General features: G+C 69.7%; 53 protein-coding genes (2 of these 53 cut by a window edge). 26 read left to right on the top strand and 27 right to left on the bottom strand.

What is annotated here, in order from left to right:
• Positions 1-506: the 5' portion of a TrmH family RNA methyltransferase gene (locus tag V2S04_RS01875; protein ID WP_413636828.1), read on the bottom strand. 115 nt of this gene lie to the left of the window's left edge; 506 of the gene's 621 nt are visible here — the first part of the coding sequence; its start codon is at positions 504-506; its stop codon lies beyond the left edge, outside the window.
• A 45-nt stretch (positions 507-551) separates the two neighbouring features.
• Between V2S04_RS01875 and V2S04_RS01870 the strand changes: the two genes are divergently transcribed.
• The 5 genes from V2S04_RS01870 (at position 552) to V2S04_RS01850 (ending at position 3,673) form a co-directional block, all read left to right on the top strand.
• The gene (locus V2S04_RS01870) at positions 552-1,808 is read left to right on the top strand and encodes an Nramp family divalent metal transporter (RefSeq protein WP_413636827.1); all 1,257 of its coding nucleotides are present in this window, start codon (positions 552-554) and stop codon (positions 1,806-1,808) included.
• A gap of 162 nt (positions 1,809-1,970) precedes the next feature.
• Positions 1,971-2,297: a hypothetical protein gene (locus V2S04_RS01865; protein ID WP_413636826.1), complete on the top strand. Its 327-nt coding sequence runs from the start codon at positions 1,971-1,973 to the stop codon at positions 2,295-2,297.
• Between the two features lie 2 nt (positions 2,298-2,299).
• Positions 2,300-2,905 carry a metal-dependent transcriptional regulator gene (locus V2S04_RS01860; protein WP_413636825.1) on the top strand — a complete coding sequence of 202 codons (606 nt, stop codon included), beginning with the start codon at positions 2,300-2,302 and terminating at the stop codon, positions 2,903-2,905.
• Positions 2,906-2,942: 37 nt separating this feature from the next.
• Positions 2,943-3,104: a hypothetical protein gene (locus V2S04_RS01855; RefSeq protein ID WP_181417747.1), complete on the top strand. Its 162-nt coding sequence runs from the start codon at positions 2,943-2,945 to the stop codon at positions 3,102-3,104.
• Entirely contained in the window at positions 3,104-3,673 is a 570-nt protein-coding gene (locus tag V2S04_RS01850) for a YdeI/OmpD-associated family protein (RefSeq protein WP_413636824.1), read from the top strand. The genes V2S04_RS01855 and V2S04_RS01850 overlap by 1 nt, the downstream gene beginning before the upstream one ends.
• A gap of 7 nt (positions 3,674-3,680) precedes the next feature.
• On the opposite strand, the gene pyrE is transcribed toward V2S04_RS01850, so the two are convergent.
• On the bottom strand, positions 3,681-4,241 hold the full coding sequence (gene pyrE, locus V2S04_RS01845) for an orotate phosphoribosyltransferase (RefSeq protein WP_413636823.1): 561 nt from the start codon (positions 4,239-4,241) through the stop codon (positions 3,681-3,683).
• A 43-nt stretch (positions 4,242-4,284) separates the two neighbouring features.
• Between pyrE and V2S04_RS01840 the strand changes: the two genes are divergently transcribed.
• The 3 genes from V2S04_RS01840 (at position 4,285) to V2S04_RS01830 (ending at position 6,566) form a co-directional block, all read left to right on the top strand.
• On the top strand, positions 4,285-4,821 hold the full coding sequence (locus tag V2S04_RS01840; RefSeq protein WP_413636822.1) for a YbhB/YbcL family Raf kinase inhibitor-like protein: 537 nt from the start codon (positions 4,285-4,287) through the stop codon (positions 4,819-4,821).
• Positions 4,822-4,899: 78 nt separating this feature from the next.
• The gene (locus tag V2S04_RS01835; protein ID WP_099196533.1) at positions 4,900-5,745 is read left to right on the top strand and encodes an exodeoxyribonuclease III; all 846 of its coding nucleotides are present in this window, start codon (positions 4,900-4,902) and stop codon (positions 5,743-5,745) included.
• Positions 5,742-6,566 carry a Cof-type HAD-IIB family hydrolase gene (locus tag V2S04_RS01830; protein WP_413636821.1) on the top strand — a complete coding sequence of 275 codons (825 nt, stop codon included), beginning with the start codon at positions 5,742-5,744 and terminating at the stop codon, positions 6,564-6,566. Before V2S04_RS01835 ends, V2S04_RS01830 begins: the two co-directional genes overlap by 4 nt.
• A gap of 11 nt (positions 6,567-6,577) precedes the next feature.
• On the opposite strand, the gene V2S04_RS01825 is transcribed toward V2S04_RS01830, so the two are convergent.
• Both V2S04_RS01825 and V2S04_RS01820 read right to left on the bottom strand, forming a co-directional pair.
• Positions 6,578-7,201 carry a dihydrofolate reductase family protein gene (locus V2S04_RS01825; RefSeq protein WP_413636820.1) on the bottom strand — a complete coding sequence of 208 codons (624 nt, stop codon included), beginning with the start codon at positions 7,199-7,201 and terminating at the stop codon, positions 6,578-6,580.
• 7 nt (positions 7,202-7,208) lie between these two features.
• On the bottom strand, positions 7,209-8,420 hold the full coding sequence (locus tag V2S04_RS01820; protein WP_413636819.1) for an MFS transporter: 1,212 nt from the start codon (positions 8,418-8,420) through the stop codon (positions 7,209-7,211).
• Positions 8,421-8,506: 86 nt separating this feature from the next.
• Between V2S04_RS01820 and V2S04_RS01815 the strand changes: the two genes are divergently transcribed.
• The 5 genes from V2S04_RS01815 (at position 8,507) to V2S04_RS01795 (ending at position 13,351) form a co-directional block, all read left to right on the top strand.
• Positions 8,507-9,289 (top strand): HAD-IIA family hydrolase, encoded by a 783-nt coding sequence (locus V2S04_RS01815; RefSeq protein WP_413636818.1) that lies wholly within the window; start codon positions 8,507-8,509, stop codon positions 9,287-9,289.
• Between the two features lie 70 nt (positions 9,290-9,359).
• Positions 9,360-10,634, top strand: a complete 1,275-nt coding sequence (locus V2S04_RS01810) for a sensor histidine kinase (RefSeq protein WP_413636817.1) — start codon at positions 9,360-9,362, stop codon at positions 10,632-10,634.
• A complete protein-coding gene (locus tag V2S04_RS01805) occupies positions 10,631-11,302 on the top strand; it encodes a response regulator transcription factor (RefSeq protein ID WP_340085775.1) in 672 nt (223 codons plus the stop codon). Before V2S04_RS01810 ends, V2S04_RS01805 begins: the two co-directional genes overlap by 4 nt.
• 94 nt (positions 11,303-11,396) lie before the next feature.
• Positions 11,397-12,287: an ABC transporter ATP-binding protein gene (locus V2S04_RS01800; protein WP_413636816.1), complete on the top strand. Its 891-nt coding sequence runs from the start codon at positions 11,397-11,399 to the stop codon at positions 12,285-12,287.
• Entirely contained in the window at positions 12,284-13,351 is a 1,068-nt protein-coding gene (locus tag V2S04_RS01795; RefSeq protein ID WP_413636815.1) for an ABC transporter permease, read from the top strand. The genes V2S04_RS01800 and V2S04_RS01795 overlap by 4 nt, the downstream gene beginning before the upstream one ends.
• 24 nt (positions 13,352-13,375) lie before the next feature.
• On the opposite strand, the gene V2S04_RS01790 is transcribed toward V2S04_RS01795, so the two are convergent.
• The 5 genes from V2S04_RS01790 to V2S04_RS01770 all read right to left on the bottom strand — a co-directional run bounded on the left by V2S04_RS01790 (position 13,376) and on the right by V2S04_RS01770 (position 17,628).
• The gene (locus tag V2S04_RS01790; protein ID WP_413636814.1) at positions 13,376-14,311 is read right to left on the bottom strand and encodes a carbohydrate kinase family protein; all 936 of its coding nucleotides are present in this window, start codon (positions 14,309-14,311) and stop codon (positions 13,376-13,378) included.
• Positions 14,308-14,613 (bottom strand): putative quinol monooxygenase, encoded by a 306-nt coding sequence (locus tag V2S04_RS01785; RefSeq protein ID WP_340085770.1) that lies wholly within the window; start codon positions 14,611-14,613, stop codon positions 14,308-14,310. The genes V2S04_RS01790 and V2S04_RS01785 overlap by 4 nt, the downstream gene beginning before the upstream one ends.
• Complete coding sequence (locus tag V2S04_RS01780) at positions 14,610-15,410, bottom strand: ATP-binding cassette domain-containing protein (protein WP_340085768.1); 801 nt, start codon at positions 15,408-15,410, stop codon at positions 14,610-14,612. Before V2S04_RS01780 ends, V2S04_RS01785 begins: the two co-directional genes overlap by 4 nt.
• A complete protein-coding gene (locus tag V2S04_RS01775) occupies positions 15,407-16,438 on the bottom strand; it encodes an ABC transporter permease (protein WP_413636813.1) in 1,032 nt (343 codons plus the stop codon). The genes V2S04_RS01780 and V2S04_RS01775 overlap by 4 nt, the downstream gene beginning before the upstream one ends.
• Before the next feature lie 74 nt (positions 16,439-16,512).
• Positions 16,513-17,628 carry a substrate-binding domain-containing protein gene (locus V2S04_RS01770; protein WP_413636812.1) on the bottom strand — a complete coding sequence of 372 codons (1,116 nt, stop codon included), beginning with the start codon at positions 17,626-17,628 and terminating at the stop codon, positions 16,513-16,515.
• 119 nt (positions 17,629-17,747) lie between these two features.
• On the opposite strand from V2S04_RS01770, the gene V2S04_RS01765 reads away from it, so the two are divergent.
• The 3 genes from V2S04_RS01765 (at position 17,748) to V2S04_RS01755 (ending at position 22,616) form a co-directional block, all read left to right on the top strand.
• Complete coding sequence (locus V2S04_RS01765) at positions 17,748-18,791, top strand: LacI family DNA-binding transcriptional regulator (protein ID WP_413636811.1); 1,044 nt, start codon at positions 17,748-17,750, stop codon at positions 18,789-18,791.
• Between the two features lie 110 nt (positions 18,792-18,901).
• The gene (locus tag V2S04_RS01760) at positions 18,902-21,847 is read left to right on the top strand and encodes a GH32 C-terminal domain-containing protein (RefSeq protein WP_413636810.1); all 2,946 of its coding nucleotides are present in this window, start codon (positions 18,902-18,904) and stop codon (positions 21,845-21,847) included.
• Between the two features lie 181 nt (positions 21,848-22,028).
• Entirely contained in the window at positions 22,029-22,616 is a 588-nt protein-coding gene (locus V2S04_RS01755) for a nitroreductase family protein (protein ID WP_413636809.1), read from the top strand.
• Between the two features lie 52 nt (positions 22,617-22,668).
• Here V2S04_RS01755 and V2S04_RS01750 read toward each other — a convergent pair whose 3' ends face one another.
• Positions 22,669-24,465: a glycoside hydrolase family 15 protein gene (locus V2S04_RS01750; RefSeq protein ID WP_413636808.1), complete on the bottom strand. Its 1,797-nt coding sequence runs from the start codon at positions 24,463-24,465 to the stop codon at positions 22,669-22,671.
• 76 nt (positions 24,466-24,541) lie between these two features.
• Between V2S04_RS01750 and V2S04_RS01745 the strand changes: the two genes are divergently transcribed.
• Positions 24,542-25,927: a glucose-6-phosphate dehydrogenase gene (locus tag V2S04_RS01745; RefSeq protein ID WP_413636807.1), complete on the top strand. Its 1,386-nt coding sequence runs from the start codon at positions 24,542-24,544 to the stop codon at positions 25,925-25,927.
• Positions 25,928-25,979: 52 nt separating this feature from the next.
• On the opposite strand, the gene V2S04_RS01740 is transcribed toward V2S04_RS01745, so the two are convergent.
• From V2S04_RS01740 to V2S04_RS01730, 3 genes are all read right to left on the bottom strand, one after another.
• Positions 25,980-27,443 carry a nucleobase:cation symporter-2 family protein gene (locus tag V2S04_RS01740; RefSeq protein WP_413636806.1) on the bottom strand — a complete coding sequence of 488 codons (1,464 nt, stop codon included), beginning with the start codon at positions 27,441-27,443 and terminating at the stop codon, positions 25,980-25,982.
• 62 nt (positions 27,444-27,505) lie between these two features.
• Positions 27,506-28,873, bottom strand: coding sequence for an 8-oxoguanine deaminase (locus V2S04_RS01735; RefSeq protein ID WP_413636805.1), 1,368 nt, complete (start codon positions 28,871-28,873; stop codon positions 27,506-27,508).
• 303 nt (positions 28,874-29,176) lie between these two features.
• Positions 29,177-31,345, bottom strand: a complete 2,169-nt coding sequence (locus tag V2S04_RS01730; RefSeq protein WP_413636804.1) for an ATP-dependent Clp protease ATP-binding subunit — start codon at positions 31,343-31,345, stop codon at positions 29,177-29,179.
• A gap of 487 nt (positions 31,346-31,832) precedes the next feature.
• Here V2S04_RS01730 and V2S04_RS01725 point away from each other — a divergent pair, with 487 nt between their 5' ends.
• From V2S04_RS01725 to xdhC, 3 genes are read left to right on the top strand one after another with little or no spacing between them, the layout of a single operon-like run.
• A complete protein-coding gene (locus V2S04_RS01725; protein WP_413636803.1) occupies positions 31,833-33,317 on the top strand; it encodes a xanthine dehydrogenase small subunit in 1,485 nt (494 codons plus the stop codon).
• The gene (xdhB, locus tag V2S04_RS01720) at positions 33,314-35,677 is read left to right on the top strand and encodes a xanthine dehydrogenase molybdopterin binding subunit (protein WP_413636802.1); all 2,364 of its coding nucleotides are present in this window, start codon (positions 33,314-33,316) and stop codon (positions 35,675-35,677) included. The genes V2S04_RS01725 and xdhB overlap by 4 nt, the downstream gene beginning before the upstream one ends.
• A 1-nt stretch (position 35,678) precedes the next feature.
• The gene (gene xdhC, locus V2S04_RS01715) at positions 35,679-36,500 is read left to right on the top strand and encodes a xanthine dehydrogenase accessory protein XdhC (RefSeq protein ID WP_413636801.1); all 822 of its coding nucleotides are present in this window, start codon (positions 35,679-35,681) and stop codon (positions 36,498-36,500) included.
• Between the two features lie 160 nt (positions 36,501-36,660).
• Here xdhC and V2S04_RS01710 read toward each other — a convergent pair whose 3' ends face one another.
• Both V2S04_RS01710 and V2S04_RS01705 read right to left on the bottom strand, forming a co-directional pair.
• Positions 36,661-38,226, bottom strand: coding sequence for an NCS2 family permease (locus tag V2S04_RS01710; protein WP_413636800.1), 1,566 nt, complete (start codon positions 38,224-38,226; stop codon positions 36,661-36,663).
• Positions 38,227-38,255: 29 nt separating this feature from the next.
• On the bottom strand, positions 38,256-38,786 hold the full coding sequence (locus V2S04_RS01705) for a nucleoside deaminase (protein ID WP_413636799.1): 531 nt from the start codon (positions 38,784-38,786) through the stop codon (positions 38,256-38,258).
• A 282-nt stretch (positions 38,787-39,068) separates the two neighbouring features.
• Between V2S04_RS01705 and moaA the strand changes: the two genes are divergently transcribed.
• Entirely contained in the window at positions 39,069-40,145 is a 1,077-nt protein-coding gene (gene moaA, locus V2S04_RS01700; protein WP_413636798.1) for a GTP 3',8-cyclase MoaA, read from the top strand.
• A gap of 12 nt (positions 40,146-40,157) precedes the next feature.
• On the opposite strand, the gene coaBC is transcribed toward moaA, so the two are convergent.
• Positions 40,158-41,372 (bottom strand): bifunctional phosphopantothenoylcysteine decarboxylase/phosphopantothenate--cysteine ligase CoaBC, encoded by a 1,215-nt coding sequence (gene coaBC, locus V2S04_RS01695; protein ID WP_413636797.1) that lies wholly within the window; start codon positions 41,370-41,372, stop codon positions 40,158-40,160.
• Positions 41,373-41,451: 79 nt separating this feature from the next.
• Between coaBC and V2S04_RS01690 the strand changes: the two genes are divergently transcribed.
• The gene (locus V2S04_RS01690; protein WP_413636796.1) at positions 41,452-42,165 is read left to right on the top strand and encodes an NRDE family protein; all 714 of its coding nucleotides are present in this window, start codon (positions 41,452-41,454) and stop codon (positions 42,163-42,165) included.
• A gap of 126 nt (positions 42,166-42,291) precedes the next feature.
• Positions 42,292-42,438, top strand: a complete 147-nt coding sequence (locus V2S04_RS01685) for a hypothetical protein (RefSeq protein ID WP_413636795.1) — start codon at positions 42,292-42,294, stop codon at positions 42,436-42,438.
• Between the two features lie 74 nt (positions 42,439-42,512).
• Here the strand turns inward: V2S04_RS01685 and V2S04_RS01680 are convergent, their stop codons facing one another.
• The 7 genes from V2S04_RS01680 to V2S04_RS01650 all read right to left on the bottom strand — a co-directional run bounded on the left by V2S04_RS01680 (position 42,513) and on the right by V2S04_RS01650 (position 50,802).
• On the bottom strand, positions 42,513-43,643 hold the full coding sequence (locus tag V2S04_RS01680; RefSeq protein ID WP_413636794.1) for a glycerate kinase: 1,131 nt from the start codon (positions 43,641-43,643) through the stop codon (positions 42,513-42,515).
• A gap of 5 nt (positions 43,644-43,648) precedes the next feature.
• Positions 43,649-45,436, bottom strand: coding sequence for a glyoxylate carboligase (gcl, locus tag V2S04_RS01675; protein WP_413636793.1), 1,788 nt, complete (start codon positions 45,434-45,436; stop codon positions 43,649-43,651).
• A gap of 27 nt (positions 45,437-45,463) precedes the next feature.
• The gene (locus tag V2S04_RS01670) at positions 45,464-46,342 is read right to left on the bottom strand and encodes a 2-hydroxy-3-oxopropionate reductase (RefSeq protein WP_413636792.1); all 879 of its coding nucleotides are present in this window, start codon (positions 46,340-46,342) and stop codon (positions 45,464-45,466) included.
• Between the two features lie 28 nt (positions 46,343-46,370).
• Complete coding sequence (locus tag V2S04_RS01665) at positions 46,371-47,156, bottom strand: hydroxypyruvate isomerase family protein (RefSeq protein ID WP_413636791.1); 786 nt, start codon at positions 47,154-47,156, stop codon at positions 46,371-46,373.
• Positions 47,157-47,324: 168 nt separating this feature from the next.
• Positions 47,325-48,137 carry a bifunctional allantoicase/(S)-ureidoglycine aminohydrolase gene (locus tag V2S04_RS01660; protein ID WP_413637275.1) on the bottom strand — a complete coding sequence of 271 codons (813 nt, stop codon included), beginning with the start codon at positions 48,135-48,137 and terminating at the stop codon, positions 47,325-47,327.
• The gene (locus V2S04_RS01655; RefSeq protein ID WP_413636790.1) at positions 48,134-49,399 is read right to left on the bottom strand and encodes a DUF6986 family protein; all 1,266 of its coding nucleotides are present in this window, start codon (positions 49,397-49,399) and stop codon (positions 48,134-48,136) included. The genes V2S04_RS01660 and V2S04_RS01655 overlap by 4 nt, the downstream gene beginning before the upstream one ends.
• A gap of 5 nt (positions 49,400-49,404) precedes the next feature.
• The gene (locus V2S04_RS01650) at positions 49,405-50,802 is read right to left on the bottom strand and encodes an NAD-dependent malic enzyme (protein ID WP_413636789.1); all 1,398 of its coding nucleotides are present in this window, start codon (positions 50,800-50,802) and stop codon (positions 49,405-49,407) included.
• A 193-nt stretch (positions 50,803-50,995) separates the two neighbouring features.
• Here V2S04_RS01650 and V2S04_RS01645 point away from each other — a divergent pair, with 193 nt between their 5' ends.
• Both V2S04_RS01645 and V2S04_RS01640 read left to right on the top strand, forming a co-directional pair.
• Positions 50,996-51,763, top strand: a complete 768-nt coding sequence (locus V2S04_RS01645; protein ID WP_413636788.1) for an IclR family transcriptional regulator — start codon at positions 50,996-50,998, stop codon at positions 51,761-51,763.
• Positions 51,764-51,788: 25 nt separating this feature from the next.
• Entirely contained in the window at positions 51,789-52,538 is a 750-nt protein-coding gene (locus V2S04_RS01640; protein WP_413636787.1) for an SDR family oxidoreductase, read from the top strand.
• 37 nt (positions 52,539-52,575) lie between these two features.
• On the opposite strand, the gene pucL is transcribed toward V2S04_RS01640, so the two are convergent.
• From pucL to bcp, 4 genes are all read right to left on the bottom strand, one after another.
• Positions 52,576-53,469: a factor-independent urate hydroxylase gene (gene pucL, locus V2S04_RS01635; protein ID WP_413636786.1), complete on the bottom strand. Its 894-nt coding sequence runs from the start codon at positions 53,467-53,469 to the stop codon at positions 52,576-52,578.
• 9 nt (positions 53,470-53,478) lie between these two features.
• Positions 53,479-53,820, bottom strand: coding sequence for a hydroxyisourate hydrolase (gene uraH / locus V2S04_RS01630; protein ID WP_071641973.1), 342 nt, complete (start codon positions 53,818-53,820; stop codon positions 53,479-53,481).
• 11 nt (positions 53,821-53,831) lie between these two features.
• Positions 53,832-54,320, bottom strand: coding sequence for a 2-oxo-4-hydroxy-4-carboxy-5-ureidoimidazoline decarboxylase (gene uraD, locus V2S04_RS01625; RefSeq protein ID WP_413636785.1), 489 nt, complete (start codon positions 54,318-54,320; stop codon positions 53,832-53,834).
• 179 nt (positions 54,321-54,499) lie between these two features.
• Positions 54,500-54,967, bottom strand: coding sequence for a thioredoxin-dependent thiol peroxidase (gene bcp / locus V2S04_RS01620; protein WP_413636784.1), 468 nt, complete (start codon positions 54,965-54,967; stop codon positions 54,500-54,502).
• Between the two features lie 213 nt (positions 54,968-55,180).
• On the opposite strand from bcp, the gene allB reads away from it, so the two are divergent.
• A protein-coding gene (gene allB, locus V2S04_RS01615; protein ID WP_413636783.1) for an allantoinase AllB crosses the window boundary here: on the top strand, positions 55,181-55,832 show its start. 746 nt of this gene lie beyond the right edge of the window; only the first 652 of its 1,398 coding nucleotides appear in the window; its start codon is at positions 55,181-55,183; its stop codon lies off the right edge, out of view.

Below are 55,832 nucleotides of genomic sequence, written 5' to 3'. Positions count from 1 at the left end.
GCCTCATCCGAGAGGCCCGGCCCCTCCTGCCCGAACAGCAGCACGCAGCGCTCGGGCAGGTCTGCGCGGTCGACCGGCACCGCCTCGCCGACGTTGTCGACGGCGATGATCGGGATGCCCTCGCGCGCAGCCCATGCCGTGAACGTCGCCACATCGGGATGGTGCACCACGTGCTGGTACCGGTCGGTGACCATCGCGCCGCGCTTGTTCCAGCGGCGACGCCCGATGATGTGCACGGTGTCGGCGAGGAACGCATTGGCGCTGCGCACGATCGAGCCGATGTTCATGTCGTGCTGCCAGTTCTCGATCGCCACGTGGAACGGATGCCGCTGCGTGTCGAGGTCAGCGACGATGGCATCCATCCGCCAGTACCGGTACCGATCGATCACGTTGCGGGTGTCGCCGTGCGCGAGCAGCTCGGGGTCGTAGTGCTCGTCGGCGGGCCACTCGCCCGGCCACGGGCCGACGCCGTACCCAGGCTGCGCCTCTGAGCCCGTCTCTTCCATCACGTCTCAGCGTAGCCGTGCGCGCTGGAGGTGCTATTTTTAGGCATGCCGAAAAATCTGCTCGCCGCGCCGCGCGTGGGCCACCCGTGGTGGCGCAGCGCCTGGCTGCTCGGGCCCGCCCTCGTCGCGGGAGTCGCGTACCTCGACCCGGGAAACGTCGCCAGCAACATGACCGCCGGCGCGCGCTACGGCTACCTGCTGGTCTGGGTCGTCGTGGCGGGAAACGTGATGGCCTGGCTGATCCAGTACCTCTCGGCGAAGCTCGGCATCGTGACCGGGCAGAGCCTGCCCGAGGTTCTCGGCACGCGCATCCGCAACCGCTGGGCCCGACGCGCCTACTGGCTGCAGGCGGAACTCGTCGCGATGGCGACCGACATCGCCGAGGTGCTCGGCGGAGCCGTCGCGCTGAACCTGCTCTTCGGCATCCCGCTGCTGCTCGGCGGAGCGATCACCGGCGCGGTCTCGATCGTGCTGCTCGCCATGCAGACCCGCCGCGGGCCGCGGCACTTCGAGTTCGTCATCATCGGCCTGATGGCGATCATCGTGATCGGGTTCATCGCCGGTCTCTTCGTCGCCCCGCCCGATCCCGGCGGCGTGCTCGGCGGGATGCTGCCGCGCTTCGCCGACAGCGATTCGGTGCTGCTCGCGGCATCCATCCTGGGCGCGACGGTCATGCCGCACGCCATCTACGCGCACAGCGCGCTGACCCGCGACCGGTTCGGGTTTGAGGAGGAGTCGCGTCTTCCCAGCATCCGGATGCTTCTCTCCGTCACCCGCTGGGACGTGACGATCGCCATGGTCATCGCAGGCTCGGTGAATCTCGCGATCCTGCTGCTCGCCGCCGCGAACCTCGCCGGCGTCGAGGGCACCGACTCGCTCGAGGGAGCGCATGCCGCGATCACCGCGAGCCTCGGGCCGATCATCGGCACGCTGTTCGCGGTGGGGCTGTTGGCGTCGGGGCTCGCCTCCACCTCCGTCGGGGCGTACGCCGGAGCGGAGATCATGCACGGGCTGCTGACCATCCGCGTTCCCGTGCTCGCGCGGCGCCTCGTCACCCTGATCCCCGCGCTGATCCTCGTCGGCGTCGGGTTCGACCCGACCCTGGCCCTCGTGCTCAGCCAGGTGGTGCTGTCATTCGGCATCCCGTTCGCGCTCGTGCCGCTGGTCACCCTCACCGCTCAGCGTCGCACGCTCGGCGAGCACGCGAACCGGCGCCTGACGACCGCGCTCGGGGTCGTGTTCGCCGCTCTGCTGATCACCCTGAACGCCGTGCTGCTCTGGCTGGTCGCCACCGGCGCCTGACCTCTTCTCTGCGCGCCGCCCTTTTTCGTCGAGAGCACCACATCTCGACGAGTGCACCGCTCGTATACGTCGAGAAGCGGTGCGCTCGGCGAGGTCCCGTGCTCTCGACGTGAAATCGGCTCGCAGAGGGAGCGCATACCCACCCCCGGTAGGCTCGAGGGCATGCCCTCCTCCCCCGCCCGGAAGCACCGCGACGACTCCGAGGCGCGCCGCGCGATGCAGCTGAGCACCTGGTTCGCGCTGGGCGCCGCGGCGCTCGGAGTGCTGCTCATCGCCCTGCCGAACCTGCTGCCCGCGGGCGGCCCGTGGGTGCAGCTCGGCCTCGGCGCATTGACGCTGTTCCTCGCGTTCCGCGCCCGGTCGATCGGCATGCGCGGAGTGAACGACTACGACGGGCGACTGTCGCTGCTCGCCGCGATCGCCGGCTTCGCGATCCTCTTCTTCGCCGGCAACGCCGCGTTCACCGTGCTCGCTTCGATGAACGGCTGACCATGGCATCCCCCGCCTTCGACGACTACCTCAAGACGGTCTACGCCCACACCGAGTGGCAGGACGCGCCGATCACCCCGTCGCAGCTCGCCGCCGCGCTCGGCATCGCCCCGTCGAGCGTCACCGAGATGGTCAAGAAGCTCGCCGCCGCCGGTCTCGTCTCGCACGTGCCGTACGGCGCCGTGAGGCTGACGGATGCCGGACGCGAGCGCGCCCTGCAGATGCTGCGCCGCCACCGGCTGATCGAGACGTGGCTGGTGCGCGAGTTCGACTACGCCTGGCACGAGGTGCACGACGAGGCAGAGGTGCTCGAGCACACGATCAGCGACCGGCTGCTCGACGCCATCGACGAGCGACTGGGACGGCCGCGCTTCGACCCGCACGGTGATGCGATCCCCGACGCCGCCGGCGAGGTCGTGCGCGAGCCGTTCGTGCTGCTCGGCGACGCCCCGGCAGGGCACCGCGGGCGCGTGCTGCGGGTGAGCGACCGCGACCCCGAGCTGCTGCAGCGACTCGAAGACGCCGGCATCACCGTGGGCGTCGAGATCACCGCGCCCGCCGACCTGCCCGACGGCGCGGCCGACGCGCTCTGGCTGAGCCTAAGCTGATCGACAGGCGACACACTCGAGCGACGGAGGAGCACCGATGAACCAGAGCGACATGCTCTTCCTGGTGCTGATCGGCATCGCCCTCTCGTCGCTGACGATCATCACGATCCAGCTGCTCAAGCGCCCCAACCGCGACAACCGGGGCGCCTGGTACGAGGGCCCCTGGGACGACGACGACCGCCCCCGCGGACAGCGCTGATGGGCGCGCTCGACGACGGCGAGCGCATCTCGGCACCGGATGCCGCGACCTGGCGCGCCTGGCTGGAGGAGAACCACGCGGGCACCGGCGGCGTGTGGCTGCTGCACGTGCGCCGCACGGCGCAGGACGGCATCGGCTACGACGACGCCGTTCGCCAGGCGCTCTGCTTCGGCTGGATCGACGGCCCGGTGCGCACGTTCGATGACGGCACCGTCGGCCAGTGGTTCTCACCGCGCCGGCGTGGCAGCGGCTGGGCGGCGACCAACAAGGCGCGCCTGGCCGAGCTGGAGGCTGCCGGGATGCTGGCACCTGCGGGCATCCGGGTGATCGAGGCGGCGAAGGCCGACGGGTCGTGGACGATGCTCGACGGACCGGAGGCCGGCATCGAGCCCGATGACTTCGCCGCCGCGCTGGATGCCCTGCCCGCCGCCCGCGAGAACTGGGATGCCTTCCCGAGGTCGGCGAAGAAGCTCGGTCTCACGAGCATCGCCACGGCGAAGCGCGTCGAGACCAGGGCATCCCGCATCGCGAAGATCGTCGCCGACGCCGCGGCCGGAAAGCGCCCCTGAGCGCGGACTACTGCGGGTCGAGACCCAGGTCGTCGAGGTCGTACGCGGCGAGCCACTGCAGCCCCTCGGCCTCGATCGCAGCCTGCGCGCCGGTCTTGCGGTCGACGATCACAGCGACCGCGACGACCTCGGCGCCCTCGCGGCGCAGCACCTCGACGGCCTTCAGCGCGGACTGCCCGGTGGTCGAGGTGTCTTCCAGCACGATGACGCGCTTGCCGGCGATGTCGGCGCCCTCGACCTGGCGGCCGCGGCCGTGGTCCTTCGGCTCCTTACGCACGACGAACGCATCGAGCGGGCGATCGGATGCCACCGACGCGTGCATCACCGAGTTCGCGATCGGGTCGGCGCCGAGCGTCAGACCCCCGACCGCGGCGATGTCGAAGTCCTTGATCAGGTCGAGCATGATGCGCCCGATCGCCGGGGCCGCGCGGTGGTCGAGCGTGAGCTTGCGCATGTCGACGTAGTACGTCGCCTGCTTGCCGCTCGAGAGGGTGAAGTCGCCGTGGAACACGGCCTCGTCCTTGATGAGATCTAGCAGGGACTGGCGGTCTTCGTCGAGGGTGGTCACGGATTCATCCTATTCGGCCTACCGTGGAGCGCAGGAGGTCCACATGTTCTCGTACGATCCCTATGCCGAACTCGCCGAGCTGCGCCCGGTCGCCCCGCTCGAGCTGACCAGCCCCGACTTCACCGCAGGCGGGCCGCTGCCCGGCTTCGCCTGGTCGTCGGATCGAGCCGGTGAAGACCGGCACCCCACCCTCGAGTGGTCCGACCCGCCGGCCGGCACGCTCAGCTTCGCCGTCTCGTGCTTCGACCCCGATGCCCCGACCGGATCGGGGTTCTGGCACTGGGCCGCCTACAACCTCTCCCCCGACGTGCGACGCCTCGACAGCGGCGACGGCACCACCGCCGACCTGCCGAGCGGTGCCATCGTGCTGCCCAACGAAGCGCGCAAGGAGCGGTTCATCGGAGCGGCCCCGCCCGCCGGAACGGGTGTGCACCGGTACTACTTCGTCGTCGACGCGCTGGATGTCGATCACCTCGACCTCGAGCCCGGCTCGACACCCGCGGTGCTCGGCTTCAACCGGCACTTCCACACGCTCGCGCGGGGCGTGCTGATCGGCACGGGAGACCCGGCCGAGCGGTAGCCGACCGCCTAGTGCCGGACGGCTGCGAACGGCAGGCGCCGGACGGCGTCTGTCGGCCGTCGCGAATAGGCTTGATGCATGCGTCTGGCCACCTGGAACATCAACTCGATCCGCACCCGCGTCTCGCGCGCCGTCGACTTCGCCGTGCGCGAGGACGTCGACGTGCTCGCCTTCCAGGAGATCAAGTGCAAGCCCGAGCAGTTCCCCTACGAGCCGTTCGAAGAGGCGGGCTACCAGGTCGAGGTGCACGGCTTCAACCAGTGGAACGGCGTGGCCATCGCCAGCCGCCTGCCCATGACCGATGTGCGCACGTCGTTCGCCGGGCAGCCCGGCTTCGCGAAGGGGCACGAGGGTCCGGATGCGCCGCTCGAGGCGCGCGCGCTGGGCGTGATGGTCGACGGCGTTCGGGTGTGGAGCCTGTACGTGCCCAACGGCCGCTCCCTGAACGACGAGCACTACCACTACAAGCTGCACTGGCTCGAGGCGCTGCGCACCGCGACCGCCGACGAGCTCGCCGCCGACCCGAACCTGCCGCTCGCGCTGGTGGGCGACTTCAACATCATCCCGTTCGATCACGACAACGGCGATCCGGCGATCGTGCAGGGCTTCTCGACGCACGTGTCGCCTCCCGAGCGCGAGGCGTTCTTCGCTCTCGAGTCGGCCGGCGTGACCGACGTGGTCCGCCCGCTGATCCCCGAGGGCTTCACCTACTGGGACTACCAGCGTCTCAAGTTCCCGCGCAACGAGGGCATCCGGATCGACTTCGTGCTCGGCTCGAAACCCTTCGCCGACGCTGTCACCGGCGCGTCGATCCACCGCAACGAGCGCAAGGGCGAGCAGCCCAGCGATCACGTTCCCGTCGTCGTCGACCTCGACTTCGGCGGCGGTGACGACGACGGCGACCTGCCGATGATCTTCGCGTGAGCGCGCTCACGGGCATCCGCCTGATCGCGACCGATCTCGACGGCACCCTGCTCGATGAGTCGGGCGCGGTCTCACCGCGCACCCGCGCGGCCCTGCAGGCGGCTCGGGATGCCGGGATCGAGACGATCCCGGTGACCGCCCGCCAGCCGATCGGGCTGCGGCCGATCGCCGAGCAGGCCGGCTTCGACTCCTGGGCGCTGTGCGGAAACGGCGCCTACGGGCTGCACCTGACGACCGGCGAGCACCTGTTCGCGGAGGAGATCCCCGCCGACGTGCAGGGCGAGCTCGCGCGGGCGCTGCTCGAGAGCATCCCGGATCTGCTCTTCGCCAGCGTGCGCGACGCCGGCGAGGGCTTCGTCGCCCAGCACGGGTATGCCGAGATCGCGCAGCTGAGCGACCACAAGCGCGACCCGCAGACCATGGGTGGCGTCACGCTCGACGACGTGCTCGGCTCCCCCAGCCTCAAGCTCGTCATCCGGCATGCGTCGGTGCCGATCGACGAGATCTTCGCGACGCTGAACGCGCTCGGGCTCGAGGGTTTCGCGACGACCCTGTCGGGTGCGCCGTTCGTCGAGGTGATGGCGCAGGGCGTGACCAAGGCGACCGGGCTGGTGCAGGTGTGTCAGCGTCTCAGCATCGACGCGAGTGAGGTGCTCGCCTTCGGCGATGCGCTCAACGACCTGGAGATGCTGCAGTGGGCGGGGCACGGCGTCGCGATGGGCAACGCGATCGACGTGGTGCGGGATGCCGCCGACGAGGTCACCGCGGCGAACGCCGACGACGGCGTGGCCGCCGTGATCGAGCGGATGCTGGAGGGCTGAGCGGCCGGTCGCTACCCGCCCATCGTGCCGGTGCGCACCTCGCCCGGCTCGGGGGCGTAGCGCAACAGCAGTGCTCCGCCGTCGCCGGCCTGGGCGCTGAGCAGGCGCATGTTGTGCGGGGTCGCGCCGTCGGGGAACACCTTCTTGCCGCGGCCGAGCACGACCGGGTACACCCACAGCTGCAGCTCGTCGTAGAGCTGCTCGGCGAGCAGGGTCTGCACCAGGTCGACGCTGCCAATCACGTGCACGTCGCGGTGCCTCTCGCGCAGCATACCGATCTCTCCGCGCAGGTCGTCGCCGACGCGGGTGGAGCCCTGCCAGTCGAGCCTGAGGGCGGCGTCGCGGGACGCGACGTACTTCGGCACCCCGTCGAAGAGCCGGCCGATCCACCCCTCGGGCCCGTCGGTGTGCTGCGGCCAGTACCCCGCGAAGATGTCGTAGGTGCGGCGGCCGAGCAGCAGCGCGTCGAGGGTCTGCATCCCCTGCGTCACGCTCTCGCCGACAGCCCGACTCGGATATCCCGCCTGCCACCCGCCGAACGGGAAGTCGTCGCTGGGGTCCTCTTCGGGTCCACCCGGCGCCTGAGCGACACCGTCGAGGGTGGTGAACAGGTCGATGATGATGCGTCCGCTCATGACGTCATCATCCGCCGGCGCGACGCCCACCGGAACCCCGATCTGCGCTGCGCAGCCCGAGCGCGGCGAGCGCCCCCGCTCCGACGGTGAGCGCTGCGACGACGAGCAGTCCGGCGCCCGCGACGGATGCCGTGCCCACCGCCCCTGCGATCAGCGGACCGCCCGCGTCGCCCAGCTCTCGTCCGATTTCCGCCGAGCCCATCGTGCGCCCCATCCGATCGTGCGGGGTCGACGCCGCGAGGTGCGCGAACGCGACAGGCGTGGCCGCGCCGACGCCCGCGCCGACCAGCAGCGCAGTCGCGGTGAGTCCGATGAGCGCCGGGAGAACGGCATCCGGAGCGAAGGAGACCGCACCCGCGGCCCCGATGCCGCCGGCGATGAGCGCGAGCCCGCCGAGCGCGCCGAGCCGCACCGACACGCGCCCGCGGTCGTGTGCGGCGCCGATCAGCGGCTGCACGACCGCCGACACCACAGCGAGCACGGTCACCAGCGCCATGCTGCCGACCGTCCCGATGCCCGCCTCGCGCGCGAGCAGCGGCAGGAATCCGACCGCGACGGCGAGCGCCCCGGTCGTCGCGGCGAGCACGAGGGTCGGCACGACGAACCCGGGCGCCGCGATCTCACGGCCGAGGTCGATGAGGCTCACGCGCCTGCGCGGCAGCACGGGCACCTTCGGCACCGCGATCAGCACCCATCCGGCGGCGGCGAGCCCGATGACGGCGAGCGCCCAGAACAGCGCCGGCAGCCCACCCCACACGACGAGCACCGCGCCGATCAGCGGGCCGAGCGCGTAGCCGAGGCTCTTCCACGATCCGTACCGGCCGAAGTACCGGCCGCGCGACGCGCCGTCGGCGAGCCGAGCGACCGCCGCCGAGGACGCCGGCGAGAACGCCGATGCCGCCGCCCCCTGCCCGAAACGGGCGATGATCAGGCCGACCGTGCCCGGCAGGAGCGCGCCGAGCACCGAGAAGGCGGTGAACGCGAGCAGTCCGCCGACGATCACCGGGCGAACGCCGATGCGGTCGCTGAGCGCACCGAACAGCGGCTTGAGCAGCACCTCAGCGAGGTCGTAGAGCGCGAGGGTCAGGCCGAAGGCGAGCAGCGTCCAGCCGATGTCCTCGGTCTCGGCGCCGAGAGCGGCCGCGATGCCGTGCGCGCCGAACGCCGTGGTGAAGCCGGCGAGGTAGAGCGGCGCGAGAACCGGTCGCGGTGCGGTCACGCTCGATTCTCGCACGCACGCCCCCACGCGACGCCCATCGGCGACGCACGCACATCTCGCCACGCCCCGCCCGGTAGCCTGATGCCATGGCTGACCGCTCTGAGATCGAATGCTGGCTCACCGACATGGACGGCGTCCTCGTGCACGAGAACGACGCGATCCCCGGCGCATCCGAGCTGCTCGCCGGATGGGAGCAGGACGGCATCCCCTACCTCGTGCTCACCAACAACTCGATCTTCACCGCGCGCGACCTCTCCGCCCGGCTGCGCGCCAGCGGCCTGCACGTGCCCGAGGAGCGCATCTGGACCTCGGCCCTCGCCACGGCCGACTTCCTCGCCCAGCAGCTTCCCGGCGGCTCGGCGTTCGTGATCGGCGAGGCCGGCCTGCTCACCGCCCTGCACGAGGCGGGCTTCATCATGACCGAGACCCGCCCCGACTTCGTCGTGGTCGGCGAGACCCGCAACTACTCGTTCGAGGCGATCACCAAGGCGATCCGCCTGATCGGAGCCGGCGCGCGCTTCATCGTCACCAACCCCGACGCAACCGGCCCCAGTGCCGAGGGCCCGCTGCCGGCCACCGGAGCGATCGCGGCGCTGATCACCAAGGCCACGGGCCGTGAGCCGTACGTGGTCGGCAAGCCGAACCCGATGATGTTCCGCTCGGCGCTGAACAAGATCGGGGCGCACTCCGAGAAGACCGGCATGATCGGCGACCGCATGGACACCGACATCGTCGCCGGCATCGAGGCGGGCCTGCACACGGTGCTGGTCATGACCGGCATCAGCGACCGCACCGAGATCGAGCGGTACCCGTTCCGACCCGACGAGATCGTGCAGTCGGTCGCCGACCTGCTTCCCGGCGATCGCTGACGCAGCGACGCCTGCCCCATCCGCCGTGAGGGGGATGCCCGGGCATCCTCCTCCTTCGTAGGTTTGACAGATGCCCGAGACCATCCAGTTCATCCGCACGCCGACCGACCGCGACCTGCGGCAGGACGTCGTGCTCGCGGTCGTCATGCTCGTCGGCGGAGTGATCAGCGCGGCGCTGTCGACGATCGCCGGCGTCTACGGCGACGAACAGGCGCCGCTGTGGTGGGCGCTGCTCGCAGTGGTCGGCATCTCGGCGCCGCTCATCGTCCGCCGTCGCCACCCGGCGCAGGTGGCGATCGTCATCGCGCTCGTCATGTTCGTCAGCGTCACGCTGCGGGTGCCCGAGCTCTACGCCGTCAACATCGCGATGTTCGTGGCGCTGTACACGGTCGGGGCGTGGATGAACGACCGGCGGCGGGCGTTCTTCGTGCGGGCCGGGATCATCCTCGGCATGTTCATCTGGCTGATCGTCGTGATGTACCGCGACGCCATCGACGAGGCGGGCGAGGCGGATGTCGCCGCCGGGTTCTTCTCGCCGTACGTGGCGTTCATGATGATCCAGTTGCTGCTGAACGTGCTCTACTTCGGCGGCGCCTACTACTTCGGCGAACGCTCGTGGCACGCCGCCGCGCAGCGCTTCGCACTCGAGCAGCGCACCCGCGAGCTCGAGGCCGAGCGCGAGATCACCGCCGCGCAGGCCGTCGCGCTCGACCGGGTGCGCATCGCCCGCGAGCTGCACGACGTCGTCGCGCACCACGTGTCGGTGATGGGGGTGCAGGCGGGGGCGGCGCGGCTCGTGATCGACGGCGACCCCGAACAGGCGAAGCAGATGCTCGCCGGCATCGAACAGGCGTCACGCGAGGCGATCGGCGACTTCCGTCAGCTGCTCGAGACCCTGCGCGACCCCGGCGACGAGGGCTCCGATGAGCCGTCGTCGATCGGCCTGGCAGACATCGAGCGGCTCGCGCAGGCCTCGACGGATGCCGGGCTGCCGACCGACTACGCCGTGATCGGCGAGCCCGTCCCCGTGTCGTCGACCGTCGCCGTCAACCTGTACCGGATCGCGCAGGAGGCGCTCACCAACGCCCGCCGTCACGCTGGCGCGGGGGCGTCGGCGGATGTGCGGCTGCGCTGGATGCCGGATGCCGTCGAGCTCGAGATCGTGAACACCGGGCGCACGGTGGGCCTGCTGCGCCCCGGCCTCGGTCAGCTGGGCATGCGGGAGCGCGCCCTGGCATCCGGCGGCGAGATCGAGCTGCAGCCACGCCCGCAGGGCGGCTTCCGGGTGCGGGTGACCGTGCCCGTCCGGACGACCGCGCCGGCTCCGGGCGGTGTCGCCCGATGATCCGGGTGCTGCTGGTCGACGACCATGCGATGCTGCGTGCAGGGTTCCGCGCGATCCTCGGCTCGCAGCCCGATATCGAGGTCGTCGGCGAGGCCGCGACCGGCGCCGAGGGCGTCGAACTGGCCCGCCGGCTGCGCCCGGACGTCATCACCATGGACGTGCAGATGCCAGACATGGACGGCATCGAGGCCACCCGGCGCATCGTCGCCGACCCCGCCATCACGGCATCGATCGCGATCGTCACGACCTTCGATCGCGACGAGTACCTCTTCCAGGCGCTGGATGCCGGGGCCGGGGGCTTCCTGCTGAAGAACGCCGGCCCCGAAGAGCTGATCACCGCGGTGCGGGCTCTCGCCGCAGGCGACGGCATCCTGGCTCCGGAGGTGACCCGCCGGGTGCTCGCGCGGTTCTCGGCGTCCCCTGTGACGGCGCCGGCCGCGCAGGCGCGCCAGCCGCGGAGCGACGTGCTCGCCGAGCCGCTCACCGACCGCGAGACCGAGGTGCTCACGCTGATGGCCGACGCCCGCAGCAACGCCGAGATCGCGAGCGAGCTGTTCATCGGCGAGGCGACCGTGAAGACGCACGTCTCGCGCGTGCTGCAGAAGCTCGGCGCCCGCGACCGGGTGCAGGCGATCGTGCTGGCCCACCGCCACGGGCTCACCCGGTGAGCGCCGCCGCCCTTCACCTCGGCCGCGAGGGGGATGCCGCGGATCAGCCGCAGGGGGGATGCCGCACGGCCCCCGGCATCCCTACCGTGAAGGCATGAGCTTTCTCAGACTCGACGGCATCACCAAGAGCTACGGCTCGCGCAGGGTGCTCGACGGCATCCGGTTCGACGTCGCCCCCGGGCGACTGACCGGGTTCGTCGGCGGCAACGGCGCGGGCAAGACCACCACCATGCGGATCATCCTCGGCGTGCTCGCCGCCGATGAGGGCAGCGTGAGGCTCGACGGGCGGCCGGCGACGGCCGACGACCGGCAGCGCTTCGGGTACATGCCCGAGGAGCGCGGGCTGTACCCGAAGATGAAGGTGCTCGAGCAGGTCGTCTACCTCGCCCGTCTGCACGGCTTCAGCCGAGCGGATGCCACCGCCCGCGCCACGGCGCTGCTCGAGGAGCTCGGGCTGGGCGAACGGCTGGACGAGAAGATCGAGGCGCTGTCGCTCGGCAACCAGCAGCGCGCGCAGATCGCGGCGGCGCTCGTGCACGACCCGCAGGTGCTGATCCTCGACGAGCCGTTCTCCGGCCTCGACCCGCTCGCGGTCGACGTGGTCGCGGATGTGCTGCAGCGCCGCGCCGCGGCGGGAGCCGCCATCCTGTTCTCCTCGCACCAGCTCGACGTCGTCGAGCGGCTGTGCGATGACCTGATCATCATCGCCGGCGGCACGATCCGCGCCGCCGGGTCCCGCGACGAGCTGCGCTCCGCGCACTCCACGCTGCGGTACCAGCTGCACTCCAGCGGCGACGCGGGCTGGCTGCGCAGCGAGCCGGGCGTCGCGGTGCTCGACTTCGAGGGCGGCTCGGCGCTGTTCGACGTCGACGCACCCGACACCGCGCAGCGCGTGCTGCGTCAGGCCATCGACCGCGGGGCCGTGTCGAGCTTCGCGCCCCAGCATCCGTCCCTCGCCCAGATCTTCAAGGAGGTCATCGCATGAACAATGCCGTCTGGCTCGTCGCCGAGCGCGAGATCGCCGCGAAGCTGCGCAGCCGCGCGTTCGTCATCGCGACGGGCATCCTGCTGCTGATCGCCCTCGCGGGTGTGCTGATCGGCGGATTCGCGAGCAAGAGCCCCACCGCCGATGCCATCGCCGTCACCCCGGAGACCGCCGCGGTGCTCGACGGGATGCCCGGGGTAGAGGCGCGCGAGGTCGCCGACCGCGCCGCCGCCGAGGAGCTCGTGATCGGTGACGAGGTCGAGGCCGCGATCGTCACCGGCGACCCGACCGGGTTCGGGTACGTCGTGCTCGCGAAGGAGAACGCGCCGTCCCAGCTGATGATGCTGCTGTCGCAGTCGCCGACCGTCGAGGTGCTGCAGCCGGCCGGCACCGATCCGCTGCTGCGGTATCTTGTGGCCCTGGGATTCGGGCTCGTGTTCCTGCTGGCCGCGTCGACCTTCGGCGGCACGATCGCGCAGAGCGTGGTCGAGGAGAAGCAGACCCGCGTGGTCGAGCTGCTCATCTCGGCGATCCCGACCAGGGCGCTGCTGGCGGGCAAGGTGCTCGGCAACACCGTGCTGGCGATGGGCCAGATCATCGCGCTGGCCGTCATCGCGATCGTCGGGCTGATCGTGACCGGGCAGGAGGACGTGCTCAGCGGCATCGGCGCGCCCATCCTGTGGTTCGCGGTGTTCTTCCTGTTCGGGTTCGTGCTGCTCGCGGCCCTGTACGCCGCGGCGGCGTCGATGGTCTCCCGGCAGGAGGACATCGGATCGACCACCATGCCGCTGATGATGCTGGTGATGGCGCCGTACTTCCTCGTGATCTTCTTCAACGACAACCCGCTCGTGCTGACGATCATGTCGTACGTGCCGTTCTCGGCCCCGGTCGCGATGCCGGTGCGGATGTTCGTCGGCGAGGCGCAGTGGTGGGAGGGCGCCCTGTCGCTGGTGATCCTCGTGGCGTCGTGCGTCGCGGCGATCCTCATCGCGGCGAAGATCTACGAGAACTCGCTGCTGCGCATGGGCGCGCGGGTGAAGCTGGCCGAGGCGCTGCGCGGCTGAGCGCACGGCGGGGTGTCCGCGAGCTCAGGCCGCAGGCACCCCGGTGCGCACCTCGTCCAGACGCGGCGGGTCCGCGCCGGGGCGCGAGACCGTCACGGCGGCGGATGCGGCCCCGAACGCGAGCATCTCGCGCACGCGCTCGGCGGGCATGGAGGCGAGCTCGCCACGGGCAACCGCACTCGCATGGCCGTCGCGCAGCAGGGTGTGGATCAGCGCGCCCATGAACGTGTCGCCCGCACCGACCGTGTCGACGACGTCGACCCGGACTCCATCGACGGCGACCACGTCGTTCGCCGTGACCGCGAACGCTCCGTCACCACCCATTGTGACGACGACGATGCTCGGCCCGCACGACTGCAGTCGCCGCGCCGCTTCGAGCGGCTCGAGACCCGGGTACAGCCAGGACAGGTCCTCATCGCTGGCCTTGACGAGGTCGGCCATCGCGGCGAGCGATTCCACGTCGCGCACCGCCGCCGCCCGGTCGTCGATCAGCGCGGGCCGGATGTTCGGGTCGTAGGTGATCAGTGACGTAGGTCGCATCCGGGCGAGGAGCGCCTTGACCACCTCGGCGCCGGGGCGCAGAAGCGCGGCGATCGACCCGGTGTGCACGATGCCACGGCTCCCCACAGCCAGCGCGTCGAGATCGACGCCGTAGAGGGTCCACGACAGGTCGAACTCGTATCGCGCCGAGCCGTCGTCGTCGAGGTGCGCCGACGCGGTCGACGTGGCGACGGCCGGCGCCGCGAGCACCTCGACCTGCGAGGCTGCGAGCCAGGCCGCCACGCCGCGACCGTGCTCGTCGTCGCCCAGCTGGGTGAGCAGCAGCGGGTCGACGCCGAGCCGCGCCAGGGCGATCGCGACGTTGGCAGGGCTGCCCCCTGGTGTCTCGTCGATCCGTCCGCCGGCGCGGTGCACGATGTCGACGAGGGCCTCGCCGATCACCAGCACGCGGTCGCTCATGTGCGGCTGACCGCCGAGAGCATGCTCAGCACGCTCTGCGGCTCGACGATCAGCGGCTCCAGCTGTGCGTTGAAGTCACGTCCGGCTGCACCGCCGCGATGCGCATCGAAGGCATCCTGGTCGCGGTAGACCTCGAAGACGAAGAACCGGTCGCCGTCGTCCTCGCGTCGGTAGACGTCGAAGACCTGGTTGCCCGGCTCCCGCCGAACGACCTCGGCGTACTCGCTGATCAGCCGTCCGACGGTCTCGGCCTGGCCCGCACGCGCCGTGAACTCCGCGTACAGCACGATCTCATCGCTCACGACGTCGCGGCTCCGGTCATGATGGCGACGGCGTCGGTCATGGAATGCGACTCGGGTGTGATGGTCGCCGCCTTCTTGCCGAGTCGCTGGATGTGGATGCGGTCGGCGACCTGGAACACGTGCGGCATGTTGTGCGAGATCACGATGACCGGCACGCCCTCGTCGCGCAGTCGCTCGATGAGCTCGAGCACCTGGTTCGACTCGCGCACGCCGAGCGCGGCGGTCGGCTCGTCGAGGATGACGACCTTCGACCCGAAAGCCGCGGCTCGCGCCACCGCGACGGCCTGGCGCTGACCGCCCGAGAGGTTCTCGACCGGCACCGTGACGTCCTGCAGCGTCGAGATTCCCAGACGCTGCACCTCAGCCCGAGCATCCGATCGCATCCCCTTGGTGTCGAGAGCGCGGAACAGCGACCCCATGATGCCCGGCTTGCGGCGCTCGCGACCCAGGTACAGGTTCGAGGCCACGTCGAGTGCCGGTGAGACCGCGAGGTTCTGGTACACCGTCTCGATGCCGGCGCTGCGCGCGTCCTGCGGGCCGCGGAAGTGCACCTCCTGGCCGTCGAGCAGCAGCTGTCCCTCGTCGGGGATGTAGGCGCCGGTGAGGCACTTGATGAGCGTCGACTTGCCGGCGCCGTTGTCGCCGATGATGGCGAGCACCTCGCCGGCGTGCACCTTCAGGCTGACGCCGTCGAGGCCGACGACACGACCGAAGGTCTTCACGAGGCGCTTGGCCTCGAGCACCGGCACGCCCTCGCGGGTCGGGGCCTCGTGGGGCTGGGTCTCGGTGATGCTCATTTGCGTACCTTCCTGATCCACTGGTCGATGGCGACCGCGACGATGACGAGGATGCCGATCGCGAGGGTCTGGTACAGACCGTCGACGCCGGCGAGGAACAGCCCGTTGCGGAAGACGCCGACGATGATGGCGCCGAGCAGCGTGCCCCAGATGATGCCGCGACCCCCGAACAGCGACGTGCCACCGATGACCACGGCCGTGATCGAGTCGAGGTTGAGGTCGGCGCCCGCGTTCGGGCTCGCCGCTCCCGACCGACCGATCTGGATCCAGGCGGCGATCGCCAGCACGGCGCCCGCTGCCACGTAGACGCTCATCAGCACCCGCTTGGTCGAGATGCCCGCGAGGCGCGCAGCCTCGGCGTCGTCGCCGACGGCGTAGACGTGGCGACCCCAGGCGGTGCGGCCCAGGATGTACGCGACGGCCGCGTAGAGCGCGAGCATGATGATCACGCCGACGGTGAGGCGCACCCCCCCGAGCGGGATCGCGGTGGCGGTCCACGTCATCAGCTCCGGCATGTCGGACTTGCGGGTGGTCTGTCCGCCGCTGTACAGCAGCGTCAGCGCCACGAAGACGTTGAAGGTGCCGAGCGTGGCGATGAACGGAGGGAGCTTCACCTTCGTCACGAGCAGACCGTTGAGCGCACCGGCCGCGAGCGCGGCGATCAAGCCGGCGAGAAGTGCGATCGGAGCGGGCAGGCCGTTGTCGGCCGCGGTCTGCGCCATCACCATCGAGGTGCCGATCATGAGCGCACCCACCGACAGGTCGATGCCTGCGGTGAGGATGATGAGGGTCTGTGCGATCGCGACCGTTCCGACGACAGCGACCTGGTCGAGCACGAGCGAGAGGTTCGCTGCGGCGAAGAAGCGCGGATTGATGGCGCCGAAGACGATGACGGCGATCACCAGGACCACGGCGGGGCTGATGGCTGGATAGCGGTGGAGCAGGCCGCGGATGCGGTCGACCGGCGTCCGCCTGTCGAGGAACTCCGCGGCGAGATCCAGGTTCGAAGTTGCTTGGGTCTGAGTCACAGTGTCACTTCCGATCGGGAGATGGACGGATGCCGCGGCCGGATCGACCCACGGCCGCGGCATCCGAGTGGGTGTTACTCGCCGCCCCAGCAGATGTCGAGGGCTGCGGCGGTGTCGATCGACTTCACGCCGTCGACGGGGGTGTCCGTGACCAGTTCCACGCCGGTGTTGAAGAAGTCCAGACCGTCGGTGTTCTCGGGCTTGGTGCCGTCCTTGACGAGGTCGACGACCGCCTTGACGCCCTCCTCCGCCATCTTCACCGGGTACTGCTGGCTGGTGGCGTCGATGATCCCGTCCTTCACCTGACCGACGCCGGCGCAGCCGCCGTCGATCGAGACGATCAGCACGTCGTCGCCGGTCTTCCCTGCGGCTTCAAGCGCCTGGTAGGCGCCGTAGGCGGCGGGCTCGTTGATCGTGTAGACGACGTTGATGTCGGGATTCTTGGCGAGCAGGTTCTCCATCGCGGTTCGGCCGCCATCTTCGGCGCCCTGCGACGCCTCGTTTCCGACGATCTCGTAGGAGCCGCCCTTGCCGCCGGAGTACTCCCCCTCCGCCTCTTCGTCGCCGTTGACCTGGTCGTCGCCCAGGTCGATGCCGAGACCGTCGAGGAAGCCCTGGTCGCGGTTGTAGTCGACACTGACGGCCTTGTCGTCGAAGAGATCGATCAGGCCGATCACGGCGTCCTCGCCGTCGAGCGCGCCTGCGGTCCATTCGCCGATGTACTGGCCCGCGAGGAAGTTGTCGGTGGCGAAGGTGATGTCGACCGCGTCCGCGGGGTCGGGAACGGTGTCGAGGGCGATCACGAAGATGCCCGCCTGGCGCGCCTTGTCGATCGCGTCGAGTACCGCGGGGCCGTTCGGGGTGATCAGGATGCCCTTGTCACCCTTCGAGATCGCCGCCTCGATCGCCTGGATCTGGGTGTCCTCGTCGCCGTCCTCCTTGCCTGCCGCGAGCGTCAGCGCGACACCTTCCTGCTCGGCTGCGGCCTTGGCCCCCTCCTGCATCGCGATGAAGAACGGGTTCGAGTTGGTCTTGACGATCAGCGAGACGCCGATCTCGTCGTCGCCGCTGCCTTCGCCGCCGCTGCCGGTCGACGTTCCGGAGCATCCGGTGAGGGAGATCGCGAGCGCTGCTGATGCGCCGATCGCGGCTGTGACCACGCGGTGGCGACGGGTGAATGGCTTCGTCATTGAATGATCCTCTCGGGCGTCTCGTCGCCTGGTTGACAACGATGTCAGAGGTAGTTCTACTACCGTCGTCCAGTAGAGTCAAGCGCGAGATCAAGAATCGAGACCCCACCGTGACACCGATGTCAGCCCCCAGATCCGGCCGCGAAGCGCGGCCCAGAGCCACCATGAAGCAGGTGGCGGCGCTCGCCGGCGTGGGAATCAAAACGGTCTCACGCGTCATAAACGAAGAACCCAACGTGTCGGCGGCGACAGCGGCCAGGGTCTGGGATGCGATCAGCGCTCTCGACTATCAGCCCGACCTGCAGGCAGGCAGCCTCCGCCGCGCCGACGGGCGCACGCGCACCCTCGGACTGCTCGTCGGCAGCGTGGACAACCCGTTCGCGGGAGCGATCCACCGCGTCATCGAAGATCTCGCCGCCGAGCAGGGCGTGGCCGTGTTCGCCTCCAGCCTCGACGATGACCCCGCGCGTGAGAGCAGCGCCATTCGCGCCTTCCTGCAGCGCCGCGTCGACGGGCTGATCCTCACCACGGCGTCCCACCGCCCGGACTACCTGCCCCAGCTGCGGCAACGGGGCATCCCCGCGGTCTTCGTCGACCGCGAGCCGCAGGCTGACGGCGTCGACACGGTGGCGAGCGACAACCGCGCAGGATCCCAGGCGGGCGTCGCGCACCTCATCGCAGGCGGTCACCGCCGCATCGCGCTGCTCACCGACCGCCTCGACCTCATTACTGCCACAGACCGTCGCGACGGGTATCTCGACGCGCTGTCGGCCGCGGGCATCCCGCGTGACGACGCGCTGATGATCTCTGATCTGCACGACGTCGACGCGGCCCGAGCAGCCACCGCGCGGCTGCTGAGCGCCGATGAACCGCCCACTGCCATCTTCAGCGCGCAGAACCTCGTCACGATCGGCGCGCTGCACGCTCTGCGCGATGCGAACCGCTCCCGTTCCGTGGCTCTCGTCGGGTTCGACGATCTGCCGCTCGCGGATCTGCTCGAGCCCGGGGTGACGGTCGTGGCGCAGGATCCGCACGAGATCGGACGCCTCGCCGCTGAACGCCTTTTCGCGCTTCTCGCCGGGTCCGACGCACCCGCCTCGCGCATCGTGGTGCCGACCAGGCTCATTCCGCGCGGCTCAGGGGAGATCGCGCCGGCGATCTGAGTCGCCTGGCGGTATTGGGTCTTGCATTGTCTGGTGGACAATGCGTAACTTGGCGCTTCGATCGATTGACATCGATGTCAGTCGTCACCCTGACGCACGAAGGAGCGCGAATGATCCCCCCATTGAACCGTCCTCGCGAGATGCGGAAGAAGACCCACACGCCGCTTGGCATCGCCCTCGGCACGGCGCTCGTCATCGGCTGCGCGGCACTGCCCGCAACCGCGGCCGACCCCGCGACCGGAGACGAGCAGTACCGCCCTCTGATCCACTTCTCACCGGAAGAGAACTGGATGAACGACCCCAACGGCATGGTCTACGCAGACGGCGTCTACCACCTGTTCTTCCAGCACAACCCCGAGGGCACCACCTGGGGCAACATGAGCTGGGGACACGCCACCTCCCCCGACCTTCTGCACTGGACGCAGCAGCCGCTCGCCATCCCCCAGACGTTCAACGAATCGGGGCAGCCGATCGAGGACATCTTCTCCGGCTCGATCGTCGTCGACCACGACAACTCCGCTGGCTTCGGCCCCGAGGGGTCGAGCCCCATGGTGGCGATCTACACCTCGGCCTACACGCAGCAGCATCCGCAGTACGCCGGCATCCAGGCGCAGTCGCTCGCGTACAGCCTCGACAGCGGGCAGACCTGGACCAAGTACGACGGCAACCCGGTGCTCAACCGCGGTTCGGCCAACTTCCGCGACCCCAAGGTCTTCCGGTACGACGGCCCCGCCGGCTCGTACTGGGTGATGGTCGCGGTCGAGGCGCTCGAGCACAAGGTCGTGATCTACAAGAGCACCGACCTGAAGAGCTGGGAGCATCTGTCTGACTTCGGCCCGGCCAACGCCACCACAGGCATCTGGGAGTGCCCCGACCTGTTCCCCCTGCCCGTCGACGGCGATCCCGCCAAGACGAAGTGGGTGATGGTGGTCAACCTGAACCCTGGCGGGCCCAACGGCGGCAGCGCCGGGCAGTACTTCGTCGGCGACTTCGACGGCACCACGTTCACGAGCGAGACGACCGACCCGCCGATCCCCGCGCCTGACGGCACCGTCTTCGCCGGATTCGACGGCGAAGACTACGACGGATGGTCTGTGCAGAACGACCCATCGCACCCCAGCGGCGGGCCATGGGGCGATGCGCCCGCGACTGGCACGCTCCCCGGCCAGCAGACCGTGAGCGGGTGGATCGGCGACGGCCTCGTGAACGGATTCCTCGGCTTCGACGCGCCCAAGGGGACCCTGACCTCGCCCAGCTTCACGATCGACGATGACTACATCAACCTGCTGGTCGGCGGCGGAAACCACCCGCACGTCGACGGCGCCCAGCTGGGCAACGAGGCGCCCGCGGGCTCGACCACGCTGTTCGACTTCGAGCTTCCCGACGGGCAGAACCTCGCCGACTCCGGCTGGACCCTGACGGGAGACTTTGCCACAGATCCGAACCGCAGCCCGTCGACGCAGGGTGGCGAGGGGTACCTCGGCGCCAAGCGGATCAACACCTTCGAGGCCGGTCCGAACGGCGACTCCAACCGAGGCGACCTGACCTCGCCCGAGTTCACGATCGATGGCGACCACGTGTCGTTCCTGATCGGTGGGGGCAACCGCAACGACGGGTCGCTCGAGGCGCAGCTGCTGGTCGACGGCAAGGTCGTGCGTTCGCAGAGCGGACCCGAGTCCGGCATCCTCAACTGGGCCTCGTGGGACGTGTCCGACCTGAAGGGGTCGCACGCGCAGATCCGCATCCACGACGACGCCGAGGGCGGCTGGGGACACCTGACCTTCGACCACGCCGTGATCGGAGACGCGCCGGCCCAGGTGCGCTCTGACGAGACCTCGGTGAACCTCGTCGTCGACGGCCGCGTCGTACGCTCGGCCACCGGCGCGAACAGCGAGAGCCTCGAGTGGACGTCGTGGAACGTCGCCGACCTCCAGGGCGCGCAGGCGCAGATCGTCGCCATCGACAACAACTCCGGCGGCTGGGGCCACCTCCTGCTCGACCAGATCACCTTCTCGCCTGCCGGCGTTCCCGCCGCAGCCGACGGATACGACTGGCTGGACTGGGGCCGCGACTACTACGCAGGCGTGTCGTACTCCGGCACGCCCGACGCCGGCTCCCGGATCATGCAGGCGTGGATGAACAACTGGGACTACGCGGGCAGCATCCCGACCTCGACCTGGCGCAGCTCGATGGCGCTTCCCCGCGAGGTGCGGCTCATCAGCACCTCAGAGGGCCCGCGCCTGACGCAGAACGTCGTGCCGCAGCTGAACGGGCAGCTCGACCTCAGCCGGGCTCAGACCCGCACCGATGTCGCCGTCGACGGCGAGACGGGGCTCGACCTGTCGGGCGAGGTCGCGAAGATCGACGTCGTGCTCGACCCCGGCGCGTCGAGCACGGCCGGCATCACGGTGTTCGGCGATGACACCAGCGGCACCCGCATCGGATACGACAGCGATGAGGAGCGCCTCTTCATCGACCGCACCGAGTCGGGATCGGTCGACTTCAGCTCGGCGTTCGCGTCGGTCGACGACGCACCGCTGCCTGCCGCATCGCTCGAGGCCGACGGCACCGTGCACCTGGAGGTCTACCTCGACAGGGCGTCGGTCGAGGTCTTCGCCGCCGACGGACGCGTCACACTCACCGATCAGGTGTTCCCGAACGACGGAGCCGCGGCGATCTCGGCCTGGTCCGACGGCGGGGCCGCCAGCATCCGAAGCATCACCGTCACTCCGATCGTCCCGACGATGTGGAAGACGACGACACCGGATGACGCCACCGCGGCACCCGGCGTGGCCAAGCTGTCGACGAAGAAGCATCGCGCCGACAGCGTGACGGTGACGATGGATCTCAAGAAGAAGGATGAGAGCGCCACGGTGTTCCGTCTGTACCAGGACGGAGCTCTGATCGCGACCGTTCCGCTCGAGTACACCAACGGCAAGCAGTCGGCCAGCGTGCCGCTCACCGGCCTGGCTGCGGGAACTCACCGGTTCACCGGTGAGCTGGAGAACTCGCAGGGCGTGACAGCGACGACCAGCACGACGATCACTGTGAAGTGAACGACAGCTGACGTCGCAGAGGGCGGATGCCGTGGGCGCTGAGTCCACGGCATCCGTCATTCTGCGTCACGAAGGAGCACCCTCCGAAGTCATCGGGAATATGCGTGCGCATAGGTTCGTTGGTGCACTCAGGACGATGAGGTCCGCCCGTAATCAGCCGCACAACGAAAGGCCTCATCTGATGAGCACCCCTGTCCTCGACCGCACCGCCCAGACCGAGCACCCCGTCCTCGACGTCCTCGCCGACCGCTGGAGCCCCCGTGCGTACGACAGTGAGGCGACGATCGACGAGGCCAAGCTGTCGTCGGCACTCGAGGCCGCCCGGTGGTCGCCGTCGGCCTACAACTCGCAGCCGTGGCGCTTCATCGTCGCCCGCCGCGGCACCGAGCTGCACCGCGGCGTCGTGTCGACGCTGGTCGAGTTCAACCAGGCCTGGGCCGCGCACGCCGCGGTGCTCGTCGTCGCGATCGCCGAGACGGCGGCCGAGGACGGCACGCCCATCACGCACGCGATCTACGACCTGGGTCAGGCTGTCGCGCACCTCTCGGTGCAGGCGCACGCCGACGGCCTGCACGTGCACCAGATGAGCGGCTTCGACCCCGAGAAGGTGCGCGAGCTCGCCGGACTCGACGCGCGCTTCGCCCCGACCACCGTGATCGCCATCGGCGACCTCGGCAGCGCGGATGCCCTGCCCGAGGGCATCCAGAAGGGCGAGACGGCCCCGCGCGTGCGTCGTCCGATCGACGAGACGATCATCGCCAGCGCCTGATCGGATCATCTTCGACGCGAGCGCCGTCCCCTCGGGGGCGGCGCTCGCGTCGTCAGCGGGGCTTGCTCTCGGTGTCGGTCAGCGCGTCGGCCGCGCGCACCAGCGCGAGATGCGAGAACGCCTGCGGGGTGTTGCCCAGCTGCCGCCCGGCGATCGGGTCGTACTCCTCGGCGAGCATCCCGACGTCGTTGGTCAGCCCGCACAGCCGGTCCATCAGCTCGGCGGCCTCGTCGCGCCGGCCGGTGGTGGCGTACTGCTCGACGAGCCAGAACGAGCACGCGAGGAACGGGCTCTCCGCCCCCGCCAACCCGTCCACGCCGCTCGCGGTGCGGTACCGGTGCAGCAGCCCGTCGTGCATGAGCATCTTCTCGATGCGCTCGACGGTCGCCAGCATCCGCTCGTCGTCGGGTCGGCAGTAGCCGACCTGCGGCAGCAGCAGCAGCGACGCGTCGACCTCGTCGGTGTCGTAGTGCTGGGTGAAGTGGCCGTCGCGCACCCCACGGGAGTCGATCTCGTCGCGCATCCGGTCGCGCAGCTCCCGCCAGGTCTTGACCGCTCCGGGCAGCCCGTAGTTCTCCACCGCGCGCACGCCGCGGTCGAACGCGGCCCACATCATCACTCGGGAGTGCGTGAACATGCGCGCCGGCCCACGGATCTCCCACAGGCCCTGATCCGGGTGATCGATCTGATCGGCGGCGAAGCGCAGCAGGCTGCGCTCGAGCGGCCACGAGAACTCGCTGTCGGCGAGCCCCGCCTTGCGGGCGGCCGAGAGAGTGACGAGCACCTCGCCCACGACATCCGCCTGGTACTGCACCCACGCGCCGTTGCCGACCCGCACCGGACCGGAGTCGGCGTACCCCGGCAGCGCGGCGAGCACGCTCTCGGTGAGATCGCGCTCGCCCGCCAGCCCGTACATGATCTGCAGGTCGGCCGGGTCTCCGGCGACCGCGCGCAGCAGCCACTCGCGCCAGCTGTCGGCGAGTCCGAGGAAGCCGTGATCCAGCAGCGCCTCGAGCGTGAGCGCGGCGTCGCGCAGCCACACGTAGCGGTAGTCCCAGTTGCGCTCTCCGCCGATCTGCTCGGGCAGCGCCATGGTCGCCGCGGCGGCGATGCCCCCGGTCTCGTGATTGGTGAGCGCGCGCAGGATCAGCAGCGAGCGCACCACGTCCTCATGGTGCGGGCCGGCGTGCTCGATCGTGTCGGCCCAGCTCTGCCACCACGTCTTCGTCACCTCGAGCGCGTGGTCCACGTCTAGCGGGTCGGGTGCCGGGCGGTGCGACGGGAACCACGCCAGCTGCAGGTCGCGCACCTCCCCTGCGGAGACCCGCACCTCGCCGCGGTGCTCGTGATCGACGGCCTTCAGCCTGGCGCCGCGCACGGCGAGCGCGTCGGGTCCGGCCATCGCGACCAGCTGCGGCCGGTCGTCGGTGCCGGTCTGACGCACCCAGGGCATCGCCCGGGAGTAGTCGAAGCGGATGCGCAGGCTCTGCGTGAACGTCATCTCGCCGGCCACGCCGACGATGCGCCGCACGACGTCAGTGCGCCGGATGTCCACGCCGGGATCCGGGTCCACCGGCATGAAGTCGTGCACCTCGGCGACCGCGTCGCCGCTCTGCCAGCGGGTGATCAGCACGAAGGTGTCGCGGTCGTACTGCCGTGTCGCCGTGGCATCCGGATCGTCGGGTCGCAGCATCCACCGCCCGTGCGACTCGTCGCCCAGCAGCGCGGCGAAGGTGCTGGCCGAGTCGAGGCGGGGCAGACACAGCCAGTCGATGCTGCCCTCCCTCGACACGAGCGCCGCGGTGCGGCAGTTGCTGAGCAGGGCATAGTCCTCGATCGGCGTCACCACCCCCGCAGTCTCGCACTGTCGCGCGGTCGGCTCCACCCCCCTTGCGCTGGTCTCGCCGGCGACTACCCTCGGTGCCATGTCGACGACCAGAACACTCTTCATCCTCGGCGCCACAGGCGACCTCACCTCCCGCCTGCTGCTGCCCTCGCTCGCCTCGCTGCTCGGCAAAGAGCAGCAGCGCCGGGTCGTGCTGCGCGGATCCGGCACCGAGGACTGGGATGCCGAGACCTGGCGCGCGACGGTCGAGAAGTCGTTCGCCGATGCGCCGGATGCGATGCACCGGGTCGAAGTCGCCGACTACGTGCAGGCCGATGTGACGGATGCCTCGGCCGTGGCGTCCCTGGTCGAGACTCTGGAGCCCGAGACCGTGCTCTACTTCGCCCTGCCGCCCGCGGTCACCGCCGCGGCGATCGACGCGATGGCCGGGCTGACACTGCCCGAGGGCACGGTGCTCGCGATGGAGAAGCCCTTCGGCGAGGACGAGCAGAGCGCCCGGGCACTGAACGACAAGCTGCTGGCGCTGGTGCCCGAGCAGCAGATCTTCCGCGTCGACCACTTCCTCGGCCGGTCGACCCTGCTGAATCTGCTCGGCGTGCGCCTCGCGAACCGCATCTGGGAGCCGGTGTGGTCGGCCGAGCACATCCAGGAGGTGCTGATCCGCTTCGACGAGTCCGTCGCGCTGGAGGGCCGGGCGCGCTACTACGACAGGGCCGGTGCGCTGATCGACATGATCCAGAGCCACCTGCTGCAGGTGCTGGCGCTGCTGGCGATGGACCCGCCGGCGACCCTGCACGAGCGCGACCTGCGCGATGCCAAGGCCGCGGTGCTGCGCGCCACGCATGTGATGGACGACGACCCCGCTCGCTGGTCGCGGCGCGCGCAGTACACCGCCGGCACCCAGCACCTTGCCGACGGGAGCACGCGCGAGCTGCCCTCCTACCGCGACGAGGACGGCGTCGACGCGTCGCGGCAGACCGAGACCCTGGCCGAGGTGGTCTTCGAGGTGGCGAGCGACCGCTGGGCGGGGGTGCCGTTCACGCTGCGCTCGGGCAAGGGGCTCGACCGCAAGCACTCCGAGATCGTGGTGACGTTCAAGCCGGTGCGGCACGTGCCGCCGGGGCTCGACGGCACGCCCGAGGACGGTGGCCGGCTCACCTTCTCGCTCGGCCCGGACGAGATGCACCTGCGCCTGCACGTGACCGGCGGCGACGATCCGTTCGCGCTGCGCGACGAGGATCTCGTCGCGGAGCTCGGTGTCGGCCTGCAGCGCTCGTACGAGGAGGTTCTCGACGAGCTGCTCGACGGCGACGTGGCGCTGTCGGTGCGCGCCGACGAGGCCGAGCAGTGCTGGCGCATCATCCAGCCGGTGCGCGACGCGTGGGCGCGCGGGGCGACGCCGCTCGACGAGTACCCCGCCGGATCCACCGGCCCGGCGTCGTGGCAGACGTCGCACAGCGCCTGACCCCCGCCACAGAGACTGCAGCGGGGGCCAGAGGTGTCAGTGCGTCCGAGCGTCAGTGCTCGTTGGCGTGCACCGGCACTTCCTTGCCCTCGCGGTCGACGATCTTGCCGTCGACGACCGAGTCGCCGTCCTCGAGCGCGTCGAGGTACTGCACCGGGATGCTGCGCGTGGGAGCGGCGACGAAGCTGTTGGCACCCTTCGAGCGGCGAGCGCCGACGTGGTTGAACAGCAGGTTCAGGAAGATCGCGGCGACTGCGGCCGAGCTGATACCCGAGTGGAAGATGGTGTTGAACCAGTCGGGCATCTGGTCGTAGATGGTCGGTGCCGCGATCGGCAGCATGCCGATGCCCAGCGACGCCGCCACGATGACCAGGTTCATGCTGCCGCGGTAGTCGACCTTGGCCAGGGTGCGGATGCCGGATGCCGCGACCGAGCCGAACAGCACGATGCCCGCGCCACCCAGCACCGGAGAGGGGATCTCGCCCACGACGCGACCGAGGACCGGCAGCAGACCCAGGATCACCAGCACGACACCGCCGGCGGTGACGACGAAGCGGCTCTTCACGCCGGTGATGGCGACCAGACCCACGTTCTGCGCGAACGCCGACTGGGTGAAGGTGCCGAAGACGGGCGACACGGCGCTGGAGAGCATGTCGGCGCGAAGGCCGTCGGCGATGCGCTTCTTGTCGACCTTCGTGCCCACGATCTCGCCCACGGCCAGGATGTCGGCGGTGGTCTCGGTGAGGGTCACCAGGATCACGATGAACATCGAGATGATCGCGGCGATCTCGAAGGTCGGCCAGCCGAACGCGAACGGCGTCGGGAACGCGAAGATCGCGCCATCGCCGACCTGCGAGAAGTCGACGCGGCCGAGGAAGGCGGCGAAGATCGTGCCGGCGACGATCGCGAGCAGGATCGACAGGCGGGAGACGGCGCCGATCGGCACCTTGCTGAGGATCAGCACGAACAGCAGCGTCACGAAGGCGAGCAGCAGGTTCTGCGGCGATCCGAAGTCGTCGGCGGTGGCGTTTCCGCCCATCGCCCAGCGTGCCGCGACGGGCAGCAGAGTGAGGCCGATCGTGGTGATGACGACGCCGGTGACGACCGGCGGGAAGAAGCGGATCACCATCGCGAAGACGGGGGCGATGAGCAGGCCGATGACGGATGCCGCTATCACCGATCCGAAGACCGCCGGCAGTCCGCCGCCGTTGGTCACGATCGCGCCCATGGTGGCCACGCCGGCGAACGACACGCCCTGCACGAGCGGCAGCTGCGAGCCGAAGAACGGCACGCCGACGGTCTGCAGGATGGTCGCGAGGCCGCCCATGAAGAGGCACGACGCGATGAGCACGCCGATCTCCTCGGGGCTGAGACCGGCGAGCTGGCCGATGATCAGCGGCGGGGCGATGATGCCGCCGTACATGGTGAGCACGTGCTGAAGGCCGTACCCGAAGGTGGCGCCGATGGACAGGCGCTCGTCTTCGGGGCGAAGCGCTTCCTTGTTCTTCCTACTCATTTCTGGACCTCTTCGTCGAGTGTGGGGTGTATCGGGTTGTGGTGCGGGCGGTGCGGTGGATCTCAGGAGTGTCGGGCGAGCAGCCCGCGGGCCGCCTCGCTGTGGTGTGCGATGAGCTGCTGCAGGTCGAGGCCGACGATCTGGCCGTCGAGCACCCGCCAGGTGCCGCCGACCATGACGCGGTCGGCGCGCTCGGCGCCGCACAGCAGCAGTGCGGCGACCGGGTCATGGCTGCCTGAGAAGCGCAGCTCGTCCAGTGTGAACATAGCCAGGTCGGCCTGCCTGCCCGGGGCGAGCACGCCGATGTCGTCGCGGCCCAGTGCGCGCGCCGAGCCCTCGGTCGCCCAGCCGAGCGCGCGCTCGGGGGTGACCGCGGCGGCGCCGTAGCGCAGCCGCTGCAGGTAGAGCGCCTGGCGCACCTCCTGGATCATGTTCGATCCGTCGTTGGATGCCGAGCCGTCGACGCCGAGGCCGACCGGCACGCCCGCCTCCTCCAGCTCGACGGCACGGGCGATGCCCGAGGCCAGGCGCATGTTCGAGGTGGCGCAGTGCGACACCGCGGTGCCGGCGGCTCCCAGCCGGGCCACCTCGGCGTCGTCGAAGTGGATGCCGTGGGCCAGCCAGGTGCGATCCGAGAGCCAGCCGACGCTCTCGAGGTAGTCGACCGTGCGCAGACCGAACATCTCGCGGCAGAAGTCCTCCTCGTCGAGGGTCTCGGCGAGGTGAGTGTGCAGGCGCACGTCGAGCTGCGAGGCCAGCTGCGCGGTGTCGCGCATCACCCCGGTCGTCACCGAGAACGGCGAGCACGGCGCGAGGCCGATCTGCACGCGGGCGCCCTCACCGCGCTCGTGGTAAGCGCCGACGAGCCGTTCGCTGTCGGCGAGGATCGTGTCGGCATCCTGCACCGTCTGCTGCGGAGGCAGACCTCCGTCGCTCTCGCCGAGCGACATCGAGCCGCGGGTGAGGGTGGCGCGCATGCCGAGGCGTCGCACAACGTCGACCTGCACGTCGATGCCCTCCTCCAGCCCGTTCGGGAACAGGTAGTGGTGGTCGGCCGCGGTGGTGCAGCCCGACAGCAGCAGCTCGGCGAGCGCGGCGGTGGTGGCCAGCTCGAGGTCGCGGGGGGCGAGTCCTGCCCACACGCCGTACAGGCCCTTCAGCCAGCCGAAGAGCTCGGCGCTGACGACCGGTGTCCAGGCACGGGTGAGCGTCTGGTAGAAGTGGTGGTGCGTGTTGATCAGACCGGGGATTATCACGTGCCGCGAGGCGTCGACGGTCTCGTCGACGGGCCGCGTGGGGGCGCCGCCGAGCGGGACGGCTTCGAGCACGCGGGCGCCCTCGATGACGAGGCCGCCGCGGGCGTCGGCGCTGTCACCGGTGTGGATGCCGAGCGGGTTCTTCAGCCAGAGGCTGCGCGTCGGTGCGGTCATGGGAGGACTCCATATCGGGATCAGTGAAGCCGGTGTATCCGGCTCTTCGGGGAGCCAGCTCAGTTCGCCTGTCTGCTGATCCAGGTGCTCCTTCTTCGGAGTAGTCCAGATTCAATCACGCGACCGCTTGCAGGTCAATGATTTTTTCCGAAAGCCGAATGTACTATTCCGCATCCTGAAATCTAGTCCACAACGCCGACGACCCCGCGAGACTTCTTTTCCAGCATGAGAATGCGCGTCAGAGCGCAGGTCTCGTGCCGGAACGGAAGTCTCGCGGGGTCGGTGGGGGTCGGCGGGCGCGGGTCAGCTGCCGTCGGAGGTGAGCACCAGGCTGCCGCCGTCGGCGGCGACGTCGACGCGCACCGTGTCGCCGTCGTGCACGCCGCCCGAGAGCAGCGCTGTCGCGAGTCGGTTCTGCACCTCTGTCTGGATGAGCCGGCGCAGCGGACGCGCACCGAACACGGGGTCGTAGCCTCGCTCGGCGAGCCACGCACGGGCATCCGGAGTCACCGCCAGCGTCAGCCTGCGGTCGCCGAGCCGGCGCTGCAGACCGTCGACCGCGAGCTCGACGATCTGCGCGAGATCGTCGTGCGAGAGCGCCTGGAACATGACGATGTCGTCGAGCCGGTTCAGGAACTCGGGGCGGAACGACTGCCGCACCAGCGCCATCACCGCCTCGCGCTTGTCGTCGGTCGACATGACGGGGTCGATGAGGATCGGCGAGCCGATGTTCGAGGTGAGGATCAGGATGACGTTCGAGAAGTCGACCGTGCGGCCCTGGCCGTCGGTCAGCCGCCCGTCGTCGAGCACCTGCAGCAGCACATCGAACACCTCGGGATGCGCCTTCTCGACCTCGTCGAGCAGCACCACCGAGTACGGGCGCCGCCGCACGGCCTCGGTCAGCTGACCGCCCTGCTCGTAGCCGATGTACCCGGGAGGGGCGCCGACCAGGCGCGAGACCGAGTGCTTCTCGCCGTACTCGCTCATGTCGATGCGCACCATGGCGTGCTCGTCGTCGAAGAGGAACTCCGCGAGCGCCTTGGCCAGCTCGGTCTTGCCCACGCCGGTCGGACCGAGGAAGAGGAACGATCCCGTCGGACGACCGGGGTCGCTGATGCCGGCGCGCGAGCGCCGGACGGCGTCCGACACAGCCTTCACGGCATCCTTCTGCCCGATCAGGCGCTTGCCGAGCTCGCTCTCGAGATGCAGCAGCTTCTCACTCTCACCCTGCAGAAGGCGTCCGACCGGGATGCCCGTCCAGGCGGCGATCACGGCGGCGATGTCCTCTTCGGTGACCTGCTCGTTGACCATCCGCCCCTCGTTCGAGACGGCCGCCTCGGCCTGCTCGGCCTCGGCGATCTCGGCGTTGAGGCGCCGGATGGTCTCGTACTCGAGCTTGGATGCTTTGGTGTAGTCGCCTTCGCGCATCGCGAGGTCGCGCTGCGTCGTCGCCTCGTCGAGCTGCTTCTTCAGGTCGCCGACCCGGTTCAGCCCCTGACGCTCGCGCGCCCAGCGCTCTTCGAGCTCGGCGAGCCGGCTCTCGAGCCCGGCCATCTGCTCGCGCAGCGCGGCGAGGCGCTCCTTCGAGGCAGCGTCCTTCTCGCGCTTGAGCGCGAGCTCCTCGAGCTTCATCCGGTCGACCTGGCGCTTGAGCTCGTCGATCTCGACGGGCGAGGAGTCGATCTCCATCTTCAGCCGCGACATGGCCTCGTCGATCAGGTCGATCGCCTTGTCGGGCAGCTGCCGGCTGGGCAGGTAGCGGTTCGACAGGGCGGCGGATGCCACGAGCGCCGTATCGGAGATCGTTACCCCGTGGTGCGCCTCGTACCGGCCCTTGAGCCCGCGCAGGATCGCCACGGTGTCCTCGACCGAGGGCTCGCCGACGTACACCTGCTGGAACCGACGCTCGAGGGCTGCGTCCTTCTCGATGAACTCGCGGTACTCGTTGAGGGTGGTGGCGCCGATCATGCGCAGCTCGCCGCGGGCGAGCATGGGCTTGAGCATGTTGGACGCCGCGACCGAGCCCTCGCCACCACCGGCGCCCATCAGCACGTGCAGCTCGTCGATGAAGGTGATGACCTTGCCGTCGGACTCGGTGATCTCCTTGAGCACGCTCTTCAGCCGCTCCTCGAACTGCCCCCGGTACATGGCGCCGGCGACGAGAGCGGAGATGTCGAGCGAGACGAGCTCTTTGTCCTTCAGTGATTCGGCGACGTCACCGGCGACGATGCGCTGCGCGAGACCCTCGACGACGGCGGTCTTGCCGACGCCGGGCTCGCCGATGAGCACGGGGTTGTTCTTCGTGCGTCGGGTGAGCACCTGGCTCACCCGACGGATCTCGCTGTCGCGGCCGATCACCGGGTCGAGCTTGCCCTGCCGGGCGCGATCGGTGAGGTTGATGCCGAACTGCTCGAGGGCGCTTTGCTGTTCTTCCTGTCCAGACTGCTGAGAGCTCTGTGCCGGGTTGGTCATTCGTTCCTCCTGGAGGAGTCTCCTTCAAACTTGAGTTGTCTTGACTCAAGTTTAGATCCTGAGCGGTCGAACGGCAAGGGGCATGCTCTTGACCGGCTCTGACGCCCACGGCTACACTGACCGACGACCGGAGCGACTTCCTCCGGAACTCAGCGAAGAGCCGGAACTCAGCGAAGAGCCGGAACTCAGCGAAGAGAAGGGGCCGTGATGACGCAGCACATCGATGTCCACGCCACCGCCCCCTCTGAGAGCTCCACCGCATGGGGGAACTGGTACGCCCACGGCGCCTGAGCCGCCGCCCACGGAATCGCGCTTCATAACGATTCCGAGGCCTCGCCGTCGGTTCGCCTAGACTCACCGCAACCGCGCGCGATGTCGCGATGTGATCGCCCGGTGCGAGCGCAGCGCGGCGCTCACCCCTCGGGATCCCAGCAGGCACGCGAGCAGCGTGCACCCAGACGCCCCGCGTCATACCCGAGGAGAGACAATGACTGACATCACGGTCACCGTCAACGGGCGCAGCCGCCCGATCGACGGTGTGGCCACGCATGTGACGGCGCTGGACTGGCTGCGCGACGCGGGCCTTCCCGGCAGCAAGGAGGGCTGCGCCGAAGGCGAGTGCGGCGCCTGCGCGATGATGATCGCGACCCCCGACGCCGACGGCACCACCCGCTGGACCCCCGTGAACGCCTGCCTGGTTCCGGTGTACGCCCTCGACGGGCAGGAGATCGTGACCGCCGAGGGCCTCGGCGGCGTCGACGACCTGCATCCGGTGCAGCAGAAGCTCGCCGAGGCCGGTGGTTCGCAGTGCGGGTACTGCACCCCCGGATTCGCGTGCAGCATGGCCGCGGAGTACTACCGCCCCGAGCGCGGCGACGCCTGCCCCGCCCACGACGGCGAGCAGCAGCACGGCGAGGGCCCCGACGACGACGGCCTCGAAGCCGGGCCCAACGGCTTCGACCTGCACGCCCTCAGCGGCAACCTGTGCCGCTGCACCGGCTACCGCCCCATCCGCGACGCCGCGTACTCGCTCGGCTCCCCCGAGCACGACGACCCGCTGCAGCAGCGGCTGGCGCAGCCCGCTCCCGCGGTCGTCGCCACCGATGCCGAGGTGGGCGGGTCGCGATTCGTGCGCCCCGCGACCCTCGCCGACGCCCTGCGGCTCCTCCGGGACGAGCCGGATGCCCTGATCGTCGCCGGATCCACCGACTGGGGTGTCGAGGTGAACCTGCGCGGCCGCCGTGCCCCGCTGGTCGTCGCGATCGACCAGCTCGACGAGCTGCGCGGGCTCACCGAGACCGACGAGCACGTAGAGATCGGCGCGGCCCTGCCGCTGTCCGACGTCGAGCGCCGACTCGCCGGCCGCGTGCCGCTGCTCGCCAAGCTCTTCCCGCAGTTCGCCTCCCGCCTCATCCGCAACCGCGGCACGATCGGCGGCAACCTCGGCACCGGATCGCCGATCGGCGACACCCCGCCGGCCCTGCTGGCCCTCGATGCGCGCCTGGTGCTGGCATCCGCCGACGGCGAGCGCGAGGTGCCGCTGGCCGAGTATTTCACCGGCTACCGGCAGACCGTGCGCGCGAAGGACGAGCTGATCAGGTCGGTGCGCATCCCGCTGCCTCTGGCCGAGTACACCGCCTTCCACAAGATCACCAAGCGACGGTTCGACGACATCTCGTCGGTCGCGATCGGCTTCGCGTTCGACATCACCGGCGGCACGGTCACGTCGGCTCGGATCGGCCTGGGCGGCGTGGCCGCCACTCCGCTTCGCGCTCGCGCCACCGAGGAGGCGCTGATCGGACGACCGTGGAACATCGCCACGGTCAAGGCGGCGTCGGCCGTGCTGCAGTCCGAGGGGACGCCGATGTCCGACCACCGCGCGAGCAGCGACTACCGCTCGCACATGCTGGGCTCCGCCCTGCTGAAGTTCTACAGCCAGACCGTCATCCAGTCGAAGGAGGTGTCGGCATGAGTGCTCTCGCCGACCGCCCCGAGAACCCCGTCGTCGGGCACCGCGCGCCTCACGAGAGTGCGGCGCTGCACGTCACCGGAGCGGCGATGTACACCGACGACATCGCCGCGCAGACCGCCGGCGTTCTCACCGCCTGGCCGGTGCAGTCCACCAGCGCGCACGCGCGCGTGACGATCGACGTCTCCGGCGCCTACGAGGTGCCGGGCGTCGTGCGGGTGCTCACCGCCGACGACGTGCCCGGGCTCAACGACGCCGGCATCCGCAACGACGAGCCGCTCTTCCCGAGCGAGGCGATGTTCTACGGCCACGCGCTGGTGTGGGTGCTCGGCGAGACGACCGAGGCCGCGCGTCTCGGCGCCGAGCGGGTGAAGGTCGAGTATGACGAGCTGCCGTCGCTCATCACCGTGCACGACGCCATCGAGGCGCAGTCGTTCATGGGCACCCCGCGCACCGTCGAGCGGGGTGACGCGACTGCGGCGCTGGCCACCTCGACGCACGTCTTCGAGGGTGTCACCGAGTTCGCCGGTCAAGAGCACTTCTATCTCGAGACCCACGCGTCGTTCGCCGTGCGCGACTCGGAAGGGCAGTACTTCATCCAGTGCTCGACGCAGCACCCCACCGAGACGCAGGACCTCGTCTCGCACGTGCTCGGCATCCACGCCAACGAGGTCACCGTGCAGTGCCTGCGCATGGGCGGCGGCTTCGGCGGCAAGGAGATGCAGCCGCACGGCTTCGCGGCCGTCGCCGCTCTCGGCGCCAAGCTCACCGGGCGCCCGGTGCGGGTGCGCCTGAACCGCACGCAGGACCTCACGATGACCGGCAAACGGCATCCGTTCCACATCAGCTGGAAGGTCGGCCTCGACGAGAACGGCATGCTGCAGGCGCTCGACGCCGTGCTCACCGCCGACGGCGGCTGGTCGATCGACCTGTCGGAGCCGGTGCTGGGCCGCGCGCTCTGCCACCTCGACAACGCCTACTGGATCCCGAACGTGCACGCCTACGGGCGCATCGCGAAGACGAACAAGCAGTCGAACACCGCGTACCGCGGCTTCGGCGGCCCGCAGGGCGTGTTCCTCATCGAGGACATCCTGGGCAGGGTCGCCCCGACGCTCGGCATCGATCCGCTCGAGCTGCGCCGCCGCAACTTCTACCAGCCGGGTCAGAGCACGCCGTACGGTCAGCTCGTGAAGGACGCCGAGCGGATGCCGACGATCTGGGACCAGCTCGCCGACGAGGCGTCGATCGCAGAGCGCTGCGCCGAGATCGACGCGTTCAACGCGGCGCATCCCGACGTGAAGCGCGCGGTCGCGATGACGCCGATCAAGTTCGGGATCTCGTTCAACTTCGCGGCGTTCAATCAGGCCGGTGCCCTCGTGCACGTCTACAAGGACGGCTCGGTGCTGGTCAACCACGGCGGAACCGAGATGGGCCAGGGTCTGCACACCAAGATGCTGCAGATCGCGGCCACCGCTCTGGGACTCGAGCTGCACCAGGTGCGCCTCGCTCCGACCCGCACCGACAAGGTGCCCAACACGTCGGCCACGGCCGCGTCTTCGGGTGCCGACCTCAACGGCGGCGCGGTGAAGAACGCCTGCGATCAGATCCGCGAGCGGATGGCCGCGGTGGCCGGACGCCTGCTGGGCGTCGACGAGCGCGACGTGCGCTTCGGCGGCGGCTTCGTGACCGCCCTCGGCAAGGAGGAGCGGCTGACCTTCGCCGAGGTCGCGAAGGCGGCGTACTTCCAGCGCGTGCAGCTGTTCGCCGCCGGCTACTACCGCACCGCCGGCCTGCACTGGAACCCCGAGACCATGAAGGGCTCGCCGTTCAAGTACTTCGCCTACGGCGCGGCCGCGACCGAGGTCGAGATCGACGGCTTCACGGGCACGTACCGCATCCGCCGCGTCGACATCGTGCACGACGTGGGCGACTCGCTCTCGCCGATGCTCGACATCGGCCAGATCGAGGGCGCGTACGTGCAGGGCATGGGCTGGCTGACGCTGGAGGATCTGCGGTGGGATGCCACCGACGGGCCGCACCGCGGCCGTCTGCAGACCCAGTCGGCGTCGACCTACAAGCTGCCGAGCTTCTCGGAGATGCCCGAGGAGTTCCGCGTGCGCCTGTTCGAGAACGCCCGCGAGGACGGCGCGGTCTACGGCTCCAAAGCCGTCGGCGAGCCGCCGTTCATGCTCGCGTTCAGCGCCCGCGAGGCGCTGCGCCAGGCGGTCGCGGCCTTCGGCCCGGCGGGTCACTCGGTCGATCTGGCGTCGCCCGCGACGCCGGAGTCGGTGTACTGGGCGGTCGAGGCCGCCCGGGCGGCTCTCGGCGCGGCGGAGCCGGAGCCCGAGCTCGCCGCCGTCTGACATGGTCGACTGGCTGGACGCCCTGCGCGCGCTGCGCGAGAGCCGCACCCCGGCGGTGATCGTGACGCTCGCGATGGTGCGCGGGCACGCGCCGCGCAACGGCGGCGCGAAGATGGTCATCTCGCCGGACGATCAGTTCGGCACGATCGGCGGCGGCAACCTCGAGGCCACCGCCGCCGATCGCGCCCGCGAGATGCTCGCATCCGGCACCGCGGAGCCGCAGCTGCTCACCCTGACCCTCAGCGACAAGGCGACGACCGAGTACGGGGTGCAGTGCTGCGGAGGAGAGGTCACCATCATGCTGGAACCCGTGCGCGTGGTGCCGTCGGTGGCGGTGTTCGGCATTGGCCACGTCGGCCTCGAGCTCGCGCGCATCCTGTCGCGCCATGAGCTGTCGCTGCACCTGGTCGACTCGCGCGCCGAGATGCTCGATGCCGCACGGCTGGCACCGGTGACGAGCGACGCCGTGGCGAGCGTCCGGGCGCATCACGCGCCCGTGCCGGAGGCGGCGCTGCTGAGCATTCCCGACGGCGCCCACGTGCTCGTCATGACCCACGACCACGTCGAGGATCTCGCGATCGTCGACCAGTCGCTGCGCACACCCTCGCTCGGGTCGATCGGACTGATCGGCTCGGCATCGAAGTGGGCGCGGTTCCGCACGAAGCTGCGCGAGCTTGGGCACACCGATGCCGAGCTCGCCCGGGTGACGACCCCCATCGGCGTACCGGAGGTGTCCGGCAAGCAGCCCGCCGTCATCGCGGTGAGCGTCGCCGCGCGCATCCTGCAGCTGATCGAGGAGGCCGCGCCGCTGGCATCCGAATGACATTCCCTCCGGAATGCGCGAGACGCATTCCGGATATCTTTTCCCGCGGCAATACGGAAATGCATTTTGGCGCCATCTGCGACGCCTTTTCCGACGTCATTCCGACGCGCCCGAAAAGAAAGGGCCCGATCGTCCGATCGGGCCCTTTCTCTGCTGCGGTTCAGCCGGCGAGCATCGCCTCGATCGGCCCGCGCACGAAATACAGGGCGAAGCCCGCGGCGACGATCCACATCAGCCAGTGCACCTTGCGCGCGCGCCCGGAGAACGCGTTCACCAGCGCCCACGAGATGAACCCGACCCCGATGCCGTTCGCGATCGAGTACGTCAGCGGCATCGTCACGATGGTGAGGAACGCGGGCAGCGCGACGGCGAACTTCGTGAACCTGATCTCGCGGATCTGCGACATCATCATCGCCCCGACGACGACCAGGGCGGCCGAGCCCACCTCGATCGGCACGACGAGGGTGAGCGGGGTGAAGAACATCGACAGCAGGAACAGCACGCCTACGACCAGCGAGGCGAGGCCCGTGCGAGCACCCTCGCCGATGCCCGAGGCGCTGTCGACGTACACGGTGTTCGACGACGTCGAGGTCACGCCGCCCGCCACCGCGCCGAAGCCCTCGACGACGAACGCCGAGCGCAGCCGCGGGAAGGTGCCGTCCTTGTAGGCCAGGCCGGCGTTCTTCGCGAGCCCGGTCATCGTTCCCATCGCGTCGAAGAAGTTCGAGAAGACGAGGGTGAACACGAGCATCGTCGCCGAGAGCACGCCGACGCGGCCGAAGGCGCCGAACAGGTCGAACTGGCCGATCAGCCCGAAGTCGGGAACGGTGATCCATGCGGTCGGCAGCTCGGGGATCGTCATGTGCCAGCCGTTCGGGTCTTCGAACGACGGCCCGAGCTTGAGCACCGACTGCGCGATGAGCGCGACGACCGTGCTCACCACGATGCCGATCAGGATGCCGCCCGGCACCTTCCGCGCGACGAGGATGCCGATCAGCACCAGCCCGAACAGGAAGATGAGCGTGGGGACGGAGGTGATCGAGCCGTTGTCGCCGAGCTGCACGGGCGGTCCGCCGGCGGTGCGGTTGACGAAGCCCGAGTCGACGAAGCCGATGAAGGCGATGAACAGGCCGATGCCGACGGTGATCGCAGCCTTGAGCGCCTGCGGCACGGCCTTGAAGATCGCGGTGCGGATGCCCGTCGCCCCGAAGAGCACGATGAGCAGGCCGTTGATCACGACGAGCCCCATGGCCTCGGGCCAGGTGACCTGGCCGACCACCGACACCGCGAGGAAGGAGTTGATGCCGAGCCCTGCGGCCAGGGCGAACGGCAGCCGTGCCACCACCCCGAACAGGATCGTCATCACGCCGGCTGTGAGGCCGGTGGCCGCGCCGATCTGCGCGGCATCCAGTGCGCCGCCCGAGACGTCGGTGACGCCGCCGAGGATGAGCGGGTTGAGGATGACGATGTACGCCATCGTGACGAAGGTGACCACGCCACCGCGGATCTCGCGTGCGATGGTCGACCCGCGGCGGGTGATCTCGAAGAACCGGTCGAAGCCGTTCTTCGGAGCGGCGTCGACGGTGCTCGTCGCGCCGGTCGACAGCGGCGGCTGCGGCTGCTCGTCACCGCGGGCGAACAGCCCCGCGGCGTCGTTGCCGACCACCTCGGTGCTGGACGTGTCGGCGTCGGATGGGCGTGCGGGAGGAGGGAAAGGTGAAGACATCATCGGCTCCGGTGAAGGTGAGGGAGAGTTCAGTACTCGATGCGAGTGGGCGTGCTGCGCCACTCGGTGAAGGGTGCGACACGCTGCGCGGGCGGCAGCTCGATGTCGCTCACGGGCATGATCGCCCGGTCGGCGTCGGTGCCCTCGAAGTAGCGGTAGAACACCGCGTCGTCGAAGCCTGCATCCGCGGCGTCGTGGCGGTTCGCGGCGAAGTACACCCGCTCGATGCGCGCCCACAGCGACGTGGCGAGGCACATCGGGCACGGCTCGCAGCTCGTGTAGAGCGTCGCTCCTGTCAGATCGAACGTGCCGAGCCCCTGGCAGGCGTTGCGGATCGCGGTGACCTCGGCGTGCGCCGACGGGTCGAGATCGGCCGTGACCCGGTTCACGCCCTCGAAGACGCGACCATCGGCCGAGACGACGACGGCGCCGAACGGCCCACCCTCGTTGCGCACGTTCTCGACGGCGATGCGCACCGCCTCGGCGAGGTACTCGGCCGGGCCGAGCGGCGGTGGGGGTTCGATCTGCGATTCGGGTCGGGGTAGAGCGCTGCTGGTCATACGAGAGCTTCCTTGCTGTCGTAGCAGTGATACGGCTTATCGAGTCGGATCCGGATCGGATCGTTCTGCGAGATATACGTCGAACCGCTGAATGTTCAATTACGCCGCTCTCGGATATGCGGCGCTGTCGAGCATAGCAATGACATTCCGGCGCGTCCAGAGAATTCCGAAGCGCATTCCCGCCGCCTCCCGGAAATGCACGCCGGTCGCAATTGATACGGGCTTCAGCGGGTCCACCACCGGGCATCCGGTGCTAGCGTTTCACTGCGAGAGGACGTGACCATGGCGAGCAGACGCATCGACGGCGGCGGGCCGGCGGATGCGACGGTCGCGCTCACCGACCGACGCGACCGGGCGCTGCGTGATCTGCGCATCTCGGTGACCGACCGCTGCAACTTCCGCTGCGTCTACTGCATGCCGAAGGAGATCTTCGGCCGCGACTACGCCTTCCTCGACCGCGACGAGCTGCTGAGCTTCGAGGAGATCACGCGCATCGCCACCGTCGCCGCCGCGCACGGCGTGCACAAGCTGCGCCTGACCGGCGGCGAGCCGCTGCTGCGCCGCGGGATCGAGCAGCTCATTGAGCAACTCGCCGCCATCCGCACACCCGAAGGCGAGCCGCTCGACCTCGCCCTCACCACCAACGGCTCGGCCCTCGCGATGAAGGCGGAGGCGCTGAAGGCCGCGGGCCTGAAGCGCGTCACGGTGTCGGTCGACTCGCTCGACGACGAGCTGTTCCAGCGGATGAACGACGTGCGCTTCCCGGTGAGCCGGGTGCTCGACGGCATCGATGCGGCGCACGCGGCGGGCCTCGGCCCGATCCGGCTGAACATGGTGGTCAAGCGCCGGGTGAACGACGGCGAGATCGTCGACATGGCGCGGCACTTCAAAGACACCCCCTACACGCTGCGCTTCATCGAGTACATGGACGTCGGCAACACCAACGGCTGGTCGCTCGATGAGGTCGTGCCGTCGGCCGAGATCATCGAGCGGATCGGCGCGGTGTTCCCGCTCGAGCCGGTGGCGCCCGCCGTGCACGGCGAGACGGCGAAGCGCTGGCGCTATGCCGACGGCGACGGTGAGATCGGGGTGATCTCCAGCGTCACCAACGCGTTCTGCGGCACGTGCACACGCGCGCGCATCTCGACCGAGGGAAGGCTGTTCACCTGCCTGTTCGCCTCCGAGGGCCACGACCTGCGCGCGCTCCTGCGCGGCGGGGCCGACGACGTCGAGCTGGCGGCGGCGATGGCATCCATCTGGGGCCGACGCGACGACCGCTACTCAGAGATCCGCGCGGGACTCACCCCGGCGCTGCGCACGCAGCGCCGGCGCATCGAGATGTCGTACATCGGCGGCTGACGCCGCCGCACATCAGTCGAGGACGTCGGCGATGACGTCCCACACGTCGTCGGCGACGGCGCGCTTCGATCCGGATGCCCGGGCGACGACAGCCCCGCCCTCGCCGATCACGTGCACGGCGTTCTCGCCCGACTCGAACCCGCGCTCCCACCCGACCTCGTTCACCACGAGCAGGTCGACGCCCTTGCGCTCGCGCTTGCGCCGCGCGCGCTCGAGAAGGTCGTCGGCGTCGTCCGGCGTCTCGGCGGCGAAGGCCACCACGACCTGACCCGGATGCCGTCGCGCCGCCAGATGGGCGACGATGTCCTCGTTCTGCACCAGCTCGATGCTCTCGAGCGGTCCGGCGTCCTTGGTGAGCTTGCGCTCGGACACATCGGCGGGCCGGTAGTCGGCGACCGCGGCGGCCATCACGATCACGGCGGCGTCCTCCGACGCGCGGCGCATGGCGTCGCCGAGCTCGGCTGCGGTGCCGACGTGCTCGACGCGGATGAGCGGATGCTGCTCGGCCTCGGCCAGCACCGCACCGTCGACGTGCGCGGCGACGAGCACCACCTCGGCACCGCGATCGGCCGCCGCGAGCGCCAGCGCTGTGCCCTGGCGGCCGCTGGAGCGGTTGCCGAGGAAGCGCACCGGGTCGAGCGGCTCCCTGGTGCCGCCCGCCGAGACGGCGACCCGCAGACCATCGAGGTCGCGCTGCTCGTCCGCTGCGAGCAGGCCGAGTGCCTGAGCGACGATCTGCTCGGGTTCGAGCATCCGCCCCGGCCCCGAGTCGCCACCGGTCAGCTCACCGTCATCGGGCCCGAGGATCGCGACGCCGCGCTCGCGCAGGGTGGCGATGTTCGCCCGGGTCGCCGGGTGCAGCCACATCTCGGTGTGCATGGCGGGGGCGATCGCCACCGGTGCCGTCGTGGCGAGCAGCGTGGTGCCGAGCAGGTCGTCGGCCAGGCCCGCCGCCATCTTCGCGATGGTGTTGGCGGTGGCCGGGGCGACGATGACGAGCTCTGCCGCCTGGCCGAGGGCTACGTGGCGCACCTGCGCGACGTCCTCGTGCACGCTCGTGGTGACCGGCCGCCGGCTGATCGCCTCCCAGGTGGGCAGCCCGACGAACCGCAGCGCGTCTTCGGTGGGGACGACGGTGACCTCGTGGCCCGCCTTGATCAGCAGGCGCACCAGGTGCACGCTCTTGTACGCGGCGATCCCGCCGGTGACGGCGACGACGATGTTCACGCGTTCGATTCTGCCCCACGACCCCGTGAGGCGGGTCGCTCCGGAGCCCACGGGGCGGGGTGCGCCTAGACTCGGGCTCGTGTGCACCGTCGTGATCGATGTCGCCGCCCCCGGCGGGAGCGCGCGGCTGCTCGCCGTGCGCGACGAGGATCCGCAGCGCCCCTGGGACGACCTGGGCGAGTGGTGGCCGGACTCGCACCCGGGCGTGATCGGCATCCGCGACCGTCGAGCAGGGGGCGCGTGGCTCGCCGCCGACCCCGCGTCGGGTCGACTCGCGGTGCTGCTGAACCGGGCCGACGTGCTCGACCTTCCGGACGACGCGGTGCGCTCGCGCGGATCGCTCGCGCTGGAGTCGGTCGCGGGCCGGTCTCCCGACGGGCCGCTGCCGATGCACGGCTTCAACCTGCTCGAGGTGACGCCGGACGGCTCGCGCGTGTTGTCGTGGGACGGCACCGAGCTGCGTGAGTCCTCGGTGCCGGAGGGCGTGCATATGATCGCGCACGACGATCTCGACGATCCGCGCACCGCACGGATCGAGGCCTGGCTGCCGCACTTCGCGGCCGCGATGCCCGAACGAGCGGGCGAGGGTCCGGCGGAGGCGTGGGTCAACGGCTGGGTGAGCGTGCTGGGCGAGAGCGCCGCCCTCTCCCCCGAGGACGACAGGGCGATCGTGCGCGACAACCGTGTGCACGGCTACCCGACCATGTCGCTGCTGTTCTGCACCGCCGAGGTCTCCCCCGGCGCGGTCGACCTGCGCTCACGCGTGCTCGCGCGCCCCGGGCGCTGGGGCTGACCGGCCCGCTGCAACCTGCGGTCACAGATGTGGAAGGGGTATTGACTCCTCGCCGCGCCTCCCCCTACTCTTTTCATAGAGCAAGACGATTATTCCACTTTATGGAATCAGGGAACGGAGAGGGACATGAACGCACACGCAAGCGAGGCGCACGGATACGTCCCGTCCGCAGAGAATCCGTCGGTCAACATCGACCCCGACTTCCACCTGCCTGCCGACGAGGGCAACGGCTTCGTCCGCGCATTCCGCATCCTCTTCCCAAAGGCGGCCTGAGGACACAGCGCGAGAAGAGGGGATCGGCTCCGCCCACCGGCGGTCCGATCCCCTCTTTCGTCGTGCTGCGTGAATCAGCGCGCGGTGAGCTCGGGGATGTCGGCGGCGATCGTGCGTCCGACGCCGCGCAGCAGGGGCACCGCGTTGGCCATGCTCTTCGCCGGCTCGGGCTCGATGTCGCTCAGCGCGTACACCTTCGCGAAGCCCGCGGACGCGGCCTGCGAGGCATCCAGCGTCGTGCGACCGCACACGGCGACGACGGGCTTGCCGGCCCGCTTCGCCGCAGCCGAGACACCCAGCGGCGTCTTGCCGCCCAGGCTCTGGTCGTCGAGGCTGCCCTCGCCGGTGATGACGAGGTCGGCGTCGGCGATCCGCGACTCCAGTCCGGTCAGGCGCTGGATGACGTCGATGCCGGGCTCGCGCACGGCGCCGAGCACGGCGAGCGCGGCGTATCCGACACCGCCCGCCGCTCCTGCTCCCGGAGCTGCCGCTGAGGGGCGCACGCCGGGCAGCGCGTCGACGAGTTCTGCCAGGCGCTGGAGGCCCGCCTCGAGGACGGCGACATCGTCGGCGCTCGCCCCCTTCTGCGGCGCGAACACCGCAGCGGCCCCCCGGTCGCCCAGGAGAGGATTGTCGACGTCGGCGGCCAGCACGAAGCTGACTCCGGCGAGCCGCGGGTCCAGACCCGAGATGTCGGCCGAGACCAGGTCGACCAGACCGGCGCCGCCAGGGCGGACCGGTCGGTCCTCGGTGCGCAGCGCGACGCCCAGGGCCTGCAGCATGCCGGCCCCGCCGTCGGTGCAGGCGCTGCCACCCACGCCGAGCACGATCGAGGTGGCGCCCTGATCGAGGGCGGCCGCGATCAGCTCGCCGGTGCCGCGGCTGGTCGCCTCCAGCGCGGCCTTCTCGCCGTCGGGAAGCACGTCGAGCCCGCTCGCCGCGGCCATCTCGATGATGGCCTGCTCGCCACGGACGGCGAAGGTGGCATCCACCGCTCGACCGGTCGGTCCGGTCACCGAGACCGTCACCGGGGTGAATCCGCTCGCGACGGCCGCGTCGACCGTCCCCTCGCCGCCGTCGGCGACGGGAGCCGCGTCAACGACGGCATCCGGGATGATCTCCCGGATGCCGTCGGCGAGAGCCGCCGCCACCTCGGAGCCCGTTGCCGAGCCCTTGAACTTGTCAGAGGCGATGAGGATGCGCATGTCGATCAGTCAAGCAGAGCGTAGATCGCCTCAGGTGCATCGGCGGGCGACGACGCGAGGTCCTCGAACTCGTTCATGGTGTCGAGGTCGGCACCCATCGCGATGTTCGTGACGCGCTCGAGGATGACCTCGACAACCACGGGCACCTGGAACTCGTCGCGCAGGCGAGCCGCCTCGGCGAAGCCGGCGGCGAGCTCTTCGGGACGCTCGACGCGGATCGCCTTGCAGCCCAGGCCCTCGGCGACCTTAACGTGGTCGACGCCGTAGCCGGTGGCGACGCTGTTCGGGTCGTTCGGGGTGTTGATGTTGTCGAAGGCCAGCGAGACCTCGTAGTCCATCTCGAAGCCGCGCTGCGACTGACGGATCAGGCCCAGGTAGCTGTTGTTGACCACGACGTGGATGTACGGCAGCTTGTGCTGCGCGCCCACGGCGAGCTCTTCGATCATGAACTGGAAGTCGTAGTCGCCCGAGAGCGCGACGACCTGCTCGCCCGGCTTGCCGCGCACGACGCCGAGGGCGGCGGGTCCGGTCCAGCCGAGGGGTCCGGCCTGGCCGGCGTTGATCCACTTGCGCGGGCCGTAGACGTGCAGCAGCTGCGCGCCGGCGATCTGCGACAGGCCGATCGTGGTGACGAAGGTGGTGTCGCGGTCGAAGGCCGTGAGCATCTCCTGGTAGACGCGGTGCGGCTTCATGGGCACGTCGTCGAAGTTCGTCTTGCGCTGCAGGCGCGCCTTGCGGTCGCGGCACTCCTGGGCCCACGGGGTGTAGTCGGGCAGCTCGGCCACGCGGTCGCGGGCGGCGGCGAGCAGCGCGTCGATGAACGCGCCGGCGTCGGAGACCACGCCGTAGTCGGGCGCGAACACGCGGCCGATCTGCGTCGGCTCGATGTCGACGTGCACGAAGGTGCGGCCCTTGCGGTACGTGTCGAGGCCACCGGTGTGGCGGTTCGCCCAGCGATTGCCGATGCCGAGCACGAAGTCGCTCTCGAGGAAGCTCGCGTTGCCGTAGCGCTGCGAGGTCTGGATGCCGACCAGGCCTGCGGCCAGTGGGTGGTCGTCGGCGATGGCACCCCAGCCCATAAGAGTGGGGACAACAGGGACGCCGAGGGTCTCGGCGAGCTCGACGAGCTTGTCGGAGGCGCCGGAGTTGACGATGCCTCCACCGGCGACGATCACCGGGTGCTTCGACGAGGTCAGCATGTCGAGCACCTTCTCGGCCTGCGCGGCCGTGGCCGCGGGCTTCGCGACCGGCAGCGGCTCGTAGGTGTCGATGTCGAACTCGATCTCGGTCATCTGCACGTCGAACGGGAGGTCGATCAGCACCGGACCGGGGCGGCCGGAGCGCATGATCTGGAACGCGCTCTGGAAGACGCCGGGCACCTGGGCGCCCTCGAGCACCGTCTTGGCGAACTTGGTCACCGGCTTCGCGATCGACGCGATGTCGACGGCCTGGAAGTCCTCCTTGTCGAGCTTCGCCACCGGAGCCTGGCCGGTGATGCACAGCATCGGGATGCTGTCGGCGATGGCCGCGTACAGACCGGTGATCATGTCAGTGCCGGCCGGGCCCGAGGTGCCGAGGCAGACGCCGACGCGGCCGTCACCGGTGCGGCTGTAGCCGTCGGCCATGTGCGAGGCGCCCTCGACGTGGCGGGCGAGGGTGTGCCGGATGCCGCCGTTGGCGCGCATCGCGGAGTACAGGGGGTTGATGGCGGCTCCCGGCAGGCCGAACGCCTCGTCGGCGCCCTCCTTGATCAGGATCTGGACGATGGCGTCCACTGCACGCATGCGGGTCATGATGTCGGTTCCTTCGTAGAAGAGGTTTCAGTCGCGGCCCGAGAGCTCAGCGGTGAGCTTGAAGAGGCCGGAGTGGTCGAGGCCTCCGTCGCCGCGGGCGACGAGCGAGGTGACGAGCTGGGCGACAGCCGAGCCGAGGGGCACGGCCACGCCGGCACCGCGGGCGGCCGCGGTGACGATGCCGAGGTCCTTGTTGTGCAGGGCCAGGCGGAAGCCGGGGGCGAAGTCGCGGTCGAGCATCTTCTGCCCCTTCTGGTCGAGGACCTTGGACCCGGCGAGACCTCCGCCGAGCACCTTGAGGGCCGCGTCGGTGTCGACGCCGTACGCCTCGAGGAAGACGATCGCCTCGCTGAGCGCCTGGATGTTGACGGCCACGATGAGCTGGTTGGCGGCCTTCACCGTCTGACCGGCACCGGCGGGGCCGACGTGCACGATGGTCTTGCCGATGGCCTGCAGGATGGGCTCGGCCTTGGCGAAGTCCTCGGGCGAGCCGCCGGTCATGATCGACAGCACTCCATCGATCGCGCCCTGCTCGCCACCCGAGACGGGCGCGTCGACGGCGCCGAATCCTGCGGCGACGGCTTCTTCGGCCAGCTCCTTGGCGACGTCGGGGCGGATCGACGAGTTGTCGATCCACAGCGCGCCGGGCTTGGCGTTGGCGAAGACGCCCTCTTCGCCGCGGACGACACCCTCGACATCCGGGGAGTCGGGAACCATCGTGATGATGACGTCGGCGTCCTTGACGCCCTCGGCGATGCTCGCCGCTCCCTTGCCGCCGGCCTCGACGAGCTTCTCGACGGGCTCGGGGCTGCGGTTGACGCCGGTGACGGTGTACCCGGCCTTGACGAGGTTCTTCGCCATGGGAAGGCCCATGATGCCGAGACCGATGATGGTGATGTTGGTCATGTCGTCGCTCCTTCGCGGAAGTGGGATGTCAGTTCTTGGTCCAGGCGAACGGGTCTGCCTGGGTGGCCTTGTACTCGAGGCCGATGACGCCGTCGTAGCCGCCGGCGCGCGCCGCGTCGATCCATTCGGTGATGGGCAGCTCTCCGGTGCCCGGTTCGCCGCGGCCGGGGGCGTCGGCGATCTGGATGTGACCGAACTCGCCCGCGTGGTCGGCGATGACCGCGGCCACGTCGTCGCCGTTGACGGCGAGGTGGTAGAAGTCGGCGAGCAGCTTGACGTTGTCGACGCCGTGCTCGTCCTCGACGCGGGCGATGATCGCGAGGGCGTCATCGGCCGTCTTCAGCGGATACGCGTCGGCACCCGAGACGGGCTCGAGCAGGACGATGCCGCCGATGCGGGCCACCGCCTTGCCGGCGATGGCGAGGTTCTCGACGGCGAGGTCGTCCTGGGTCTTCGCGTCGACGCCGTCCTGGCGCAGACCGTAGAGCGCGTTGAACGCCTTGGTGCCGGTGCGCTCGCCGATGCCGACGACGACCTCGACGTTGTCGCGGAACTCGCCCTCGCGCCCGACCCACGAGACGAGCCCGCGGTCGCCGCCGGCCATGTCACCGGCGAAGAAGTTGAGGCCGGTGAGCTGCACGCCGGCGTCCCGGATGGCGGCGACGAATCCGTCGACGTCCTGCTGCGCGGGCACGGCCGAGGAGAAGGGCCACCAGAACTCGACGGCGTCGAAGCCGGCGGCCTTGGCCGCGGCGGGACGCTCGTTGACGGGGAGGTCGGTCAGCAGGATCGAGGCGTTGACGGTGTAGCTCATGATCGTCCTTGATTTCGTATAACGGAATAAAAGTTCCTAGTGATGAAAGGTTAGGCCGGGGCTGAGATGGTGTCAACGAAGAGCGGCCGGTATTCCAGCATCCGGAACCCGCTGGAAAGGGAAACGCACCCGCCGGACATCCGACGGGTGCGTTCTCGGTGAGCGAGCTCAGGTGAGCTTGATCTGACGGTTCATGTCCTTGTACAGCAGGTACCGGAAGTCGCCGGGGCCACCGGCGTAGCAGGCCTGCGGGCAGAAGGCGCGAAGGAGCATGTAGTCGCCCGCCTCTACCTCGACCCAGTCGCCGTTCAGGTGGTAGACCGCCTTGCCCTCGAGCACGAACAGGCCGTGCTCCATGACGTGCGTCTCGGCGAAGGGGATGGAGCCGCCCGGCTTGAAGGTGACGATGTTCACCTGCATGTCGTGCGCCATGTCGCTCGAGTCGGCGAAGCGGGTGGTCAGCCACGCGTCGGTGCCGACCATGGGGGTCGGCTCGATGTCCTGGTCACGGGTGACGAACGAGGCCGGCGCGTCGACGCCCTCGAGCCACTCGTAGGCCTTGCGGATCCAGTGGAAGCTGGTGATCTCGTCGCCCTCGTTCTTCAGCGACCAGCTCGCACCCGGGGCGAGGAACGCGTAGCCGCCCTCTTCGAGCACGTGCGTCTCGCCCTCGAGGGTGAGCGTGAGCTTGCCGGTGGTGACGAAGATGACGCCCTCGACGCCCGCCTCGGGCTCGGGCTTGGCGGCCTCGCCGCCGGGCGAGATCTCCACGATCAGCTGCGAGAAGGTCTGCGCCGAGCTCGGGGTGGGCTTGGCGATGATCCACGCGCGGGTCTTGCTGAACCCGGGCAGGCTGCTCGTGACGATGTCGCGCAGCACGCCCTTCGGGATCACCGTGTAGGCGAGCTTGACGATCGCGCGGTCGGTGAGCAGGTCGGTCTGCGGCGGCAGACCGCCGGTCGGGGTGTAGTAGGACATCAGGCCTCCTTGGTGGCGAGTTTGGGATGTGCGAGCCGGGTGAGCTCGGCGGGCGAGGCGCCGGTCGACGAGCGCACCTCGTCTTCGGTGAGCGCGCCGCACTCCAGTCCCCGCACGACGAAGCGGGCGAGGGCGCGCGCCGTGGCGGGCTCGTCCATGATCGTCGCGTCGCTGCCGTGCAGGTAGTTGTCGAGCCGGCGCGCGGCGGCCTCGAAGCCCTCGCGGTAGAACGCGTACGTCGCGAGGTACCGGGTCGGCAGCTGGTTGGCGTGCAGATCCCAGCCCTGGTAGTAGCCTCGCTCGAGCGAGCGCCGCACCAGGCGGGCGTGCAGCTTCCAGGCATCCTGCGCCCTCTCGCCCAGCGGGATGACATTCGTCGACCCGTCGGACAGGCGCACGCCGGTCTCGGCGACGGCGACCTGCATGACCTGCTTGGCGTAGTCGGCCGCCGGGTGCTCCATCGACTGGTAGGCCGCGGCGATCTGCAGCGACGCGCTGTAGTCGTAGGTGCCGTAGTGCAGTGCGGACACGCGCCCCTCGGAGCGGTGCAGCAGCGTCGCGATGGGGATGCTGCCGTCGGCGGCGACGATGAGCTGAGGCGTCTCCATCTGCACCTCGAAGCGCAGGCGTCCGGCCGCGAGGCCCAGACGGTCCTCGAAGCGCTCGCACAGCGCGACCATCGCCTCGACCTGGGCCACGGTGGTCACCTTGGGTAGGGTGAGGATCAGCCCGTCGGGCAGCGGGCCCGCCGCCGCGAGGGTGGTGACGAAGCGGTCGAGGGTGCGGATGCCGCGGTGGCGCGTCGGCGCCTCGAAGCACTTGAACCGGATGCCGATGAACGGCGTCGCGGTGCCGGCGGCGACGGCCTCCGCGACGCGCTCGGCGGCGAGGATCGCCGCGGCGTCCTCCTCGTCGTCGCCGCGGGTGCCATAGCCGTCCTCGAAGTCGAGACGCAGGTCCTCGATGGGTTCGCGGCGCAGCTTGGCATCCACCAGCGGCGCGAGCTCACCGGCGAGATGGCCGAGCCCGACCGACTCGGCGAGCGCGGCCATGCCGCCGGCCGCCTCGACGGCCGCGATCGCGTCGGCGCCGAAGCGCGCCGGCAGCGCCGGATCGAAGCGATCGGCCGGCACGTAGAGCGTGTGCACCGGCTGGCGGCTGCCGTCGTCACCCGGGTACGAGTTCGAGAGCAGGGCGTCGGTCTGCGCCAGGCGCGCGTCGATGTCTGCGAAGTCGTCTTCGCGCAGCGATGTGTTGGCTGACACCCTCGTCACTCCTTCTCTGCGCCGGCCTTGACGACCCGGACGATCGCCTCGGCCACGGCTCCTGCGACCTCGGGGTCGAAGACGCTGGGGATGATGAAGCTCGCGTTGCGCTCCTCGTCGTCGACGCGGGCGGCGATCGCCTCGGCGGCTGCGACCAGCATAGGCGGGGTGATGTCGGACACGCCCGCGTCGAGGAGACCGCGGAAGAAGCCGGGGAAGGCCAGCACGTTGTTGATCTGGTTGGGGAAGTCGCTGCGGCCGGTGGCGACGACCGCGGCGTGCTTGGAAGCCACGACCGGGTCGATCTCCGGGGTCGGGTTGGCCATCGCGAAGACGATCGCGTCGTCGGCCATGGCGGCGATGTCGTTCTCGTCGAGCACGTTCGGGGCGCTGACGCCGATGAACACGTCTGCGCCGACGATGGCCTCCTTGAGGGTGCCCGTGAAGTTGCGCGGGTTGGTGTTCGCCGCGAGCTCGACGCGGTGCGCGTCGGTGTACTCCTCGTCGCGGTTGATGGCGCCGTTGCGACCGCAGGCCACGATGTCGGTCGCGCCCTGCTCGAGCAGCAGCTGCGCGATCGCGTTGCCCGCGGCGCCCACGCCCGAGAGCACGATGCGCACGTCTTCGATCTTCTTCCCGACGACCTTCAGAGCGTTCACGAGGGCGGCGAGGGTGACGATGGCGGTGCCGTGCTGGTCGTCGTGGAAGACGGGGATGTCGAGCTCTTCGCGCAGGCGGGCCTCGATCTCGAAGCAGCGCGGAGCCGCGATGTCCTCGAGGTTGACGCCGCCGTAGACGGGAGCGATCGCCTTCACGATCTTGATGATCTCCTCGGTGTCCTTGGTGTCGAGGCAGACGGGCCACGCGTCGACGTTGGCGAACTGCTTGAACAGCGCGGCCTTGCCCTCCATCACCGGCAGTGCGGCCTCGGGTCCGATGTCGCCGAGACCGAGCACGGCGGTGCCGTCGGTGACGACGGCGACGGTGTTGCGCTTGACCGTGAGGTTGCGCGCCTTGCTCTTGTCCTCGGCGATGGCCATGCACACGCGGGCGACACCGGGGGTGTAGGCACGCGACAGGTCGTCGCGGTTGCGCAGTGGAACGCTGGGCACGACCTCGAGCTTGCCGCCGAGGTGCATGAGGAAGGTGCGGTCGCTGACCTGGCGCACGTGCACGCCGTCGAGCGCCTGCACGGCGTCGCGGATCCGGGTGGCGTGCTCGTCGTCGATCGTGTTGCAGGTGAGGTCGACGACGATGGACGTGGGATGCGACTCGACGACGTCGAGCGCGGTGATGGCGGCGCCGGCGGATGCCGCGGCTGCGGCGAGCTCGCTGGTGACGCTGAAGTTGGAGGGAGCGTCGATGCGCAGTGTGATCGAGTTGCCGGGACCGGGGTTGGCCATGTTTCCTCTTCCCTGAGGTGCGCCGGGCGCATCGGCGCCGGCTCACGTGTGCGTGTGGACTTGGTCGCTCTTTCGCATCGTGGACACTACTGTCTGACTTACGAAAGTTCGTTGCAATCAACGATGATGGTCACGCAGGGTTTTCGCTCGCACTTCTCGCATGATGGAATCGTCGGGTACCTAGGAGGACCTCATGGTCGAAAGCAAGACGCCGCGCGGCAGCGGATCAGGTGTGCAGTCCGTCGAGCGGGTGTTCGAGCTGCTCGAGCTAGTCACCGACGCCGGCGGCGACGTCACCCTCAGCGAGCTCGCGTCGTCGACCGACCTGCCGCTGCCGACCATCCACCGGCTGCTGCGCACCCTGGTGTCTCTCGGCTATGCGCGACAGCTGCCCAACCGCCGCTACGCGCTCGGGCCGCGCCTGATCCGCATCGGCGAGGGCGCGTCGCGCCAGTTCGGCGCCCTGGCGCGACCGCAGCTGACGGGCCTCGTCGACCAGCTCGGCGAGAGCGCCAACATGGCGGTGCTCGATGGCGACATGATCGTGTACGTCGCCCAGGTTCCCTCGTCGCACTCGATGCGCATGTTCACCGAGGTCGGCCGCCGCGCCCACACCCACGACACCGGCGTGGGCAAGGCGATCCTCGCGCAGCTGCCGGACGACACCGTGCGCGGCATCGTCACGCGCGCCGGGATGCCCACACCCACCGAGTTCAGCATCGGCGACGTCGATGAGCTCATCGCCGAGCTCGACCGCATCCGCGAGCGCGGCTACGCGATCGACGACCAGGAGCAGGAGATCGGCGTGCGCTGCTTCTCGATGGCCGTGCCCGACGCCCCGACGCCCACCGCCGTGTCGGTGTCGGGTCCGGTCTCGCGGGTCGACGAGGCCTTCGGCGAGCGCGCGGTGCCCCTGCTGCGCACGGCCGCCGAGGCGATCAGCGCCGAGCTGGCATCCTGACCTCGGCGCGGGCGGGAGCATTCTGATGGCGAGTGCACGCATCGCGGTGGTCACCGGTGCGGGATCCGGGATCGGGCGGGCCGTGACGGAGGTCATGCTGGAGGCGGGCTTCCGGGTCGCTCTGGCGGGTCGGCGGGCGGATGCCCTGCAGCAGACCGCTGCCGGGCATCCGGATGCCCTGGTCGTGCCCACCGACGTCACCGTCCCCGCGGAGGTCGACGCGCTGTTCCAGCGCGTGGTGGCCGAGTGGGGTCGCGTGGACGTGCTGTTCAACAACGCCGGCGTCTTCGGCCCCGCAGCATCCGCCGCGGATATCGATCCGGTCGACTGGCAGAAGACGATCGACGTCAATGTGACCGGCGCGCTGCTGTGCGCCGGCGCGGCGATGCGCACGATGAGGGCACAGCGGCCGCAAGGCGGGCGCATCATCAACAACGGGTCGATCTCGGCGCAGGTGCCGCGGCCCCTCTCGGTCGCGTATGCGGTGAGCAAGCACGCGATCACCGGCCTGACGAGATCCATCGACCTGGACGGGCGCCCGCACGGCATCAGCTGCGGCCAGATCGACATCGGCAACGCGGCGACGCGGATCATGTCGGAGATCGGGGTGGGATCCGGCGCCCTGCAGCCCGACGGCTCGCGCCTGGTCGAGCCGACCTTCGACGTGGCCGATGCAGCGCGCGCCGTGCTCTTCATGGCGCAGCTGCCCGCCGAGGCGAACATCGCCTCTCTCACCGTCGCCGCGGCGGGGATGCCGTTCGGCGGCAGGGGCTGACGGGGTCAGCAGCCGGCCGAACGGCATCCGGTGCGGATCAGCAGAAGCCGGCGATGCCGTCCCACGACCAGTGGTCGGTGTCGGCGCCCTGACGGAGGAACGATGCCTCGATCAGGCCGTAGGGGCGGTCGGCCGCGTAGAACACCTCGTTGGGGTTCTCGAGGCCGAACGGCGACAGGTCGACCACGAAGTGGTGGCTGTTCGGGGTCGAGAAGCGGATCTCGTCGATCTCGGGGTGCGCCTCGAGAACGGCCTCGGCCATCTCCTTCAGCGTGTGCTGCAGAGCGTACGAGTAGTTGCGCGAGAAGCCCGCGAGCAGCAGACGGCGCACGTCCGCGAAGACCTCGTTGAAGTCGATGTCGTTGCGGTTGTACCGCCACTTGGCGGTCACCGAGGTGGCGAGGATGCGGTCCTCGGTCTCGGCCAGGGTCGTGTACTTGTCCTTCGGGTATCCGACGAAGCCGCTCTGCGTCGACTTCAGCACCTTGAGATCCTGCAGACCCGCGATGACGACCGTGTCGTCGCCGTCGATCTGCACGACCGAGGTGCGGGTCTCGGTGCCGCCGCGGACGAACGAGTGGTCGTGCTCGCCGCTGTCGCCCTGGATGCGCTGCCAGGTGTACTGCTCGGCCTCCCAGCGACCGCCGGTGATCCAGTCGAACTCGCCGGTGAAGTGGCGGCCGAGACGCAGCAGGAACTCCTCGGGGCTGCCGATGCCGTCCTTGGCGAAGGCGTAGACCGTGTTCTTCTGAGTGTCGGTCGGGACGACGTGCTCGTTGTTGCCCTCGAAGTGGGCGCTGTCGAGGTCTCCACGCAGCTGCGAGGTGACGTTGAGGTCCTCGATCTCGTGGCGGTCGGTGTCGCGCGTCACGCGGACGACGCGCACCTCGGCCTTGCCGTACTGGTTCTTGCCCAGAATGATGTTGGTCATGATCTCAACTCAGCTTCCTCGGTAAGTGGAATAGGCGAACGGGCTGAGCAGCAGCGGCACGTGGTAGTGCGCCTGCTCAGCGTCGACCTGGAAGGTCAACACCACCTCCGGGAAGAAGGTGTCCGTGTCGATGCCGGCGAAGTAGGCCGCCGTGTCGAACCGGAGTCGGTATGCACCGCTCTCCAACAGCGAAGGGCCCAGTTCTTTCACCCGCCCGTCAGCATCTGTGGATCCTGAACCGATCCCGACCCACTCGTCGCCCTGACGGGCTTCGAGTGCGACGGCGACGTCGGGCGCGGGGCGTCCGATCGAGGTGTCCAGGATGTGGGTGGTCACGTGGGAAACGCTCATGCTGCGCTCCTTCAGCTCTCGAGGGCTGCTGCCAGACGCAGCGCTGCGATCTCACGCAGCTGCTGATCGACGACGGCGAGCTCCTGTTCGGGGGTGTTGCCCAGTCGCTGCTGCAGCAGGGCGAGGATCTCCTCGGCGGATCGTCCGGCCGCACGCACGAGGTACACGCGGTCGAACTTCTCTTCGTAGGCCTTGTTGCCGGCGGCCAGCTTGGCGGCGGCGTCAGCGTTGACACCGGGCTGCTCGCGGCGCGAGTGCGCGGCTTCGGCGGTGTCGCCCTGCGGCTTCTCGCCGATGCGCGGGTGATGCGCGAGTGCGCCGTCGATCTCGACCTCGGTGAGCGGGGCGGCGGCCGTCGCAGCCGCAGCCGCGACCTGATCGACGCTCTGGTAGGGTCGGCCGTCGACGATCGCGTCGATCCAGCGGGCGATGTCCAGTGCCGGCTTCACGACGGCGACGGCTTCTTCACGGGGAGCCGAGTTGAAGTCCTCGAGCAGCATCTTCGATCCTCAAGCGGAATGCTGGCATCCGGCGCGAAGGCTATACGGAAACCCCTGACGGAGTCTTCACGAGAAGGTTACTTCCGTATGCCGGAACTGTTATTTCAGCATCTGCAAGTATTCTGCGGGCCGCCGGTTCCGTTTGTCAACCTCGCCGGCGACCCTTTCGCATCGTGGAGTCAGACTCCGAGCTCGGCGCGCAAGCGCGCGACGTGACCCTCTGCATCCACACCATATTCTGCCCGCTGCACGATACCGTCGCCGTCGAGCACGAAGGTCGAGCGGATCACGCCGTCGAAGGTGCGCTCGCCCACCGTCTTCTCACCCCAGACGCCCCACGCCTTGGCGACGGCGGCGTCGCTGTCGGCGAGCAGCGGGAAGGTGAGGTGCTCCGCCTCGGCGAACGAGCGGATCTCGTCGATCGAGTCGGGCGAGACGCCGATGACCGCGTAGCCGGCGGCGTCGAGCGCCGAGAGGCTGTCGCGGAAGTCGCACGCCTCGGTCGTGCAGCCGGGGGTGGCCGCCTTCGGGTAGAAGTAGACGACCACGTTGCGGCCGCGGTAGTCCGAGAGCGCGATGGTGCGACCCTCGGCGTCGACGAGGGCGAAGTCGGGTGCGGTGACGCCGGGGGTGAGCTTGTCGGTCATGATGACTCCGTTCGGTTGGGATCCGGGATCGGGTTTCTGCGGCGCGAGAACTCTAACCCGACGACGACCGTCTGTCAGCAGGCGCTGAGGCCCTGTCAGCCCCTGCCGGGGCTACACTCGCTCGGTGTTGACAGCGTTTCGTCGGCATGGTGAGATCCTGTAGTGCGAAATCTTGCTCTCGCATTATGAAAGCATTACGAAGGGATGGCGGGGATGCCACACGACGGCGAGCACCAGGAATCCGCACGTGTCTCGCTCGACCCGACGGGCGAGCGATACGACCTCGTGATCCGCGGCGAGCGCGTCCTCACCAGCTCCGGCATCCGCCCGCGCGAGGTGGGCGTGCGCGGCGGCGTGATCGTCGCGATGCAGCCACTCGGCAACAACCTCGACGGCGAGGAGATCATCGAGCTCGCCGAGGACGAGACCCTGATCCCCGGCCTGGTCGACACGCACGTGCACGTCAACGAGCCCGGCCGCACCGAATGGGAGGGCTTCGCGTCGGCCACGCGCGCCGCGGCCGCCGGCGGCGTCACCACGATCGTCGACATGCCACTGAACAGCATCCCGCCGACGGTGAACGTCGAGGCGCTCGAGATCAAGCGCAACGCCGCACGCGGGCAGACCCACGTCGACGTGGGCTTCTGGGGTGGTGCGATCCCGGGCAACACCGCCGACCTCCGCCCCCTGCACGACGCGGGCGTATTCGGCTTCAAGAGCTTCCTGCTGCACTCCGGCGTCGACGAGTTCCCGCCACTCGACCCCGACGAGCTCGAGAAGGACATGCGCGAGCTCGCCACCTTCGACTCGGTCATGATCGTGCACGCCGAGGACTCGCGTGCCATCGACCGCGCCCCTCAGCCCG

The organism is Microbacterium sp. OR21, from assembly GCF_047306785.1.
Taxonomy (GTDB): domain Bacteria; phylum Actinomycetota; class Actinomycetes; order Actinomycetales; family Microbacteriaceae; genus Microbacterium; species Microbacterium esteraromaticum_E.
The sequence above is the reverse complement of the archived record's forward strand: the minus strand, read 5'-3'. Positions and strand labels throughout refer to the sequence as shown.

What these genes read in the sequence shown, in the direction of transcription:
- V2S04_RS01870 (WP_413636827.1), top strand. Translation starts at nt 552, where the DNA reads ATGCCGAAAAATCTGCTCGCCGCGCCGCGCGTGGGCCACCCGTGGTGG.
- V2S04_RS01865 (WP_413636826.1), top strand. Translation starts at nt 1,971, where the DNA reads ATGCCCTCCTCCCCCGCCCGGAAGCACCGCGACGACTCCGAGGCGCGC.
- V2S04_RS01860 (WP_413636825.1), top strand. Translation starts at nt 2,300, where the DNA reads ATGGCATCCCCCGCCTTCGACGACTACCTCAAGACGGTCTACGCCCAC.
- V2S04_RS01855 (WP_181417747.1), top strand. Translation starts at nt 2,943, where the DNA reads ATGAACCAGAGCGACATGCTCTTCCTGGTGCTGATCGGCATCGCCCTC.
- V2S04_RS01850 (WP_413636824.1), top strand. Translation starts at nt 3,104, where the DNA reads ATGGGCGCGCTCGACGACGGCGAGCGCATCTCGGCACCGGATGCCGCG.
- V2S04_RS01840 (WP_413636822.1), top strand. Translation starts at nt 4,285, where the DNA reads ATGTTCTCGTACGATCCCTATGCCGAACTCGCCGAGCTGCGCCCGGTC.
- V2S04_RS01835 (WP_099196533.1), top strand. Translation starts at nt 4,900, where the DNA reads ATGCGTCTGGCCACCTGGAACATCAACTCGATCCGCACCCGCGTCTCG.
- V2S04_RS01825 (WP_413636820.1), bottom strand. Translation starts at nt 7,201, where the DNA reads ATGAGCGGACGCATCATCATCGACCTGTTCACCACCCTCGACGGTGTC.
- V2S04_RS01815 (WP_413636818.1), top strand. Translation starts at nt 8,507, where the DNA reads ATGGCTGACCGCTCTGAGATCGAATGCTGGCTCACCGACATGGACGGC.
- V2S04_RS01810 (WP_413636817.1), top strand. Translation starts at nt 9,360, where the DNA reads ATGCCCGAGACCATCCAGTTCATCCGCACGCCGACCGACCGCGACCTG.
- V2S04_RS01805 (WP_340085775.1), top strand. Translation starts at nt 10,631, where the DNA reads ATGATCCGGGTGCTGCTGGTCGACGACCATGCGATGCTGCGTGCAGGG.
- V2S04_RS01800 (WP_413636816.1), top strand. Translation starts at nt 11,397, where the DNA reads ATGAGCTTTCTCAGACTCGACGGCATCACCAAGAGCTACGGCTCGCGC.
- V2S04_RS01795 (WP_413636815.1), top strand. Translation starts at nt 12,284, where the DNA reads ATGAACAATGCCGTCTGGCTCGTCGCCGAGCGCGAGATCGCCGCGAAG.
- V2S04_RS01790 (WP_413636814.1), bottom strand. Translation starts at nt 14,311, where the DNA reads ATGAGCGACCGCGTGCTGGTGATCGGCGAGGCCCTCGTCGACATCGTG.
- V2S04_RS01780 (WP_340085768.1), bottom strand. Translation starts at nt 15,410, where the DNA reads ATGAGCATCACCGAGACCCAGCCCCACGAGGCCCCGACCCGCGAGGGC.
- V2S04_RS01770 (WP_413636812.1), bottom strand. Translation starts at nt 17,628, where the DNA reads ATGACGAAGCCATTCACCCGTCGCCACCGCGTGGTCACAGCCGCGATC.
- V2S04_RS01765 (WP_413636811.1), top strand. Translation starts at nt 17,748, where the DNA reads ATGTCAGCCCCCAGATCCGGCCGCGAAGCGCGGCCCAGAGCCACCATG.
- V2S04_RS01760 (WP_413636810.1), top strand. Translation starts at nt 18,902, where the DNA reads ATGATCCCCCCATTGAACCGTCCTCGCGAGATGCGGAAGAAGACCCAC.
- V2S04_RS01755 (WP_413636809.1), top strand. Translation starts at nt 22,029, where the DNA reads ATGAGCACCCCTGTCCTCGACCGCACCGCCCAGACCGAGCACCCCGTC.
- V2S04_RS01745 (WP_413636807.1), top strand. Translation starts at nt 24,542, where the DNA reads ATGTCGACGACCAGAACACTCTTCATCCTCGGCGCCACAGGCGACCTC.
- V2S04_RS01740 (WP_413636806.1), bottom strand. Translation starts at nt 27,443, where the DNA reads ATGAGTAGGAAGAACAAGGAAGCGCTTCGCCCCGAAGACGAGCGCCTG.
- V2S04_RS01735 (WP_413636805.1), bottom strand. Translation starts at nt 28,873, where the DNA reads ATGACCGCACCGACGCGCAGCCTCTGGCTGAAGAACCCGCTCGGCATC.
- V2S04_RS01730 (WP_413636804.1), bottom strand. Translation starts at nt 31,345, where the DNA reads ATGACCAACCCGGCACAGAGCTCTCAGCAGTCTGGACAGGAAGAACAG.
- V2S04_RS01725 (WP_413636803.1), top strand. Translation starts at nt 31,833, where the DNA reads ATGACTGACATCACGGTCACCGTCAACGGGCGCAGCCGCCCGATCGAC.
- xdhB (WP_413636802.1), top strand. Translation starts at nt 33,314, where the DNA reads ATGAGTGCTCTCGCCGACCGCCCCGAGAACCCCGTCGTCGGGCACCGC.
- xdhC (WP_413636801.1), top strand. Translation starts at nt 35,679, where the DNA reads ATGGTCGACTGGCTGGACGCCCTGCGCGCGCTGCGCGAGAGCCGCACC.
- V2S04_RS01710 (WP_413636800.1), bottom strand. Translation starts at nt 38,226, where the DNA reads ATGTCTTCACCTTTCCCTCCTCCCGCACGCCCATCCGACGCCGACACG.
- V2S04_RS01705 (WP_413636799.1), bottom strand. Translation starts at nt 38,786, where the DNA reads ATGACCAGCAGCGCTCTACCCCGACCCGAATCGCAGATCGAACCCCCA.
- moaA (WP_413636798.1), top strand. Translation starts at nt 39,069, where the DNA reads ATGGCGAGCAGACGCATCGACGGCGGCGGGCCGGCGGATGCGACGGTC.
- V2S04_RS01685 (WP_413636795.1), top strand. Translation starts at nt 42,292, where the DNA reads ATGAACGCACACGCAAGCGAGGCGCACGGATACGTCCCGTCCGCAGAG.
- V2S04_RS01680 (WP_413636794.1), bottom strand. Translation starts at nt 43,643, where the DNA reads ATGCGCATCCTCATCGCCTCTGACAAGTTCAAGGGCTCGGCAACGGGC.
- gcl (WP_413636793.1), bottom strand. Translation starts at nt 45,436, where the DNA reads ATGACCCGCATGCGTGCAGTGGACGCCATCGTCCAGATCCTGATCAAG.
- V2S04_RS01670 (WP_413636792.1), bottom strand. Translation starts at nt 46,342, where the DNA reads ATGACCAACATCACCATCATCGGTCTCGGCATCATGGGCCTTCCCATG.
- V2S04_RS01665 (WP_413636791.1), bottom strand. Translation starts at nt 47,156, where the DNA reads ATGAGCTACACCGTCAACGCCTCGATCCTGCTGACCGACCTCCCCGTC.
- V2S04_RS01650 (WP_413636789.1), bottom strand. Translation starts at nt 50,802, where the DNA reads ATGGCCAACCCCGGTCCCGGCAACTCGATCACACTGCGCATCGACGCT.
- V2S04_RS01645 (WP_413636788.1), top strand. Translation starts at nt 50,996, where the DNA reads ATGGTCGAAAGCAAGACGCCGCGCGGCAGCGGATCAGGTGTGCAGTCC.
- V2S04_RS01640 (WP_413636787.1), top strand. Translation starts at nt 51,789, where the DNA reads ATGGCGAGTGCACGCATCGCGGTGGTCACCGGTGCGGGATCCGGGATC.
- pucL (WP_413636786.1), bottom strand. Translation starts at nt 53,469, where the DNA reads ATGACCAACATCATTCTGGGCAAGAACCAGTACGGCAAGGCCGAGGTG.
- uraH (WP_071641973.1), bottom strand. Translation starts at nt 53,820, where the DNA reads ATGAGCGTTTCCCACGTGACCACCCACATCCTGGACACCTCGATCGGA.
- uraD (WP_413636785.1), bottom strand. Translation starts at nt 54,320, where the DNA reads ATGCTGCTCGAGGACTTCAACTCGGCTCCCCGTGAAGAAGCCGTCGCC.
- bcp (WP_413636784.1), bottom strand. Translation starts at nt 54,967, where the DNA reads ATGACCGACAAGCTCACCCCCGGCGTCACCGCACCCGACTTCGCCCTC.